The organism is Streptomyces sp. NPDC002643, from assembly GCF_053592555.1.
This window is the reverse complement of record NZ_JBSFVY010000001.1, coordinates 256,712-299,262: the sequence shown is the minus strand read 5'-3', so window position 1 is coordinate 299,262 and position 42,551 is coordinate 256,712. Positions and strand designations below refer to the sequence as shown.

At 68.6% G+C, this 42,551-nt stretch carries 33 protein-coding genes and 1 pseudogene (1 of these 34 cut by a window edge); 10 read left to right on the top strand and 24 right to left on the bottom strand.

Features of this window, described 5'->3' with window-relative positions:
• Window positions 1-242: 242 nt before the first annotated feature.
• A pseudogene (gene atzF, locus ACWD4G_RS01295) lies at window positions 243-1,595 on the top strand (allophanate hydrolase); the annotation flags it as partial.
• A gap of 98 nt (window positions 1,596-1,693) precedes the next feature.
• Here the strand turns inward: atzF and ACWD4G_RS01290 are convergent.
• From ACWD4G_RS01290 to ACWD4G_RS01240, 11 genes are all read right to left on the bottom strand, one after another.
• Window positions 1,694-4,546 (bottom strand): DEAD/DEAH box helicase, encoded by a 2,853-nt coding sequence (locus tag ACWD4G_RS01290; RefSeq protein WP_451290006.1) that lies wholly within the window; start codon window positions 4,544-4,546, stop codon window positions 1,694-1,696.
• A gap of 162 nt (window positions 4,547-4,708) precedes the next feature.
• Window positions 4,709-5,680, bottom strand: a complete 972-nt coding sequence (gene tatC / locus ACWD4G_RS01285; protein ID WP_451290005.1) for a twin-arginine translocase subunit TatC — start codon at window positions 5,678-5,680, stop codon at window positions 4,709-4,711.
• Between the two features lie 50 nt (window positions 5,681-5,730).
• Window positions 5,731-6,018, bottom strand: a complete 288-nt coding sequence (tatA, locus tag ACWD4G_RS01280) for a Sec-independent protein translocase subunit TatA (protein WP_451290004.1) — start codon at window positions 6,016-6,018, stop codon at window positions 5,731-5,733.
• Between the two features lie 259 nt (window positions 6,019-6,277).
• Entirely contained in the window at window positions 6,278-6,472 is a 195-nt protein-coding gene (locus ACWD4G_RS01275) for a hypothetical protein (RefSeq protein ID WP_451290003.1), read from the bottom strand.
• A 9-nt stretch (window positions 6,473-6,481) separates the two neighbouring features.
• The gene (locus tag ACWD4G_RS01270) at window positions 6,482-6,805 is read right to left on the bottom strand and encodes a hypothetical protein (protein WP_451290002.1); all 324 of its coding nucleotides are present in this window, start codon (window positions 6,803-6,805) and stop codon (window positions 6,482-6,484) included.
• A 14-nt stretch (window positions 6,806-6,819) separates the two neighbouring features.
• Complete coding sequence (locus tag ACWD4G_RS01265; protein ID WP_451290001.1) at window positions 6,820-7,893, bottom strand: helix-turn-helix transcriptional regulator; 1,074 nt, start codon at window positions 7,891-7,893, stop codon at window positions 6,820-6,822.
• Window positions 7,894-7,908: 15 nt separating this feature from the next.
• The gene (locus ACWD4G_RS01260) at window positions 7,909-8,886 is read right to left on the bottom strand and encodes a helix-turn-helix transcriptional regulator (RefSeq protein ID WP_451290000.1); all 978 of its coding nucleotides are present in this window, start codon (window positions 8,884-8,886) and stop codon (window positions 7,909-7,911) included.
• Between the two features lie 153 nt (window positions 8,887-9,039).
• Window positions 9,040-9,411, bottom strand: coding sequence for an FKBP-type peptidyl-prolyl cis-trans isomerase (locus ACWD4G_RS01255; RefSeq protein ID WP_451289998.1), 372 nt, complete (start codon window positions 9,409-9,411; stop codon window positions 9,040-9,042).
• Between the two features lie 62 nt (window positions 9,412-9,473).
• Window positions 9,474-10,466 (bottom strand): FKBP-type peptidyl-prolyl cis-trans isomerase, encoded by a 993-nt coding sequence (locus ACWD4G_RS01250; protein ID WP_451289997.1) that lies wholly within the window; start codon window positions 10,464-10,466, stop codon window positions 9,474-9,476.
• Window positions 10,467-10,597: 131 nt separating this feature from the next.
• The gene (gene pafA / locus ACWD4G_RS01245; RefSeq protein ID WP_059196529.1) at window positions 10,598-11,959 is read right to left on the bottom strand and encodes a Pup--protein ligase; all 1,362 of its coding nucleotides are present in this window, start codon (window positions 11,957-11,959) and stop codon (window positions 10,598-10,600) included.
• Window positions 11,960-11,968: 9 nt separating this feature from the next.
• The gene (locus tag ACWD4G_RS01240; RefSeq protein ID WP_451289996.1) at window positions 11,969-13,228 is read right to left on the bottom strand and encodes an MFS transporter; all 1,260 of its coding nucleotides are present in this window, start codon (window positions 13,226-13,228) and stop codon (window positions 11,969-11,971) included.
• Between the two features lie 108 nt (window positions 13,229-13,336).
• Between ACWD4G_RS01240 and ACWD4G_RS01235 the strand changes: the two genes are divergently transcribed.
• Window positions 13,337-14,380, top strand: a complete 1,044-nt coding sequence (locus ACWD4G_RS01235) for a LacI family DNA-binding transcriptional regulator (RefSeq protein WP_451289994.1) — start codon at window positions 13,337-13,339, stop codon at window positions 14,378-14,380.
• A 93-nt stretch (window positions 14,381-14,473) separates the two neighbouring features.
• Here the strand turns inward: ACWD4G_RS01235 and prcA are convergent, their stop codons facing one another.
• The 6 genes from prcA to arc form a co-directional block, all read right to left on the bottom strand.
• A complete protein-coding gene (gene prcA / locus ACWD4G_RS01230) occupies window positions 14,474-15,214 on the bottom strand; it encodes a proteasome subunit alpha (protein ID WP_451289993.1) in 741 nt (246 codons plus the stop codon).
• A gap of 60 nt (window positions 15,215-15,274) precedes the next feature.
• Complete coding sequence (gene prcB, locus ACWD4G_RS01225) at window positions 15,275-16,120, bottom strand: proteasome subunit beta (RefSeq protein WP_451289991.1); 846 nt, start codon at window positions 16,118-16,120, stop codon at window positions 15,275-15,277.
• On the bottom strand, window positions 16,072-16,662 hold the full coding sequence (locus ACWD4G_RS01220) for an endonuclease VII domain-containing protein (RefSeq protein ID WP_451289990.1): 591 nt from the start codon (window positions 16,660-16,662) through the stop codon (window positions 16,072-16,074). The genes prcB and ACWD4G_RS01220 overlap by 49 nt, the downstream gene beginning before the upstream one ends.
• Window positions 16,663-16,670: 8 nt before the next feature.
• Window positions 16,671-16,889, bottom strand: a complete 219-nt coding sequence (locus ACWD4G_RS01215; protein WP_071265979.1) for a ubiquitin-like protein Pup — start codon at window positions 16,887-16,889, stop codon at window positions 16,671-16,673.
• A 195-nt stretch (window positions 16,890-17,084) separates the two neighbouring features.
• Window positions 17,085-18,596, bottom strand: coding sequence for a depupylase/deamidase Dop (gene dop / locus ACWD4G_RS01210; RefSeq protein WP_451289989.1), 1,512 nt, complete (start codon window positions 18,594-18,596; stop codon window positions 17,085-17,087).
• Window positions 18,597-18,839: 243 nt separating this feature from the next.
• Window positions 18,840-20,606: a proteasome ATPase gene (gene arc, locus ACWD4G_RS01205; RefSeq protein ID WP_451289988.1), complete on the bottom strand. Its 1,767-nt coding sequence runs from the start codon at window positions 20,604-20,606 to the stop codon at window positions 18,840-18,842.
• A gap of 245 nt (window positions 20,607-20,851) precedes the next feature.
• Between arc and ACWD4G_RS01200 the strand changes: the two genes are divergently transcribed.
• Entirely contained in the window at window positions 20,852-21,157 is a 306-nt protein-coding gene (locus tag ACWD4G_RS01200; protein WP_451289986.1) for a ferredoxin, read from the top strand.
• 81 nt (window positions 21,158-21,238) lie between these two features.
• Here ACWD4G_RS01200 and ACWD4G_RS01195 read toward each other — a convergent pair whose 3' ends face one another.
• The 3 genes from ACWD4G_RS01195 to ACWD4G_RS01185 all read right to left on the bottom strand — a co-directional run bounded on the left by ACWD4G_RS01195 (window position 21,239) and on the right by ACWD4G_RS01185 (window position 24,698).
• Window positions 21,239-21,811 (bottom strand): hypothetical protein, encoded by a 573-nt coding sequence (locus ACWD4G_RS01195; protein ID WP_451289984.1) that lies wholly within the window; start codon window positions 21,809-21,811, stop codon window positions 21,239-21,241.
• 196 nt (window positions 21,812-22,007) lie between these two features.
• Window positions 22,008-22,910: a tRNA (adenine-N1)-methyltransferase gene (locus ACWD4G_RS01190; RefSeq protein ID WP_451289983.1), complete on the bottom strand. Its 903-nt coding sequence runs from the start codon at window positions 22,908-22,910 to the stop codon at window positions 22,008-22,010.
• A gap of 126 nt (window positions 22,911-23,036) precedes the next feature.
• A complete protein-coding gene (locus ACWD4G_RS01185) occupies window positions 23,037-24,698 on the bottom strand; it encodes a site-2 protease family protein (RefSeq protein WP_451289982.1) in 1,662 nt (553 codons plus the stop codon).
• A 206-nt stretch (window positions 24,699-24,904) separates the two neighbouring features.
• On the opposite strand from ACWD4G_RS01185, the gene ACWD4G_RS01180 reads away from it, so the two are divergent.
• Window positions 24,905-25,804, top strand: coding sequence for a RecB family exonuclease (locus ACWD4G_RS01180; RefSeq protein ID WP_451289981.1), 900 nt, complete (start codon window positions 24,905-24,907; stop codon window positions 25,802-25,804).
• Between the two features lie 63 nt (window positions 25,805-25,867).
• Window positions 25,868-26,539, top strand: a complete 672-nt coding sequence (locus ACWD4G_RS01175; protein WP_451289980.1) for a response regulator — start codon at window positions 25,868-25,870, stop codon at window positions 26,537-26,539.
• Window positions 26,540-26,647: 108 nt separating this feature from the next.
• On the opposite strand, the gene ACWD4G_RS01170 is transcribed toward ACWD4G_RS01175, so the two are convergent.
• The 4 genes from ACWD4G_RS01170 to metH form a co-directional block, all read right to left on the bottom strand.
• On the bottom strand, window positions 26,648-28,231 hold the full coding sequence (locus tag ACWD4G_RS01170) for an ABC transporter substrate-binding protein (RefSeq protein WP_451289978.1): 1,584 nt from the start codon (window positions 28,229-28,231) through the stop codon (window positions 26,648-26,650).
• Between the two features lie 82 nt (window positions 28,232-28,313).
• Window positions 28,314-29,918 (bottom strand): ABC transporter substrate-binding protein, encoded by a 1,605-nt coding sequence (locus tag ACWD4G_RS01165; RefSeq protein ID WP_451289977.1) that lies wholly within the window; start codon window positions 29,916-29,918, stop codon window positions 28,314-28,316.
• A gap of 447 nt (window positions 29,919-30,365) precedes the next feature.
• Complete coding sequence (locus ACWD4G_RS01160; protein WP_451289976.1) at window positions 30,366-31,061, bottom strand: HAD family hydrolase; 696 nt, start codon at window positions 31,059-31,061, stop codon at window positions 30,366-30,368.
• A 220-nt stretch (window positions 31,062-31,281) separates the two neighbouring features.
• Window positions 31,282-34,809, bottom strand: a complete 3,528-nt coding sequence (gene metH / locus ACWD4G_RS01155; RefSeq protein WP_451289975.1) for a methionine synthase — start codon at window positions 34,807-34,809, stop codon at window positions 31,282-31,284.
• Window positions 34,810-35,353: 544 nt separating this feature from the next.
• Here metH and ACWD4G_RS01150 point away from each other — a divergent pair.
• From ACWD4G_RS01150 to ACWD4G_RS01130, 5 genes are all read left to right on the top strand, one after another.
• Entirely contained in the window at window positions 35,354-36,118 is a 765-nt protein-coding gene (locus ACWD4G_RS01150) for an IclR family transcriptional regulator (RefSeq protein WP_451289973.1), read from the top strand.
• A 327-nt stretch (window positions 36,119-36,445) separates the two neighbouring features.
• Window positions 36,446-37,246 carry an MIP/aquaporin family protein gene (locus tag ACWD4G_RS01145; protein ID WP_451289972.1) on the top strand — a complete coding sequence of 267 codons (801 nt, stop codon included), beginning with the start codon at window positions 36,446-36,448 and terminating at the stop codon, window positions 37,244-37,246.
• Between the two features lie 102 nt (window positions 37,247-37,348).
• A complete protein-coding gene (glpK, locus tag ACWD4G_RS01140) occupies window positions 37,349-38,887 on the top strand; it encodes a glycerol kinase GlpK (RefSeq protein ID WP_451289971.1) in 1,539 nt (512 codons plus the stop codon).
• 53 nt (window positions 38,888-38,940) lie between these two features.
• Window positions 38,941-40,557, top strand: a complete 1,617-nt coding sequence (locus ACWD4G_RS01135; protein ID WP_451289970.1) for an FAD-dependent oxidoreductase — start codon at window positions 38,941-38,943, stop codon at window positions 40,555-40,557.
• 155 nt (window positions 40,558-40,712) lie between these two features.
• Window positions 40,713-42,551, top strand: partial view of an AMP-binding protein gene (locus ACWD4G_RS01130; RefSeq protein WP_451289969.1) — the 5' portion only. The gene runs 141 nt beyond the window's last position; the window shows 1,839 of its 1,980 coding nt (coding positions 1-1,839); it begins with the start codon at window positions 40,713-40,715; its stop codon lies beyond the right edge, outside the window.

Here is a 42,551-nt window from a genome sequence, read left to right as displayed (position 1 = left end):
ACGTCGGGCGCCCCATAACCACCCCGGTGGTGTGCGGGCGCCTCACAACCACCCCGGTGGTACGTCGGGCGCCCCATAACCACCCCGGTGGTGTGCGGGCGCCTCACAACCACCCCGGTGGTACGTCGGGCGCCCCATAACCACCCCGGTGGTGTGTGGGCAGTCGTTCCGCAGGGCGGAACGGGTGGGCACACACCACCCACGGTCCGCAGCCGACCACCCACCCCCGCCAAGGAGCACCGATGTCGCCCTCCCCCACCCCCACCCTGACCCGCGTCCGCATGGCCTACGCCCGCATCGAAGCCGTCAACCGCCCCGAACTCTGGATCGACCTACGCCCCCAACCGGAGGTCGAGGCGGAAGCCGAAGCCCTGGACGCCCGCCTCACCACAGGCGCCCACCTCCCCCTCGCCGGCCGCCTCCTCGCGGTGAAGGGCAACATCGACGTCCACGGCCTCCCCACCACCGCCGCCTGCCCGCCCTACGCCTACCCGCCGAAGGCCGACGCCCCCGCCGTGGCCCGCCTCCGCGAGGCCGGCGCGATCGTCCTCGGCACCACGAACATGGACCAGTTCGCCACAGGCCTGGTGGGCACCCGTTCCCCCTACGGCGCCGTCCGCAACGCCCACGCCCCGACCCACATCAGCGGCGGCTCCAGCTCCGGCTCGGCGGTGGCGGTAGCCCTGGGCATCGTGGACCTGGCCCTCGGCACGGACACGGCGGGCTCGGGCAGGGTCCCGGCCGCCTTCAACGGCATCGTCGGCCTGAAACCCACCCGGGGCCTGGTCCCCACCACGGGAGTCGTCCCGGCCTGCGCCTCCCTGGACTGTGTGACGGTGTTCGCCCGCACCCTCCCGGAGGCCGAACAGGCCCTCTCCCACATGACCACCCCACCCACGACCCCGCTCCCGCCCCTCCCTCAACGCCCCCCGGGCCCGTGGCGCATCGCCGTCCCACCCCGCGACCAGCTGGGCGAGGTGGACGACGGCTGGGCGGAGGCGTACGAGACGGCGGTCCACCGACTCACCCGGGCGGGCGCGGTGGTCCAGCCCCTGGACCTGACCCCCTTCACGGAGGCGGCGAAGATGCTCTACCAGGGCGCCTTCGTGGCCGAGCGCTACACAGCCGTAGGCACCTTCATCGACAAGTCACTGGCAGAAGGCACACCCGGCCTGGACCCCACGGTCACCGGCATCATCACCAGAGCCCGAGACATCCCGGCCCACCAACTCTTCGCGGACCAAGCGCACTTGGCCACCCTCCGGGCCCAAGCCCTGACAGAACTGTCCGACGCGGACGCCCTGCTCCTCCCCACCACCCCAGGCCACCCCACCCTCGCCGAGGTGGCGGACGACCCCGTGGGCACCAACACCCGCCTGGGCCGCTTCACCAACTCCACGAACCTCTTCGACCTGGCGGCGGTGGCCGTCCCGGCGGGCGAGGTCAGGGGCCTGCCCTTCGGAGTGATGCTGATCGGCCCGGCCTTCACAGACGACCGCCTGACCCGAATCGGGGCCCTACTCCAGCCAGAGACCCGCCTGGCAGTAGTAGGCGCCCACCTCTCGGACCAGCCCCTGAACGCCCAACTCCAGTCCTACTACTGACACTTCTCACCAAGGGCCGCAGCAAGTCTTCTAGGGGCGCGGGGAACTGCGCGACCAGCCACAGACAACCCGCACCCGCCAGAACACAGCTAGCCCACCGACGAATAGGCCACAACCCCCCGCAACAGCTCATCCACAGCCTTACGCGCAGCCTTGGGCACAGTAGACCCCTCCACAGGAGCGGCAGCGGAAATCTGCCCCAGCACGTCAATCACCTGCTTGCACCACCGCACAAAGTCCCCCGCAGGCATATCGGCCTCCCGAAGCACCTCATCGAGCCCCTTCCCGGAAGCCCACATATAAGCGGCCCAGGCAAACCCGAGATCCGGCTCCCGCTGCCCGACCCCTTCGCTCTGCGTGATCCGGAACTCCTCCTCCAGAGCGTCCAGCCGCCCCCAGATCCGCACCATCTCCCCGAGCGCCGCCTTGGCCTGCCCGGACGGCAGCTTGGGCGCCATGGCGTCGTCCCCGACCCGCGCCTCGTACACGAGCGCGGACACACAGGCGGCCAGCTCAGCGGGCGCGAGCCCTTCCCACACGCCGGCCCGCAGACACTCGCTGGCCAGCAGATCCAGCTCACCGTAGAGCCGGGCGAGCCGCTTCCCGTGCTCGGTGACGTCGTCACCACGCAGATAGTCCAGCTCGGTGAGCAGGGCGACGATCCGGTCGAAGGTCCGCGCGATCGTGTTGGTGCGGCCCTCGATACGCCGCTCCAGCTGCGCGGTGTCCCGCTTGAGCCGGTGGTACCGCTCGGCCCACCGCGCATGGTCCTCACGCTCGTCGCACCCATGGCAGGGGTGCGCCCGCAGGTCGGCCCGCAGCCGGGCGATCTCACGGTCGTCGGCGGCGGCCGCACGCCGCTTGCGCTGCCGGTCGGGCACGAGATGCCCGGCCTTGGTCCGCAGCGCGGACGCGAGGTCCCGGCGGGACTGCGGCGAGCGGGGATTGAAGGACTTCGGGATGCGCATCCGCTCCAGCGCCTCGACCGGCACCGGGAAGTCGATGGACGCCAGCCGCTTGACCTGCCGCTCGGCGGTGAGCACCAGCGGACGCGGCCCGTCGTGGTGTTCGAAGCCCCGGTGGCCGTTGGACCGCCCGGCGGGCAGCCCGGGGTCCAGCACCAGGGCGAGCCCGGCGTACTTGCCGGTCGGCACATGGATGACGTCGCCCGGCTTGAGCCTCTCCAGCGCGACGGCGGCCTCCGCGCGACGCTGGGCGGCTCCCTGCTTGGCCAGTTCGGTCTCGCGGTCCTTCAAGTCCCGCCTGAGGCGCGCGTACTCCTCGAAGTCGCCGAGGTGGCAGGTCATGGAGGCCTTGTAGCCCTCCAGTCCCTCCTCGTTGCGCTGGACCTGCCGTGAAATGCCCACGACCGACTTGTCGGCCTGGAACTGTGCGAACGAGGTCTCCAGCAGCTCCCGCGACCGATGCCGTCCGAACTGCTCGACCAGGTTGACCGCCATGTTGTACGACGGCTTGAAGCTGGAGCGCAGCGGATACGTACGCGTCCCCGCGAGCCCCGCCAGATGATCGGGGTTCATCCCGCGCTGCCACAGCACCACGGCATGGCCCTCGACGTCGATGCCGCGGCGCCCGGCCCGGCCCGTCAACTGGGTGTACTCGCCGGGGGTGATGTCGGCGTGCTGCTCGCCGTTCCACTTGACGAGCTTCTCCAACACCACCGAGCGGGCGGGCATGTTGATGCCGAGGGCGAGGGTCTCGGTGGCGAACACGGCCTTGACGAGGCCGCGTACGAAGAGTTCCTCGACGACCTCCTTGAACGTGGGCAGCATGCCCGCGTGGTGGGCGGCGATTCCGCGTTCCAGGCCCTCCAGCCACTCGTAGTAGCCGAGGACGTGGAGGTCCTCGGCGGGGATGGAGGCGGTGCGTTCCTCGACGAGGGCACGGACCCTGAGGCGGGCGTCGTCGTCGTTGAGGCGGAGGCCGGCGTACAGGCACTGCTGGACGGCGGCCTCGCAGGCGGCGCGGCTGAAGATGAAGGTGATGGCGGGCAACAGGCCCTCGGAGTCGAGCCGTTCGATGACCTCGGGGCGGCTCGGAATCCATACGCGGGAGCGCTGGCGGCGCTCCCGCTCACGGTCGGCCTCGCGCATGGCGCGACCGCGTCTGCGGTCCTGGAACGAGGGCCGGCTGGCCTCCATCCGGGCCATCCGCGTCAAGTCGGGGTTGACGGCCTTCTTGTTGCCCTCGCCCTCCTCGAACAGGTCGTACATCCGGCGTCCGGCGAGGACGTGCTGGAACAGCGGCACGGGCCGGTGCTCGGAGACGATGACCTGGGTGTCGCCGCGGACGGTGTCCAGCCAGTCGCCGAACTCCTCGGCGTTGGACACGGTGGCGGAGAGGGAGACCAGGGTGACCGACTCGGGGAGGTGGATGATCACTTCCTCCCAGACGGCGCCGCGGAAGCGGTCGGAGAGGTAGTGCACCTCGTCCATGACCACATGACCGAGGCCCAGGAGGGTCTGGGAGCCCGCGTACAGCATGTTCCTGAGCACCTCGGTGGTCATCACGACCACGGGGGCGCCGGAGTTGACGCTGTTGTCGCCGGTGAGGAGGCCGACCTTGTCGGCGCCGTAGCGGCGGCACAGGTCGGTGTACTTCTGGTTCGACAGTGCCTTGATGGGTGTCGTGTAGAAGCACTTCTTGCCCTGGCGCAGGGCGAGATGGACGGCGAACTCGCCGACGATCGTCTTGCCCGAGCCGGTGGGGGCGGCGACGAGCACGCCCTTGCCGGCTTCCAGCGCCTGGCAGGCCTCGATCTGGAAGGGGTCGAGACCGAAGTCGTACATCTCGCGGAAGGACGCGAGCGCGGTGGCCTGCTCGGCAGCGCGCCTACGTGCTGCCGCATACCGCTCGGCCGGGGAGAGGTCCTCTGTCATCGTGCTTTCGAGCGTACCGGGCCCCACTGACAACAGGACGATCATTATCCGGATGATTGCCCCCGCACCCCCGCGCATGGAGGCGACGGTGGCGATCGCGGGTCGGGAGGCGGGGGTACGTCCCGGTGGGACGCGCGCTCCCGCGCATGACGGCGGCCGGGTGCGCCTCGTGGGCGCCCCGGCCGCGTTCAGGTTCGGCGGGACGGGTCAGGTGACGTCGTCGTAGCCGTTGATCCGGTCGCGTTCGGTCTCGGGCTCACTCGCCTGGGAGGGCAGTACCCGGCTCGCGGAGACGGATTCGATCTCGCCGATGTCCTCGGGGGTGAGGTCCAGCTCGGAGGCCTCGTCGTCGGCCGGTCCCATGGCATCGCGGCGGGCCCTGCGCCTGTCGTTGGTGAGCGCGATGGCCGTCGCGACGAAGTACAGAATCCAGATGGGGGCCGCCAGCGCCAGCATGGAGATGGGGTCGGTGCTGGGGGTGGCGATCGCCGCGAAGAGCGTGATGCCGAGGATCATGCCCCGCCACCAGCCGGCCATCTTCTTGCCGGAGAGCACTCCGCCGAAGTTCAGCATCACCAGCAGCAGCGGCAGCTCGAAGGAGAGGCCGAAGACGACGATCATCCGCATGATCAGGTTCAGCAGATCGTCGAGGGGGAGCTGGTTGTCGCTTCCGATGATGGAGAACTCCAGCATCACGGACGCCATCTTGGGCAGCGACCAGTAGGCGAAGTACGCCCCCATGACGAACAGGGGGAAGCCGGCGGCGACGAAGCCGAGGCCGTACTTCTTCTCGTGGCGGTGCAGGCCCGGCGCGATGAACGCCCAGAGCTGGTAGAGCCACACCGGGCTGGCGAGGACCACACCCGATGACAGCGAGACCGTGAGGGCGAGTGTGAACGGGCTGAGCAGACCGTTCTGCACGATGCGCGCGCATGTCGTCTCGCCGGTGTCCTTCGCGGTCTCCGCCAGTTCGGCGAAGGACTGGTCGCATCCCACCGCCTGAAGGATGGGATCAGTGAAGAACTGGATGATGTCCTTGTAGAACAGGGCCGCGAAGACCGTCGTGACGACGATCGCCAGCAGGCTCTTCACCAGGCGGTTACGCAGCTCGCGCAGGTGCTCCGCGAGGGGCATCCGCCCCTCGGGATCCTTCTCAGTCTTGCGGGCAGACTTGAGCAACCCACGTCCTCATCTCGTGCGGCAGGCCGGAAATCCGATCCGGCCTTGTATCAGCGCTTGGTGGTGTCCGTCGGCTCGGCGACCGGGCGGGAGCTGGTCACATCGCCGGGGGCGGCCTGGATGGTGCGCTGAGCCGGGGCGTCGTCGTGCTGCGGCGGCGCGGAGGCGGCCGTGGTGTTGTCCTGACCCTCCGACTTCATCGCCTTGGCCTCGCTCTTGAGGATGCGAGCGGACTTGCCGAGCGAGCGCGCCATGTCCGGAAGCTTCTTCGCGCCGAACAGCAGGATGATGACGACGAGGATGAGAATGATCTCGGGAGCGCCGAGCTTTCCGAACATAGGTGTTTACCTTCTCACCGAGGCGGCGGGGGTTAGGGCTGTCCGACCGGTCGGACACCTGTCCGAACGATCGCACTGGCAGCGATCGTAACTCTCAGGGGTGAACACTGGGCAATCCCTGTGCGTCCTCCCAATTCGCGACCCGGGCCTCGTTCTCCGTGCCGCGACAGGCAGCGTACCTGCCGAAGGTATGAAGGTGACAGGGCGAAGTGGCGCAAAACGCACAGGGCCCTCAACTCACAGCGGCCCCGAGCCCAAGTCACAGAGTGTCCACAGAGCGGGCCGCGCTCACCGCCGCCCGCTCCAGGTCCTCCGCCGCCCTGCTGATCCGCCGCGCCGACTCCGACACCTGCGCACCGAGCCTCCGCGCCTCCAGAAAAACCCGCACAGCGAGCACTCCCAGCACGGCAATCCCCACAAAACCCACGGCAACGCCCAACATCGGCCAGAACATGGCTCGACCCTAGCCCGCCGAGTGCAGCCGCAGTGTTCGGACGCCGCCGCCGGTCAGCAGCTCGACGATCCGTTCACCGGCCGGCTTGCGTACGGCGACCCCGCACTCGGGGCAGGTGAAGGAGTAGAAGGTGGTCTTGGTGGAGCCGCCGATGGCGAGCATGAGCGCGCCCGCGCCCAGCTCGAAGCTGGACCGGCAGTCGGGGCACCCGGCCCGGAACACCACGTCGACGGCCCGCCTCATCCCGGCGAAGGCCACCGCCACGGACATCTCCTGCACACCCTGTACGCCCCGCGCCCCTGACACGTCCTGAGCACCCCGCACATCAGACATGGCCGACCCGCCGTTCACAGCCCACGCTCCTGCCCGTCGCACTGCCGTTGTCGAACTCCATGGGCCGCGCCCGCCGAACCACCGGGCCCGTCGGCCACCGTGGAGCCGGGCCCGTCGTACGCCGCCAGCGCCTCGCGGGCGGCCCGGCGGGCGCTGTCGGCGAGGTCCTGCGGCGAGACGATCCTGCCGTCGCGCCCGAGCCTGAGCGCCAGGCGCCGCAGCGAGGCGGGATCGGGGGTACGCAGCGTGATCTTGAGGCCCCCGTCGGGCAGTTCCTCGGCGCTGTCGTGCGGGTAGTACTCGGCGACCCAGCGCCCGCCGGGCCCCACCTCGACGACGACCTCCGGGTCCTCCGCGGCGGGCTGCACCAGCGCCTGGGACAGATCCCGCAACTCGATCTCGGGCGGCGCGGACGGCTCGTCGAGGATCTTGATCTCGGCGACCCGGTCCAGCCGGAACGTACGCCGGGCCTCGGAGCGCCGGCACCAGGCCTCGACATAGGTGTGACCCACGCTGACCAGGCGAATCGGGTCGATCTCGCGTTCGGTGACCTCGTCACGGGCGGGCGAGTAGTAGCGAATCCACAGTCTGCGCCGCTCGGAGATCGCCCGGTCGACATCCGCGAAGACCCCGCCCTCGGCCTCGAACGTCACCGACAGCCGGGAACTGGCGCCCGCCGCCTCCCCGGCCGCGCCCTCCACCTTGGCCGTGGCCCGCAGCAGCGCCTGCCGGTCGCTCTCACGCAGCCCGGGCAGGGTGGCGACGGCACGGGCGGCGACGAGCAGGGCGGTGGCCTCGTCGGCGGCGAGCCGAAGCGGTTCGGCGGCCTCCGCGCCGAGAGCGGCGGGGTTGTGCCACCAGATGCGCTCGCCGTCGGTGTCGATGTCGAGCAGATCACCGCCGCGGAAGCTGGTCCCGCACATGGGCAGCACATCGAGGTCGGAGACCAGTTCGTCCTCGGTGATCCCGAAGGCGCGGGCGACGTCCTCGATCCGGGCGCCGGGCCGCTCCCGCAGATAGGTCACCAGGGACAGCATCCGCCGGGTCTGGTCGATGGCGTTCGCCGGCCGGGCCGGTTTTCCCACCACGTTCTTACGTCCCCCTCAACCCTTGGCCACGGCACGCAGCCGATCCACCACATCGGCCCGCAGCTCGGCAGGCTCCAGGACCACCACGTCCGGCCCGAACTCCACCAGCCAGGCATCCAGACCGTGCCCGTACGGAATCTCCAACTCGTCCCAGCCGTCCCCGAGTTCCCGTACGGCGCCGGCGCGGGCCCGCAGCGGATATCCGGCGTCGGAACGCAGCCGGATCAGCGCGGAACGGTCGGCGGTCTCCCCCGCCCACCCAGCGACGGTCTCCCGCACGGTGACCACATCGGGCACGGGCGCGGTGAAGGCACTGCCCTTGCTGCGGACCTTCCCGGTGATCCGGGACAGCCGGAAGACCCGCTCGGCACCCCGGTCCCGGTCATAGCCGGCGAGATACCAGTGGCCGCGCCAGCACTCCAGCGCCCACGGCTCGACATGACGGGGCTCGGGACGGGCGGCGGTGGCCTTGCGATAGTCGAACACGACGGGCCGGCGGTCCCGGCAGGCCAGCATCAACGGCTCGAACGCGGCCTCATGCACCGGGATACGCGGCTCCAGGGCGCCATGGGCCTCGTAAGGGTCGACGTCCTCGGGAAGACCCGCGGCACGCAACTTCTGGATGGCACCGCTGGCGGCTCCGGCGAGACGGGCCTGCTGCCAGACCTTCGCGGCGAGACCGAGGGCGGCGGCCTCCTCGGCGTCGAGGGTGATGGGAGGGAGGCGGTTGCTGTCACGGCGGGCGAGATAGCCGACCTCACCGTCGAGGTTCTCCACCGTCTCGATGACCAGGCCCAGCTCGCGCAGATCATCCTTGTCGCGCTCGAACATGCGATTGAAGGAATCATCACTGCCGGCTGCACCGATTTCCGGCCTTACGGCCTCGACGTACGCCTCTATGGAATCCCTCAACTCGCGCTTGCTGAGCGGCCGGCGCGTCCCCAGCAGACACAGCGCCAGGTTCATCAACCGCTCGGCCTTGGCAATGGCCATCGACGCCCTTCCCTACGGGTCCTCTGAGGCAAGACCGTACCGCTACGAAGCGTCGCGGCAAAAGCCGAGGGCCCATGCCCGAACAGGCATGGACCCCAGCCGATCGGCTCCGATCGCGATCAGACCGCGACAGCGATCAGACCATGACAGCGATCAGACCGCGATCAGGTCGACCACGAAGATCAGCGTCTCACCGGGCTTGATCGCCGGCGTCGGGCTCTGGTTCCCGTACGCCAGGTGCGCCGGGATGGTCAGCTGACGACGGCCACCGACCTTCATGCCCTGAACACCCTGGTCCCAGCCCTTGATGACCCGGCCGGCACCCAGCGGGAAACGGAACGGCGCACCACGGTTCCAGCTGGCGTCGAACTCCTCACCCGTGGAGAAGGAGACACCCACATAGTGCACGGTGACGGTCTGACCCGCCCGGGCCACCTCGCCCTCGCCCTCCCAGATGTCCTTGATCTCCAGGTCCGCCGGCGGCTCACCCTCGGGGAAATCGATCTCGGGCTTGTCAATGCTCACGTCTTCAAGCTCCTGCTTTGTACGAACAAGGCAACGCGGAACAGTCTCGCATCCAGCGGCTCTCACATCTTCGCGAGGATGTCCACGACGAACACCATCGTGGAGTCCTTCTTGATGTCACTGCCACTCGGCGGCGTGTCCCCGTACCCCAGCTCCGGCGGAATCACGATGAGCAGACGGCTGCCCACCTTCTTCCCCGCCATACCCTGCTGCCACCCCTTGACGACCTGCTGCAGCCCGAACGAACTCAGCTGCTCCCGGCTGTACGAGGAGTCGAACTCCTTGCCCGTGTCCCAGATGACGCCCTTGTACTGCACCAGCAGACTGTCGTCGGCGCCGATCTCGGGGCCGTCGCCCTCCAGGATGTAGTTCGCCACCAGCTTCGTCGGCGGGTCCACCTTCGGCACCTCGATCGACGGCGCCTTCCCGTCGGTGTTCGTGCCCACCTTCGGCAGATCCACATTGTCCTGCGCCACCTGCTCGCCCTTGGCGGAGCTCTTGGCGTTGAACGTGTTCTGGATGTCCACCACGAACACCAGCGTGTCCGTGCCCTTGATCCCCGCCTGCTGATTGCCGTCCGTGCCATAACCCCACGTCGGAGGCACCGCCATCTCGACCCGGCTGCCGGCCTTCTTCCCCGTCAGCGCATACCGCCAGCCGTCGATGATGCCCTGCGGCGAAAGCTGGATCACCAGCGGCGTCTTCCGGTCGTACGAGTTGTCGAAGACCTTCGCCGTCGCCCAGATCTGCCCCAGATAGTTCGCCTGGATGTAGTCACCCTCCGCGACCGTCTGCCCGCTGCCCGCGATGACCGTCTTCACCGCCAGATCCTTCGACGGATCACCACTGCCCTTGGCGACCGTCGGCTTCTCGTCGAACTTCTCACCCGCCGTGATCGCCGGCAACGGCCCGTCCACGATCTTCGGCGGCGGCGCCGCACTCGCCGACGCCGACGGGCTGCCGTCGGTCTTGGCCGAGTCGGACGTGTCGTCCCCACACGCGGACAGCGTGAGCAGCCCGGCGGGAACAGCGATCAGAAGAGAGCGTCGGCGCACGGTGAGAGCCTCGTTCGGTCGATCTTGCGGATGACGTGCGCGCAACTCTACGACGTAGGAAGGGCGCCGTACGGCATAACGTACGGCGCCCCGCGTCGCGTTCCGACAAACCCAGCCGGAACTTATCCGCGCTACATTCCCGCGATCAGCTTCTCCACCCGATCGTCCACCGAACGGAACGGGTCCTTGCACAACACCGTGCGTTGCGCCTGGTCATTGAGCTTCAAGTGCACCCAGTCGACCGTGAAATCACGACGCTGTTCCTGCGCACGACGGATGAAGTCACCACGAAGACGCGCCCGAGTCGTCTGCGGCGGAACCGACTTGCCCTCGAAGATCTTCAAGTCATTGCAGATACGAGCGGCTTGCCCTTTCCTCTCCAGAAGGTAGTACAACCCACGACGACGGTGGATGTCGTGATACGCGAGGTCTATCTGCGCGACCCGCGGATGCGACATCGTCATGTTGTGCTTCGCCCGGTACCGCTCGATGAGCTTGTACTTCATCACCCAGTCGATCTCGGTACCGATCCGGTCCAGGTCCTCCGCCTCGATCGCGTCCAGCGTGCGACCCCACAGCTCCAGCACCTGCTCGACCGTGCCCGTACGAATACCACGACGCTCACAGAAGTCCACGGCCTTCTCGTAGTACTCCCGCTGCACCTCCAGCGCCGAGGCCTCCCGACCACTGGCCAGACGCACCTTGCGCCGGCCCGTGATGTCATGGCTGACCTCACGGATCGCCCGAATCGGGTTCTCCAGGGTCAGATCCCGCATCACCGTGCCCGCCTCGATCATCCGCAGCACCAGATCGGTCGCACCGACCTTCAGCAGCATCGTCGTCTCGGACATGTTCGAGTCACCCACGATGACATGCAGACGACGGTAACGCTCGGCGTCCGCATGCGGCTCATCACGCGTATTGATGATCGGACGGGAACGGGTCGTCGCCGAACTGACACCCTCCCAGATGTGCTCCGCCCGCTGACTCACGCAGTACACCGCACCACGCGGCGTCTGCAGCACCTTGCCCGCCCCACACAGCAACTGCCGCGTCACCAGGAACGGAATAAGGATGTCGGCCAGCCGGGAGAACTCCCCGTGCCGCGCCACCAGATAGTTCTCATGGCAACCGTACGAGTTGCCCGCCGAGTCCGTGTTGTTCTTGAAGAGGTAGACGTCGCCCGCGATTCCCTCCTCGTGCAGGCGGCGTTCCGCGTCGACCAGCAGCCCTTCCAGAATGCGCTCGCCGGCCTTGTCGTGAGTGACCAGCTCGGTCACGTTGTCACATTCGGGTGTCGCGTATTCGGGATGCGAGCCCACGTCCAGATACAGACGGGCCCCGTTCCGCAGAAACACATTGCTGCTGCGGCCCCATGACACGACACGGCGGAAGAGGTACCGCGCCACCTCGTCAGGAGACAGACGGCGCTGTCCCCTGAACGTGCACGTGACGCCGTACTCGTTCTCCAGCCCGAAAATGCGGCGGTCCATGACTGAACATTACGCCCGATCCACCGAGCTGAAACGGGGTTCGACAGCACGGTTCGGATCATTTTCCGACGACCCCGCCACCACCCCACCCCCCGAAGGAACAGCCAGAACCCGCCCCGTGGCCAGCAGAACCAGCAACGACACCGCCCCCGCCGCACCCGGCACCACAAACCCCCAGACGGTCCCACCCCACTCCACCACCGGCCCCGCCACGGCCGTCCCCAACGACTGCCCCACCGTGAACGTCGTCACGATCCACGAGAACGCCTCCGTCACCGTCCCCCGCGGCGCATACCGATCCACCAGCACAAACCCACACGCGATCGCCGGCGCCAAAAACACCCCCGCGAGCGCCGTCAACCCCGTCATCCCCACCGGCCCCGGCATCACCAACAACGGCACATAACACACCGCCAGCAACGCCACCAACCCCCGCAGTCGACGCTCCGGCGCCCCCCGCCACCCCCACGCCCCGTACGCCGTACCACCCACCAGCGCCCCGAACCCCAGCCCCGCCATCAACCACCCATAAACCACATCCCCACCATGGCCATCCGCATACGACACGGCCGCCACAGTGATCGACCCCAACGCGACCCCCACGAACAAAAACGCCCCCAGCAACACCAACAACCCCGGCGAACGCAACGCCCCCAGCCAATGCGCCTCACGCGGCGCCGAACGCCACGCCCGCGACGGCGGCGACACCACCACCCACAACGCCCCCACCACCCCGATCACGCTCAACACCACCAACGCCACCGACGCCGACCACAACGACACACACAACGTCACCAACAACGGCCCGACCGTGAACATCACCTCCTGCGCCACCGCGTCCATCGCATACGCCGTATGCACCTGCTCCTCCCGACGCAGCACACTCGGCCACAACGCCCGCAGCCCGCCCTCCAACGGCGGCGTGAACAACCCCGCCACCGCGATCGCGAGATACGCCACCGGCAGCGGCTCCAACCCGACGAACGCGAAAACGGTCATCCCCACGGCGGACAGGACCGCCGCCGACAACTGCACCCGCGGCTGACCATGAAGATCCACCAGCCGCCCCAGCAACGGCTGCCCCACCGCGTTCGCCACCCCGTACACCGCCACCAGCGCCCCCGCCAGGCTGTACGTCCCACCCTCCGCCCGCACGAACAACACGACCGCGATCGCCGCCGTCGCGTTCGGCAACCGCCCCACCAACGTCCCGGCCAGCAACCGCGCGGCATGCCGCGCCCTGAGGATCTCCAGATATCCGGCGGCCATGTCCTGCCTCTCGACGGGCGGTCAACGAAGGAAGTGTTACGTATAACGTCCGCTGTCATACGTACCATGAGCCCAGTCCACGAGTCCACACGAAGGAGCAGACCGACGGTGGCACGAGGTACCACCCGGCCCACGAGCCGCGACGTCGCCCAGGCCGCCGGAGTCTCCCAGGCCGCCGTCTCCCTCGTCCTCGGCGACAAATGGCGCGGCCGCGTCTCAGAAACCACCGCCGAACGCGTACGAGCCGCCGCCCACGAACTCGGCTACCGCCCCAACCTCGCCGCCCGCAACCTCCGCCTCGGCCACACCAGAACCATCCTCCTCGTCGTCCCCGCCCTCACCACCGAATTCTTCGGCGGCGTCTACACCGGCGCCGCCCGCATCGCCGCCCGCCACGGCTTCGGAGTCGTCCTCTACCCCTCCCCCGAAGGCGTCGGCCCCGCCCGCAACCCCTTCGCCTCCGCCCAAGCCGCCCTCGACGGCGTCATCGCCTCCTCCATGGCAGCCGACGCCCTCACCCCCATCCGCGGCGACCAACTCCCCCTCGTCATGCTCGACAGCGACCCACACGGCAGCCTCGGCGCCGCCACCGTCAACCTCGACATCCGCGACGGCGTACGCCAAGTCACCGAACACCTCCTCGGACTCGGCCACAGACACTTCCTGCACCTCGCCGCCGACATCCCCTCCTGGACCTTCCAAGTACGCGCACACGAACTCACCACACGACTCGCAGCCGTACCCGGCACCACAGTCACCACCACCGCCGCACCGATCTCCATCGAGGACGCCAGAGCAGCCACCGAAGCCGCCCTCAGCGGACCAAAGACCCGACGGACAACCGACACCGGCCCCTGGAAACACCCCACCGCACTCGTCTGCGACGACGACAAACTCGCAGCCGGCGCCTACAAAGCCGCACGCCGACTCGGCCTCCGCGTACCCGAAGACATCTCCATCACCGGCCTCGACGACCTCGCCCTCGCCACAGCCCTCGACCCCGAACTCACCACCGTCCGACTCGACGCCGAACTCTTCGGAGAACGCGGCATGGAAGCCCTCCTCGCCGTCCTGGAAGGCCGCACACCAGCCGAGGGAGACATCCCCGTGGAACTCGTGATCCGAGGCTCCACAGCCCCACCAGGACCGTAAGCCCCCAAACGCCGCGCGCCCCGGCCTGAGACAGCCGGGGCGCACTACGGGCGAATTTCCCTACTCAGCGGGCCTCACCCAGCGGGGCCCTGCTCACTCCTCCTCGTCGGCGCTCTCGGCCTCCGTAGCCGCACCCTCCGACTCCAACAACCGCGACAGCTGACGCCCGACGATCCGCTTGAACTTCCGCTGCTGCGGACGCGTCCGATCCAACACAGCCACCTCAAGACGCTCCGCCGGAATCTCCCGCTGCGTGCCATTGGTGTCACGCGACAACGCCTGAACAGCCAACTTCAACGCCTCAGCCAGAGACATCCCGTCCTGATGACGCTGATCCAGATAGCTACTGATCTGCTCGGCATTCCCACCGACCGCCACCGAGCCATGCTCGTCCACGATCGAACCATCATGCGGCAACCGATAGATCTGATCACCCTCCGGGGTCTCCCCCACCTCGGCCACCACCAACTCCACCTCATACGGCTTCTCAGCCGCCGAGGAGAAAATGGTGCCCAGGGTCTGGGCATAGACGTTCGCGAGACCGCGAGCAGTCACATCGTCACGGTCGTAGGTGTACCCCCGAAGATCGGCATACCGCACACCACCGATCCGCAGATTCTCGTACTCGTTGTACTTACCGGCCGCCGCGAAGCCGATCCGGTCATAGATCTCGCTGAACTTGTGCAACGCACGGGACGGATTCTCACCGACGAACACGATGCCGTCGGCATACTGCAGCACGACCAGACTCCGGCCGCGCGCGATCCCCTTCCGGGCATACTCCGCCCGGTCGGCCATCGCCTGCTGGGGTGAGACATAGAACGGCGTCGACACCGGCTAACCGTCCCTTTCTGTCGAAGTCACTGGATCACCTTCAAAAGACCGAACCACCGCCTACAGCAGCGCGGCCCGCGGCCCGTCGGGCTGCTCCAGACGCCGCTCCAGAATGGAACGAGCGATCTCAGAGGACTCGTCATCCCCGAGCCGACGGAAACCGTCCTCGCTGATCACGGTGACGATCGGGTAGATCCGGCGCGCGACATCGGGACCACCGGTCGCCGAGTCGTCGTCAGCCGCGTCGTAGAGGGCCTGCACCACGAGAGTCGTGGCCTGGTCCTCGGTCAGGTCGTCCCGGTAGAGCTTCTTCATGGCGCCCCGCGCGAAGATCGAACCCGAACCGGTGGCCGCATACCCCCGCTCCTCAGAACGACCACCCGTCACGTCGTACGAGAAGATCCGGCCCTTCTCGTAGTCCACGTCATAGCCGGCGAACAGCGGCACCACGGCCAAGCCCTGCATGGCCATGCCCAGATTGGAACGGATCATGGTCGACAGCCGGTTCGCCTTGCCCTCCAAGGAGAGCTGCGTACCCTCCACCTTCTCGAAGTGCTCCAGCTCCAACTGGAACAGCTTCACCATCTCCACGGCCAGCCCCGCCGTACCGGCGATCCCGACAGCCGAGTACTCATCCGCCGGGAACACCTTCTCGATGTCCCGCTGCGCGATCATGTTCCCCATCGTCGCCCGACGGTCACCCGCGAGCACCACACCACCCGGGAACGTCACAGCCACGATCGTCGTCCCATGCGGAGCCTCGATCACACCCTGAGTCGGCGGCAGCTGCCGCTTGCCGGGGAGCATCTCCGGCTGGTGCTCCGACAGAAAGTCCATGAAGGACGACGACCCAGGCGTCAGGAAGGCAGCTGGTAGACGCCCGGTGCTACGAGTGTTGGCTTCCACGCGTTTCCTTCCACATACGTCGCAGCCCGCCTTATGGCATCGGGCCGATCCTTGAACTGCCCCAGCGCCGCGTTACAGCTGAAGCACAGTACGCCTCGGACCCTACCCGTCTCGTGGCAGTGATCCACATGCACCGGCAAAGCCGCCAAACATATGCAGCAGACGCCGCCTTGGGAGGCGATCAGCTCGTCGCGTTCGGCTTCGGTGATGCCGTACTCACGCTTCAGGTGGTCCTGCCTGGACTGCACGGCTCGGCACGCCTTGCAGCGAGTGGACAGGCCGTCGGATGCAGTGCCATTGCGATGCCACTCGCTGTGAGGCTTGACCTCACCGCACGTCCGGCAGAGCTTGTGCCCGTCGGGTACGTCGGCTTTCTCTCGAACCGTCTTGCCGCGTGCTTCTTGGCGTCGCCGGTAGTACTCGGCCGCGCATTCACGGCAGTTGGCCTGCAGACCATCAGGTCGCGACCGGTTGCTCGCGAATGCGTCGGCCGGAAGCACTTGCTGGCAAGCCGAGCACTTCTTCGACCCCCCATCGTTCATGGATGTGACTACTGTCCACCCTTTTGAACGAACGAGCGTACGAAATCCTCTGCATTTTCTTCCAAGACGTCGTCGATCTCGTCCAGAACCGAGTCCACGTCATCGCTCAGCTTCTCGTGCCGTTCCTTGAGGTCCTCGCTCGCCTGAGCCTCGGGGGCCTGCTCCTCGACCTCCTCGGTCGAGCGTGTGGCCTTCTGCTGTCCGCCGCCGGTGTCCTTGGTCGCCATAACCCTCACCCCGCTCTGTTGCCCGACATGGTCGGCAGGTCGGCATTCCTGCCGATCGGTGATGATCAGACCCTACAAGCCGGGTCTGACATTGGCCCCGTTGTTTCCTGTATCCACAACGTCCGGGGACCACCTCGATGATTCCCGGACGTCGTTGTTTCCACCCTGCCCCGAAGATCGGGGGTGCAACCTCTTTCAGCCGCCCGACAGGACCCTGACCAGGTCTTCTGCGGTGCGGCAGCGGTCGAGGAGCTCTTTGACGTGATTTCGCGTTCCGCGTAGTGGTTCGAGGGTTGGGACGCGTTGGAGGGAGTCCCGGCCCGGGAGGTCGAAGATCACGGAGTCCCAGGAGGCGGCGGCGACGTCGTCGGCGTACTGCTCCAGGCAGCGGCCGCGGAAGTACGCGCGGGTGTCCTCCGGGGGCTTGGTGCGGGCTGTGTCGACGTCGGTCTCGTCCAGGAGTCGTTTCATCTTGCCGCGGGCGACGAGGCGGTTGTAGAGGCCTTTCTCGGCGCGTACGTCGGCGTACTGGAGGTCGACGAGGTGGAGCCTGGCGGCGTCCCAGTCGAGGCTGTCGCGGCGGCGGTAGCCCTCCATGAGTTCTTTCTTGGCGACCCAGTCGAGTTCTCCGGAGAGGCTCATGGGGTCGTTCTCGAGGCGGGTGAGGGTGTCCTCCCAGCGGGTGAGGACGTCCTTGGTCTGTTCGTCGGCGTCGGAGCCGTAGCGTTCCTCCACGTATTTGCGTGAGAGCTCGTAGTACTCCATCTGGAGTTGTACGGCGGTCAGGGTGCGTCCGCTGCGGAGGGTGACGAGGCGTTGCAGGGTGGGGTCGTGGGAGACCTGGTGGAGGGTGCGTACGGGTTGGTCGACGGCCAGGTCGACGGCGATGAAGCCGTCCTCGATCATGGAAAGGACCAGGGCCGTCGTCCCGAGTTTCAGGTACGTCGAGATCTCCGAGAGATTCGCGTCGCCGATGATCACATGCAGGCGGCGGTACTTCTCCGCGTCCGCGTGTGGCTCGTCCCGGGTGTTGATGATGGGACGCTTCAGCGTCGTCTCCAGGCCGACCTCGACCTCGAAGTAGTCCGCGCGCTGGCTGATCTGGAAGCCGTGTTCGTGGCCGTCCTGGCCGATGCCTACGCGGCCGGCGCCGGTGACGACCTGGCGGGAGACGAAGAAGGGGGTGAGGTGGCGCACGATGTCGGAGAAGGGGGTTTCCCGCTTCATGAGGTAGTTCTCGTGCGTGCCGTAGGAGGCGCCTTTGTTGTCGGTGTTGTTTTTGTAGAGGTGGATGGGTTGGGCGCCGGGGAGCTGGGCGGCGCGGTCTGCCGCTTCGGCCATGATGCGTTCGCCGGCTTTGTCCCAGAGGACGGCGTCGCGGGGGTTGGTGACTTCGGGTGCGCTGTATTCGGGGTGGGCGTGGTCGACGTAGAGCCTGGCTCCGTTGGTGAGGATGACGTTGGCGAGGCCGATGTCCTCGTCGGTGAGCTGGCTGGCGTCGGCGGCTTCGCGGGCGAGGTCGAAGCCTCGCGCGTCTCGCAGGGGGTTTTCTTCCTCGAAGTCCCAGCGGGCTCGTCGGGCCCGGTGCATCGCCGCGGCGTAGGCGTTGACGATCTGGGACGAGGTGAGCATGGCATTGGCATTGGGGTGGCCGGGGACGGAGATCCCGTACTCCGTCTCGATGCCCATTACTCGCCGTACGGTCATGCGGCCCTCCTTGCCCGGCGGCGTCCTCGGTCGGGGACGCTGCTCAAGTACCGCTGGCGCTCCGGTGCGTGTGCGGTGCCCGTCCCCGCACTGTGCGATGTGGCGGTATGAAAGAGCCTAGAACGCCTCCGCGCCGGCGGGGAGATCATTTGCGTCATTGCCTTGCTCGCCTTTGGTGCGGTCGTGGCCTGAAATGCGGCGGCTGCGGGTGCCCGGTGGGGGCACCCGCAGCCGCCCTTTGTGTTACAGGTACTGACCGGTATTGGCCACCGTGTCGATGGAGCGTCCGGTGTCGGCGCCCTGCTTTCCGGTGATCAGGGTACGGATGTAGACGATCCGTTCGCCCTTCTTTCCGGAGATTCGGGCCCAGTCGTCCGGGTTGGTGGTGTTGGGGAGGTCTTCGTTCTCCTTGAACTCGTCCACGCATGCTTGGAGGAGGTGGGAGACGCGGAGGCCTTTTTGGTTCTTTTCGAGGAAGTCCTTGATGGCCATTTTTTTGGCGCGGCCGACGATGTTTTCGATCATGGCGCCGGAGTTGAAGTCCTTGAAGTAGAGGACTTCTTTGTCTCCGTTGGCGTAGGTGACTTCCAGGAAGCGGTTTTCCTCGGATTCGGCGTACATGTGTTCCACTGCCGTCTGGATCATGCTTTGGACGGTGGTGGCCTTGCTGTCTCCGTGTTCGCCGAGGTCGTCGGCGTGGAGGGGGAGGCGCTCGGTGAGGTACTTGCCGAAGATGTCCTTGGCGGCCTCGGCGTCGGGACGTTCGATTTTGATCTTCACGTCGAGTCGGCCGGGGCGGAGGATGGCGGGGTCGATCATGTCCTCGCGGTTGGAGGCGCCGATGACGACCACGTTCTGGAGGCCTTCGACTCCGTCGATCTCGGCGAGGAGCTGGGGGACGATGGTGTTTTCCACGTCGGAGCTGACGCCGGAGCCGCGGGTGCGGAAGAGGGATTCCATCTCGTCGAAGAAGACGATGACGGGGGTGCCTTCGCTGGCCTTTTCGCGGGCTCGCTGGAAGACGAGGCGGATCTGCCGTTCGGTCTCGCCGACGTATTTGTTGAGGAGCTCGGGGCCCTTGATGTTGAGGAAGAAGCTCTTGCCGGCGGCCTGGCCGGTCACTTCGGCGACCTTCTTGGCCAAAGAGTTGGCGACGGCCTTGGCGATGAGCGTCTTGCCGCATCCGGGGGGTCCGTAGAGCAGGACGCCCTTGGGTGGGCGCAGTTCGTGCTCCTTGAACAGGTCGGGGTAGAGGTACGGGAGCTCGACCGCGTCGCGGATGGCTTCGATCTGGTTGCCGAGGCCGCCGATCTGCTCGTAGCCGATGTCGGGGACCTCTTCGAGGACGAGTTCTTCGACCTCGCTCTTGGGGACGACCTCGTAGACGTAGCCGGAGCGGGGTTCGAGCAGGAGGGCGTCGCCGGGGCGGATGGTGACGTCCAGCAGCGGCTCGGCGAGCCGTACCACCCGTTCCTCGTCGGTGTGCCCGAGCACCAGGGCGCGCTCGCCGTCCTCAAGGATCTCCTTGAGGGTGACGATGTCCCCGACGCGCTCGAATTCCATGGCTTCGACCACGTTGAGTGCTTCGTTGAGCATGACTTCCTGGCCGCGCCTGAGGTCGTCCAGGTCGACGCTGGGGCTGACGTTCACGCGGAGTTTGCGGCCTCCGGTGAAGATGTCGGCCGTGCCGTCCTCGTTCGCCGTGAGGAAGACACCGAAGCCGGCCGGGGGCTGTGCGAGCCGGTCGACTTCTTCCTTGAGGGCCACGATCTGGTCGCGGGCCTCACGGAGCGTGTTGGCGAGCCGCTCGTTCTGTGCGGACACGCCGGCCAGGTTGGTCTGCAGCTCGACGATCCGCTCTTCGAGAATCCTCGTGTGTCGCGGAGAGTCGGCGAGCTTGCGTCGCAGGACGGCGATCTCCTGCTCAAGGTAGGCAATCTGACCGGCGGGGTCGTCGGACCCCCGTCCCGGGCGGATGCCGCGGTTCATGTCGTCGTCGTGGGCTGCCACGGTCCTCACCTCCTCCAAGGGGAGCTGGACGCTTCCAGACCCTACCTGGGTGGGTGTCGATTGAAACCCCTAGATCACAAAGACGGTCGGGGTGTGTCCGATCTTCACCCTTGCGCTCTCCCTCACGCCAGGGGAATACCCACGGAACATGATTGGAAAGCGGGCCCGGGTAGGGTCGAAGTGTTCAACACCCGTCAGAGCCTGCATCGTTCCCGATCGGCTCGACGTTTGAGGGAGCTGCGGAGATGGCCGTGCGGCAGGAGGCCCAAGTCGTGGGCGAGGCGCTGGAGGTCTGGATCGATCAGGACCTGTGCACGGGGGACGGGATCTGTGCCCAGTACGCGCCCGAGGTGTTCGAGTTGGACATCGACGGGCTGGCGTATGTGAAGGGCGTGGACGAGGAGTTGTTGCAGGCCCGGGGGGCCACAACGCCCGTTCCGTTGACGCTTCTCACGGATGTGGTGGACTCGGCGAGGGAGTGTCCGGGCGAGTGCATCCATGTGCGTCGGGTTTCGGACAGGGTCGAGGTGTTCGGTCCGGACGCGGAGTGACCGGGCGGGCACTCCGCGCGATCTTGTGTCTGCTTTCTCACACCGGGTTTGCCGGGTGATCACTTGGTGTTGGGCGGGGTGTCACACGTTTTGGGTGCCGGCGGGTGTGGAGCGTACGAACGCCCCGTTCTTCCACTGCCACTTGGTCTCGTGGGTGATGTCGGGGCAGCAGTTGGGGACGTCGGTGGAGGAGTAGCCGTGGATGGTGGCGGTGACGGCTCCGTCACGGACGGCGAGGTTGGAGACGGTGTTGCGGTCCTTGGCGGCGATGAGGGTGGCGACGACGCGGGGGGTGGCGGCGTCGGTGGCGCGGGTGAGGACGTAGAGGGTGTCGGGTGGGGTGCCCATGCTGGCGTCGCAGTGGACGGTGACGGCGGTTTCGGGGCGGCCGTCTCCGTCGAGGTCTCCTGATGCCTTCTGTTTGATGACGAGGTCGACGGGTCCGCAGTCGAGTGGGAGGTCCGTGTCGGCGGGGTCGGGGGCGGTGACCACGGCGGGTGCCGGCTTGGGTTCGGGGCCGGGCTGGGCGGCTCTCGCCGCGTCGGGTTGGAGTGCCGACGACAGGGCCACGACCGCGGCGAGGGCGGTGGCCGTGGCGAGCCAGTGGATCGGGCGGGGGTGCGCGTGTGCCAGTTCCGGGACCGCGGATTGCACTAGGAGCGTCTCCTGAGGGTGCTGTGCCGGTTGGGATGACCCGCATGGTGCCACACGTCACAGTGGGGTCGGAACGGTGGGGTGCGGGGTTGTCGCGGCTTTGGGGTGGCGCGTCAACGGGAAAGCGCCGTGGCCGAGTTCCCGTGCGCTGTGGGGAACTCGGCCACGTCAAGGCCGCGTTGATACGGGGCGGGGTTCAGCGGGTGGTGCCGCCGTCGGCGTTGGGGCCTGCGTAGTCCTCGCCGTAGGCGCCCTTGGCGGGGCGGCGGCGGCGCATGGGGGGCTCGACGCCGTCGGCGAGGCGGCGGGCGGTGAGCAGGAAGCCGGTGTGGCCGATCATGCGGTGGTCGGGGCGGACGGCGAGGCCCTCGATGTGCCAGTTGCGGATCATCGTCTCCCAGGCGGTCGGCTCGTTGAAGGAGCCGATCTCGCGGATGGATTCGACGGTCCGGGCGAGTTGGGTGGTGGTCGCCACGTAGCAGCAGAGGATGCCGCCGGGGACGAGGGCCTTGGAGACTGCTTCGAGGCATTCCCAGGGGGCGAGCATGTCGAGGATGACGCGGTCGACGTCGGTGTCGCTGAGGTTGTCCTGGAGGTCGCCGACGGTGAGTTGCCAGGCGGGGTGGGGGCCGCCGAAGTAGCGCTCGACGTTGGCCTGGGCGATCTCGGCGAAGTCCGCGCGGCGCTCGTAGCTGTGGAGCATGCCCTGGTCGCCGATGGCGCGCAGCAGGAAGCTGCTGAGTGAGCCGGAGCCGACGCCTGCCTCGACGACGCGTGCGCCGGGGAAGATGTCGGCGAAGGCGAGGATCTGCCCCGCGTCCTTGGGGTAGACCACGGCGGCGCCGCGGGGCATGGACAGGACGTAGTCGGGGAGCAGGGGGCGCAGCGCCAGGTAGGCGACGTTCCCTGTGGTGCGGACAACACTGCCCTCGGGTGCGCCGATCAGCTCGTCGTGGGGGAAGGAACCCTTGTGGGTGTGGAAGTTCTTTCCCTCTTCGAGCGTGAACGTGTAGTGGCGTCCCTTGGGGTCGGTGAGCTGGACCTGGTCCCCGACCTTGAAGGGCCCGCGTCGGCGGGCGGCACCGGTCGGTTCGGACATGTGAATAAGCCTACCGGCGTTTGGCAGGGCCGGTGACCACGGTTTGGGGGGCCTGGGGTTTGTGGCGGTGGTGCGGGTTCGTCGTGGCTGGTCGCGCAGTTCCTCGCGCCCCTAACGGGGCCCGCTTCAGCTGGGCCTTGCCATTGCCTTGACGAAGGCTCGTTCTACGTCTGCTGCTGACAGGACTCCGTAGATTTCGCCCGACTCCTCCACCACCAGGTATTCCGTCGCGGGGGTGGCCCTGAGGGCGTCGAGGAGTTCTTCGCCTGACAGTTCCGCTGAGACTCGCATGCCCTCGGTGAGGTCCTGGGCGAGGCCGCTGACCGGGACCCAGGGGCGGCGGTGTTCGGGGACTCCGACGATGGCGGCCTCTCGGACGAGGGAGAGGGGTTCGCCGTCGGGGTCCACGACCACGAGGGCGCGGGCGCCGGCTTCGTTGGCTCGGCGGAGGGCCTCGGAGAGGGGGGTGTCGGTCTGGACGGGGACGGCTCGGCGGGTGAGGGCGCGGGCGCGGAGTTCGGGGAGGTGTTCGCGCAGGCGGGCCATGCGGAGGCTGTTGCCGGCGCCGGTCCAGATGATCGCGGCGAGGATGGCGGCCAGCAGGGCGTCCATGACGGTGTCCATGCCGACGTTGTCGACGGCGTCGGCGCCGAGCGCTCCGGACTGGGTGAGCAGGGGGAGGCCGATGAGGACGGAGATGGCGAGGGCGCGGCCGACCCAGGCGGCGGCGATGGTGCCGGTCATGGGCTTGCCGGTGATCTTCCAGACGACGGCGCGGAGCATGCGGCCGCCGTCGAGGGGGAGGCCGGGGAGGAGGTTGAAGGCGGCGACGATGAGGTTGGAGATCATCAGGCCGGCCAGGAGGACGCCGGGGACGGTGCCGGGCTCCACGGCGAGCAGGACGACGTAGAAGATGCCGGCGAGGATCAGGGAGAGCAGGGGGCCGACGAAGGCGAGGACGAATTCGCGGCCGGGGGTCTCGGATTCCTTCTCGATCTCGGAGACGCCGCCGAAGAACTGGAGCTGGATGCGGCGGACGGGGAGTTTGAAGCGGAGGGCGGCGACGGTGTGGGCGAGTTCGTGGACGAGGACGGAGGCGTAGAAGGCGACGGCGAAGAAGAGGGAGACGAGGTAGCGGGCGCCGCCGAGTTCGGGCAGGACGCGGTCGAGTTGGCCGCCGAAGACCCAGGTGATCAGGGCGGCGACGAGGAACCAGCTGGGGGCGACGTAGACGGGTACGCCGAAGGGGCGGCCCATGAGGATGCCGCCGCCGGGCTCCTTGGGGCGCTCGGGGGGCTTGGGGGCGCCTGAGTGGGCGTGGGGGCGTGTGGGGGTGCGGTCCGGGGTGGGCTCGGTCGAGGGGTGCTGGGGTTCCGGTGTGGGCGCCCCGTCCGGGACGTCTGCGGGTGCCGCTTGCGGTGCGTCCGCGTCCGGTGCTGCTGTGGTCGCCGGGGTGCCGGTGTGCTCCGGCACTTCCGTCAGGGGGCCGGCCTCGACGCCCTCTGCCGGTCCGGCCTCTGCCTGCCCTGCCGGTCCGGCCTCGGCATCCTCTGCGGGAGCAGCCTCGGCCTGCCCTGCGGGCGCGGCCTCTGTTTCGTTCGTCTCGGGCGGTGTTTCCCGCTCGGTCGGCGCCGGAGGCTTGCGCAGGTTCGGTGTGTTCTCGGGCGGCTGCGAGTCGTTCGGGGTGCGGGAGGTGTCCGGCGGTGGCTCGGTGGTGTTGCCGGTGGTGCGCTCGGGCGCCTCGTCGCTGCCGGACCGCGGCTGTCCGCTCCCGCCGCTCGTCTCCACGATGTCCCCTCGTTCGAAGCGTCTTCCTGGCCCGGTGGCCGGGCGGAAGGGTCTGCGGTCGATGCTATGCGGTCACCGGGGTGCGTTCCGCCCCGGCACCCCCTCTGTGTTCCCCCGCGTCGCACGAGGCACACGGGTGTGGAGGGGGCGGGGGCGATCGGGGGCCGTGGCGGTCACTGTCAGTGGTGGGTCGTATGGTCTGTGGCATGGAAACCAGCACCGACGGCGCCGGTCCCGTCCCCGTGGGCGGTGAGGGCGGCCGTCCCGCCGTGCGGGCCGCCGCGCCGCCTGCCTCGCTGTCGCCGTCGCGCGCCAGTGACTTCATGCAGTGTCCGCTGCTGTACCGGTTCCGGGTGATCGATCGGCTGCCGGAGAAGCCGAGCGAGGCGGCGACCCGTGGGACGCTGGTGCACGCGGTGCTGGAGAGACTCTTCGACGCGCCCGCGGTCGAGCGTACGGCGCCTCGGGCGAAGTCGCTGGTGCCCGGGCAGTGGGACCGGTTGCGGGAGAGCCGGCCGGAGGTCGAGGAGCTGTTCGCGGACGATCCGGAAGGTGAGCGGCTGGCGCGGTGGCTGGGGGAGGCCGAGGCGTTGGTGGAGCGCTGGTTCACTCTGGAAGATCCGACGCGGCTGGAGCCCGCCGAGCGGGAGTTGTTCGTGGAGGCGGAGCTGGAGTCGGGGCTGAGGCTGCGCGGGATCATCGACCGGGTGGATGTGGCGCCGACGGGTGAGGTGCGGATCGTCGACTACAAGACGGGGAAGGCGCCGAGACCGGAGTACGCCGAGGGCGCGCTGTTCCAGATGAAGTTCTACGCGCTGGTGGTGTGGCGGCTGAAGCGGGTGGTGCCGCGTCGGCTGCAGCTGGTGTATCTGGGCAGTGGGGATGTGCTGACGTACGACCCGGTGCCGGCGGATCTGGAGCGGGTGGAGCGGAAGTTGCTGGCGCTGTGGGAGGCGATCCGGGTGGCGACGGAGACGGGTGAGTGGCGGCCGCGTCCGACGAAGCTGTGCGGTTGGTGTGATCACCGGGCGGTGTGCCCGGAGTTCGGTGGTACTCCCCCGCCGTACCCCTTGCAGGTGACGTCACGCGAGTCCACCGGCCCGTGAGCCGCCGCGAATCGGCGTGTGTGCGCAAGGCAGAATGGGCCGGGACTAGCGAAGGAGACTTTCGTGGCCATCCGCGTCCTACTGGTCGATGACCAGCCGCTGTTGCGTACCGGGTTCCGGATGATTCTGGAGGCGGAGCAGGACATCGCGGTCGTCGGGGAGGCCGGTGACGGTCTGCAGGCGCTCGACGAGGTGCGGGCGTTGCAGCCCGATGTGGTTCTGATGGACATTCGTATGCCCCGGATGGACGGGGTGGAGGCGACGCGTCAGATCACCGGGCCGGGGCGGGACGGTCCGGCGAAGGTGCTGGTGCTGACGACGTTCGATCTGGATGAGTATGTGGTGGAGGCGCTTCGGGCGGGGGCCAGTGGGTTCCTGCTGAAGGACGCTCCGGCGAATGAACTGGTGCAGGCGATCCGGGTGGTGGCGGCGGGCGAGGCGATGTTGGCGCCGAGCATCACCCGGCGGTTGCTGGACAAGTACGCGTCGCATCTGCCGTCGGGGGATGAGCCGGTGCCGGACACGCTGCACACGTTGACCGATCGTGAGGTCGAGGTGCTGAAGCTGGTGGCGCGGGGGTTGTCGAACGCGGAGATCGCGGCGGATCTGTTCGTCAGCGAGACCACGGTGAAGACCCATGTGGGGCATGTGCTCACCAAGTTGGGGCTGCGGGACCGGGTGCAGGCGGCGGTGTACGCGTACGAGAGCGGGCTGGTGCGTCCTGGCGCGCAGTAGCGGGCGGGTTTCGTACCTGTGCGCCGAGGGCGCCCTCTTCGAGCGGAGTGAAGGGGGCGCCCTCGTGGTCGTATGGGGATGCTCGCGCCGTGGGTGGAGCCGCGGTCGTCAGCTCTTGCTGATCTCCCAGAAGCGGAAGACGGTGGAGGAGTCGAGGCAGTACTCCAGGCCGTAGACGTTGTCGCGGACGACGGCGTACTGCTTGGCCTGCCAGATCGGGATCATGGGGACGTCGGCGGCGACGATGTTCTGGAGTTCGGCGTATTCCTTCTCCGTGGCGGAGCGGTCGCCCCGGGCGGCGGTGGTGGGGATCAGCTGCCCGGTGATGGTCTTGTTGGTGTAGTTGTTGCCGAGGACGTTGCCGTCGCCGAAGAACGGGCTGGTGAAGTTGTCGGGGTCGGGGTAGTCGGGAATCCAGCCCTTGACGTAGAGGCCGTACTTGCCGTCGGCGATGTCCTTCTCGTACTGGTCGAAGGCGACTGATTTCATGGTGGCGTCGAACAGTCCGCTGTCGTTGAGCTGCTGGGCGATGGCCTCCAGTTCCTGGTCGGTGGAGGGGCCGTAGCGGGACGGGGTGGACCAGAGGGTCAGTTTCACCTTGTCGGTGATGCCGTCGGCGCGGAGGGCGGCCGCGGCCTTGTCCTTGGAGGGGCGGGCGCCGTAGGTGTCGAAGAAGGCGGTGTTGTGGCCGGTGATGCCGGCCGGGACGATCGAGTACAGCGGGGTGGCGGTGTTCTGGTAGACCTCGTCGACGAGGGCTTCGCGGTCGAGGAGGTGGGCGATGGCCTGGCGGACGCCGAGCTTGCCGGCCACGGGGTCGTCCATGTTGAAGACGAGGTGCTGGACCTCGGCGCCGGTGCCGTCGACGATCTCGACGCCGTCGGCGGTGGAGGTGTCGTTCTCGATGTCGGAGATGTCGCCGGCGCTGAGGCCGCGGTAGGCGACGTCGACGTTCTGTTCCAGGAGGGCCTTCTTCAGGGCGTCGCGGTCGCCGTGGAAGAACTTGAGGGTGACGCCGGTGTTCTCGATGTCGGCGGTGCCCTTGTAGTTGTCGTTGACGGAGAAGACGGCCGCGTCGTCGCCGAAGGACTCCAGCTTGTAGGGGCCGGAGCCGATGGCCTCGCCGTCCTCGCGGAGCCGGTCGGCGTCGTAGGAGCTCTCGTCGACGATGGAGCCGGCGCCGGAGGCTATCTTGCTGGGGAAGGTGGCGTCGGCGTACTTGAGGGTGAAGACGACGGTCTTGTCGTCGGGGGTGGCGACCTTGTCGAGCATGGGGAACATGACGGCGGGGCCGTCGGCGTCGTCGATGTTCAGCATGCGGTCGAAGGAGAACTTGACGTCGGAGGCGGTGAGGGCCTCGCCGTTGCTGAACTTCAGGCCGTCCTTGAGGGTGCAGGTGTACACCTTGGTGTCGGTGCCGTTGAAGTGGCACTCGTCGGCGAGGTCGGGCTCGGGTTCGGTGGCGCCGTTGGGGAAGTTCAGCAGGGACTGGAAGACGTTGTTGAAGAGCAGCCAGGACCCGGGGTCGTAGCCGGAGGCGGGGTCGGTGGCGAGGACGTCGTCGGACATCCCCATGACCACGTTGGAGCCGGAGTCCCCGGTGCCTCCGGTTTCGGTGCCGCAGCCGGTCAGCAGGCCGGCGGCGAGCCCGGTGGCGATGGTCAGGGCGGGCCACTGGGTGCGCATGTTCACGTGTGAGTGCCTTGGGTCGTGGGGTGGTGTCGGACGGCGCGCCGGGCTCCCCCGAGGGCCGCGCGCCTTGGGTGAGGTCGGGTCAGTTGCCCATGCCCCGGCCGAGTTCCCAGAGCTGGAGGGTGGAGGCGGCGTTGAGGGCGTATTCGGCGCCCGTGATGTCGTCGCGGGCGGCGACGTACTGGTTGCCCTGCCACAGCGGGAGTACGGGGACGTCGTCGGCGACGATGTCCTGGATGCCGGTGAGGCTCTCGGAGGCGTTGAGGCGGTCGGCCTCACGGCGGGACTCGGGGATCAACTTGTTGCGGATCTCGCCGTTGGTGTAGGGCGAGTTGAGGAAGTTGTCCTTGTCGAGGAAGGGCGCGAGGTAGTTGTCGGCGTCGGGGAAGTCCGGGAACCAGCCCATGCCGTAGACGGCGTACTCGCCCTTCTTCTCGGCGGATTTGAACGTGGACCAGGGGGTGCCCTTGATGGTGGTGTCGAAGAGTCCGCTGTCGTCGAGTTGCTTCTTCAGCAGCTCGAACTCCTTCTGTGTGGCGGCCCCGTAGTGGTCGGTGGTGTAGTTCAGGGTCAGCTTCACCGGGGTGGTGATGCCGGCCTGCTTCAGTGTGGCCTTGGCCTTGGCGGGGTCCGGGTCGCCGTAGGTGTTGAAGAAGGAGTTGGAGTGGCCGGTGATGCCGGCCGGGACGAGGGAGTACAGGGGCTGGGCCTGGTCGCCGTAGACCTCGGAGACGAGGGCGGTGCGGTCGATGACCTCGGCCATGGCCTTGCGGACGGCGGTCTTCTCGACCGGGGCGGCGTCCGTGTTGAAGCCGAGGTAGCGGATCTCCAGGCCGGGTGACTCGATCAGGTCGATGTCGCTGTCGTCGGAGTTGGCGAGTTCGTCGATCTGCTGGGGTGTCATCAAACGGGTCATCAGGTCGATGTCGCCGTCCTTGAGGGCGGTGCCCATGGCGTCGGCGCTCGCGAAGGAGCGCAGTTCGACCTTGTCGTTCTTCGGGTCCAACTGCCCCCGGTAGTGGGGGTTCTTGGTGAAGACGGCCTTGACGAGTTCGTTGTCCTCGACCTGGGCGTCGAGGGTGTAGGGGCCGGAGCCGTCGACCTGGAAGCCGTCGCGGAGCTTGTCCTTGGCGTAGTCGGCGGGGTTGACGATGCCGGCGACGGGGGTGGACAGCTTGTAGGGGAGGGTCGCGTCGGGGCTGTTGAGGTGGAAGATCACCTCTTTGTCGCCCTTGGTCTCGACGAGGTCGATGGTGGACAGCAGGGAGGAGACACCGCTGTCGGCCTTGAGGGAGCGGGCGCGGTCGATGGAGAACTTGACGTCCTCGGCGGTGATGGGGCTGCCGTCGGCGAACTTGAGGCCGGAGCGCAGGGTGCACTGGTAGCGCTCGTTGCCGGTGTCGGTGAAGCGGCACTCGGAGGCGGCCTCGGGTTGGGGTTCGCCGTCGCCCCGGGGCTGGACGAGGAGGGTCTGCATGGTCTGGCGGAGGATGTTCCAGGTGCCGACGTCGTAGGCGTAGGCCGGGTCGACGGGGGCCGGGGCGTCGGTGGAGGCGGTGAACCGGTCGGTGGTGCCGACGACGATGGCGTCGCCGTCGCCGCTGCCGCCGTCGGTGGCGCCGCAGGCGGCGAGCACCGGGGTGAGCAGACCGATGACGGCGGGCAGCACCAGGGTCTTGCGGTTCATGCTCGCGCGATCTCCAAGCTGTGTTCCGAGAGGGGTGCCAGCGGGGTGGTGCGGGCGCGTCCCGGGGTGTACGGCGATGTTCTCGCGTCGAGATTAGCCCGCGCCGCGCAAGGGCTTCGCACGTACCGGAGTTGGATTTCGCTCACGCTGTGGAACCGGGCGCGGACAGACCGGTGCAGCATGCACGGAATGTTTGGCGCATGCCGGATCAATCGGGACGCAAGGGTGCGGCGGAGGCCCGGGAAGTTGGGCATTGGAAGGCCCGGAAACCCTTCGGTGTGGGTGGCTTCAGTGGGGAAGGTCACAGAACCGAAGGGGTTCCCAGGTATGGGAATTCAGTCATTCACGGTGGCTGGAATTCCATCGAAGCCGACAATCGAATGATCTTCGATTTCTTTGCGACTTCAATTGTTCACGCAGGGTGTACGCGTCAGCGTATTTCCGTCGTCAGAGCACCATCAGGCCGCGTAGAAAAGGCAGGTCGACCTCTTCCAGCGAGGTCACCACGGTGCGGCGGGTGGCGGGGGCGATGGGTGCGACGGAGGGTACGGCGACGACATGGCAGCCGGCGGCCTCGGCGGCGGCGACCCCGGTCGCGGTGTCCTCGATGACCGCGCAGCGGGCCGGGTCGGCGCCCAGGCCGGAGGCGGCCAGGAGGTAGGGGTCGGGGTGCGGCTTGGTGCGCTCGACCTCGTCGCCGGCGACCGTCAGCGCGAAGTGCTGGGGGCCGAGGGAGGCGAGGACGCGGTCGATGATGCGCCGGTGCGAGGCGGAGACCAGGGCCGTGGGCACACCGTGCGCGGCGAGTTCGGCGAGGAGTCTCGCCGCGCCGGGCATCAGCGGCAGCGCCCGGCCTATCCGGGCCTCGAAGCCGTCGTTGAGCAGGACGGACAGTTCGGCGAGGGTGATGTCGGCGCTGGTGGCCTCGATGAGGAAGCCCGCGCTGCGGCTCATGGGGCCGCCGACCACGACATGGCGCCAGGAGTCGTCGAGGGTGTGGCCGAGACCGGCGAAGATCTCCACCTCCACGTCCCACCAGAAGCCCTCGGTGTCTACCAGGGTGCCGTCCATGTCGAGGAGCACGGCCTGAAGGGCGGAGCCTTCGGCCGTACGGGTTCCTAGCGCGGGGATCGTCGTGGTCATCCGGCGCACCTCCTTGGGGGACGAGCAGGCCGGTTCCCGGAGGGGGAACCGGCCTGCGGTGGACCGACCAGTGTACGACGCCAGGTGAGGAAGCGCCTTCCAGTAAGGCTGTACCGCGCCCCGTAAGGGGCGCGGGCAGTGTTGATATGCGGCTCCGCCGCGTGGGCTCGACCAGCCACAACGGCGCCGCAGAGAAAACACGGCGGCCCAGCGGAGCGCATCAGCGGGCGTTGAAGTACTTCGCCTCGGGGTGGTGGATCACGATGGCGTCGGTGGACTGCTCGGGGTGGAGCTGGAACTCCTCGGAGAGCTGGACGCCGATCCGCTCGGGCTGGAGCAGCTCGGCGATCTTCGCCCGGTCCTCCAGGTCGGGGCAGGCTCCGTAGCCGAGGGAGAAGCGGGCGCCCCGGTACTTCAGGTCGAACATGTCCTCGATGGCGGTGGGGTCCTCACCGCTGAAGCCCAGCTCGGCGCGGACCCGGGCGTGCCAGTACTCGGCGAGGGCCTCGGCCAACTGCACGGACAGTCCGTGGAGTTCGAGGTAGTCGCGGTAGGAGTTGGACTCGAAGAGCTTGGCGGTCTCCTCACCGATGCGGGAGCCGACGGTGACGACCTGGAGGCCGACGACATCGGTCTCGCCGGACTCCTCCGGGCGGAAGAAGTCGGCCAGGCACAGGCGCCGGCCGCGGCGCTGGCGGGGGAAGGAGAAGCGGGTGCGTTCGTTGCCGTCGTCGTCCAGGATGATCAGGTCGTCGTCCTTGGAGACACACGGGAAGTAGCCGTAGACGACGGCCGCTTCGAGGAGGTTCTCGGTCTGGAGCCTGTCCAGCAGTCCGCGCAGCCGGGGGCGGCCCTCGGTCTCGACCAGTTCCTCGTACGTCGGGCCGTCGCCGGTGCGGGCCTGCTTCAGACCCCACTGGCCCTTGAACAGGGCGCCCTCGTCGAGCCAGGTCGCGTACTCCTTGAGCTGGATGCCCTTGATGACGCGGGTGCCCCGGAACGGCGGGGTGGGCACGGGGTTGTCGGTGGCGACGTCGGAGCGGACGTGGCCTTCCTCCGGGCGTTCGTCCAGTACGGCCGTCGCGGCGGCGCTCTTGACCCGGCGCTGCTTCAGCTCGGGCAGTTTCGCGCCGGGGACGCCGCGCTTGACGCCGATCAGGGCGTCCATCAGGCGCAGGCCCTCGAAGGCGTCACGGGCGTAGCGGACCTCGCCCTCGTAGATCTCGTGCAGGTCCTGTTCGACGTAGGCCCTGGTCAGGGCGGCGCCGCCGAGGATGACGGGGTAGTCGGCGGCGAGGCCGCGCTGGTTCAGCTCCTCCAGGTTCTCCTTCATGATCACCGTGGACTTGACCAGGAGTCCGGACATGCCGATGACGTCGGCGCGGTGCTCGGCGGCGGCGTCCAGGATCGCGGAGACCGGCTGCTTGATGCCGAGGTTGACCACGGTGTAGCCGTTGTTGGACAGGATGATGTCGACGAGGTTCTTGCCGATGTCGTGGACGTCGCCGCGGACGGTCGCGAGGACGATGGTGCCCTTGCCCTCGGCGTCCGACTTCTCCATGTGCGGTTCGAGGTGGGCGACCGCGGCCTTCATGACCTCGGCGGACTGCAGGACGAACGGCAGCTGCATCTGGCCGGAGCCGAACAGTTCGCCGACGACCTTCATGCCGTCCAGCAGGGTCTCGTTGACGATGTCGAGGGCCGGGCGGTCCTGGAGGGCCTCGTCGAGGTCGGCTTCGAGGCCGTTGCGTTCGCCGTCGATGATGCGGCGCTTCAGGCGCTCCTCCAGCGGCAGCGCGGCCAGTTCCTCGGCCTTGCCGGCCTTCAGGGACTTGGCGGTGGCGCCTTCGAAGAGCTGCATCAGCTTCTGGAGGGGGTCGTAGCCCTCGGCGCGGCGGTCGTGGATGAGGTCGAGGGCGGTCCGCACCTCCTCCTCGCTGAAGCGGGCGATGGGGAGGATCTTGGAGGCGTGGACGATGGCCGAGTCCAGGCCGGCCTTCACGCACTCGTCGAGGAAGACGGAGTTGAGGAGGATACGGGCGGCCGGGTTGAGGCCGAAGGAGATGTTCGACAGGCCCAGGGTGGTCTGGACGTCCGGGTGGCGGCGCTTCAGCTCACGGATCGCCTCGATCGTCGCGATGCCGTCCTTGCGGGACTCCTCCTGACCCGTGCAGATGGTGAAGGTCAGGGTGTCGATGAGGATGTCCGACTCGTGGATGCCCCAGTTGCCGGTGAGGTCGTCGATCAGTCGTTCGGCGATCTCGACCTTCTTCTCGGGGGTGCGGGCCTGGCCCTCCTCGTCGATGGTCAGCGCGATCAGCGCGGCGCCGTGCTCCTGGGCGAGGCGGGTGACCTTGGCGAAGCGGGACTCGGGGCCGTCGCCGTCCTCGTAGTTGACGGAGTTGATGACGGCCCGGCCGCCGAGCTTCTCCAACCCGGCCTGGATGACGTCGACTTCGGTGGAGTCGAGGACGATGGGGAGGGTGGAGGCGGTGGCGAAGCGGCCGGCCAGTTCCGTCATGTCGGCGACACCGTCGCGGCCCACGTAGTCCACGCACAGGTCCAGCATGTGGGCGCCCTCGCGGATCTGGTCGCGGGCCATCTCGACACAGTCGTCCCAGCGGGCCTGAAGCATGGCCTCGCGGAACTTCTTCGAGCCGTTGGCGTTGGTGCGCTCGCCGATCGCCATGTACGAGGTGTCCTGGCGGAACGGCACGGTCTGGTAGAGGGAGGCGGCGCCGGGCTCGGGGCGGGGGTCGCGGGTGGCCGGGGTGAGGTCGCGGACGCGGTCGACGACCTGGCGGAGGTGCTCGGGGGTGGTGCCGCAGCAGCCGCCGATGAGGGAGAGCCCGTACTCGCGGACGAAGTTCTCCTGGGCGTCGGCCAGCTCCGGGGCCGAGAGCGGGTAGTGGGCGCCGTCCTTGGTGAGCACCGGCAGGCCCGCGTTCGGCATACAGGACAGACGGATACGGGAGTGCCGGGAGAGATAGCGCAGGTGTTCGCTCATCTCGGCGGGGCCGGTGGCGCAGTTCAGGCCGATCATGTCGATGCCCAGCGGCTCCAGGGCCGTGAGGGCGGCGCCGATCTCGGAGCCGAGGAGCATGGTGCCGGTGGTCTCGACGGTCACCGAGACGATCAGCGGGACCTCGTACCCGGCGGTCTCCATCGCGCGGCGGGCGGCGAGGACGGACGCCTTGGTCTGGAGGAGGTCCTGGGTGGTCTCGACGAGCAGGGCGTCGGCGCCGCCCGCGAGAAGGCCCTCGGCGTTCTGCTGGTAGGCGTCGCGGATGGCGGTGAAGGTGGTGTGGCCGAGGGTGGGGAGTTTGGTGCCGGGGCCGATCGAGCCGAGCACCCAGCGCTGCCGGCCGTCGCGGGCGGCGTACTCGTCGGCGGTCTCGCGGGCGATACGGGCGCCGGCCTCGGACAGCTCCACGATGCGCTCGGGGATGTCGTACTCGCCGAGCGCGGTGAGGTTGGCGCCGAAGGTGTTGGTCTCGACGCAGTCGACGCCCGCGTCGAAGTAGGCGGAGTGCACGGAGCGGACGATGTCCGGGCGGGTCACGTTGAGGACCTCGTTGCAGCCCTCCAGCTGCTGGAAGTCGTCCAGAGAGGGCTCCTGCGCCTGCAGCATGGTGCCCATGGCGCCGTCGGCGACCACCACGCGCGTGGTGAGCGCCGTATGGAGCGCTTCGGCTCGGGCCCTGCCTGCGGCGGCGGACGTAGGGGACTGGTTCGGCGACGAGGCCATGAAAGTGCTCCCTGGAGTGCGACGGCTGTCGGCTTTGCGGCTTCCCGTGGAAGGCGCCCGCCGTCAGGGTAGCCCGGAGCACCCCGAGAGGGTCGATGAGTCCAGGAGACGGACTGGTGTGGCGTCGGCGACCGAGTGCGGTTTACTCACCATGCCTGACGATGTCCGCGCCGGTCCTCCCGGCCGACCCGCGTTTCTGCCGGGCGTCCGGGGGTCGCCCCCCCCGGGATGACGCAGCACTCCCACGACGGACGTGCGACCCCTACGGTACGGACGCGAGGCCTGCTCGGCGCGGACGGGCGGGCTGTGCGAGGACGGGCGCGTGGGCTGCGCGGGACGGACGCGTGGGCTGTGCGGGGGACGGCGAGGGACGCGCACCGAACGGGCACATGGTGGGCACCCCGCGCACACAAGTCGCCTTCGTGGCTGAAAAGCTGTTGACGGCCATTAGCGGGAGGTCGGCAACGACAGGTAGTGTTCGGCATTGCCGAACGTTGATGTTCATTCACGTACGGCGGTCGAAGGGGACGGAGGCAGAAGCGCGATGGCACGGAACATCCAGTCGCTCGAACGGGCGGCCGCGATGCTGCGGCTCCTCGCGGGCGGCGAGCGGCGGCTCGGTCTGTCGGACATCGCCTCGTCGCTGGGCCTCGCCAAGGGCACCGCCCACGGCATACTGCGCACCCTCCAACAGGAGGGCTTCGTGGAGCAGGACGACTCCTCGGGGCGCTATCAGCTGGGCGCCGAGCTGCTGCGTCTGGGCACCACCTATCTCGACGTCCATGAGCTGCGGGCCCGCGCGCTGGTGTGGACGGACGACCTCGCCCGCTCCAGCGGCGAGAGCGTCCACCTGGGTGTGCTGCACCAGCGGGGCGTGCTGATCGTGCACCACGTGTTCCGGCCGGACGACAGCCGGCAGGTGCTGGAGATAGGGGCGATGCAGCCGCTGCACTCCACGGCGTTGGGCAAGGTGCTCGCGGCGTACGACCCGGTGGCGCACAGCGAGGTCCTGGAGGTCGAGCGCAAGGTGTTCACCGAGCGGACGGTGTGCGAACCAGCGGATTTCGAGGCCGTGCTGGACCTCACACGCGCGCGTGGTTACGCGGACGACGTCGAGGAGACCTGGGAGGGCGTCGCGTCCATCGCCGCCCCCATCCACGACCGCCGCCGGATGCCCGTGGGCGCGGTCGGCATCACCGGCGCGGTCGAGCGCCTGTGCCGCGACGGCGAGCTGCGGCCCGAGCTGATCGCGGCCGTACGGGACTGCGCGCGGGCGGTGTCGCGGGATCTGGGGGCGGCGCGGTTCTGACCGCCACGACCACACGGCGAAGGCCGACCACCTGACACGGCGAAGGCCGACCCACCTGAGACGGCGAAGGCCGGGGTGCCATGAGGCGCCCCGGCCTTCGCCGTATGCGCGCGCGGGCACCCCTAGCAGCCGCCTCAAGATCGAGGGTCCGATTCGATCAATAACGATCGTGTTTTCGATAACACGACCCTTGACGAGTCACTCACGCCACAGCGAGACTCCCGTCCATCGGTCGGCATTGTCGAACACCTACCGGCAATACGCGCTAGAGTGTGACACCGCCAAGGGCCGAACTCTTCCCCTGGACGAAGGACAAAGGAGTCGCGGGTGTCCAGCTCCGACATCTTCATCGGCGAGACCATCGGTACCGCCATACTCATCCTGCTCGGCGGTGGCGTGTGCGCCGCCGTGACGCTGAAGGCCTCCAAGGCCCGTAACGCCGGCTGGCTCGCCATCACCTTCGGGTGGGGTTTTGCCGTTCTCACGGCCGTCTACACCTCCGCGCCGCTCTCCGGCGCCCATCTGAACCCCGCCGTGACCCTCGCGCTCGCCCTCAAGAAGGACGGCATCGACTGGAGCCAGGTCCCCACCTACTGGGGCGGCCAGCTGCTCGGCGCGATGATCGGTGCCGCTCTGGTCTGGGTCGCCTACTACGGCCAGTTCCACGCCCACCTCACCGACAAGGAGATCGTCGGCGGTCCGGGCGCGGAGACCACCAAGGCCAAGGCCGTCGAGGCCCGTGAGAAGGGTGCCGGCCCGGTGCTGGGCATCTTCTCCACCGGCCCGGAGATCCGCAACGCCGTGCAGAACATCGCCACCGAGGTCATCGGCACCATCGTGCTGGTCCTGGCCGTTCTCACCCAGGGGCTGAACGACTCCGGCAAGGGCCTCGGCACCCTCGGCGCCCTGGTCACCGCCCTCGTCGTGGTGTCCATCGGTCTGTCGCTCGGCGGCCCGACCGGTTACGCGATCAACCCGGCCCGTGACCTCGGTCCGCGTATCGTGCACGCCCTGCTCCCCCTGCCCAACAAGGGCGGCTCCGACTGGGGCTACGCCTGGGTCCCGGTGGCCGGCCCCCTGATCGGTGCCGCGGTCGCCGCAGGCATCTACAACGTCGCATTCGCCTGAGAAACCCCGTGAGCCGCAGTTCCCGCGAGCCGGATTTCGCGGAACGCTCAAGCCGTGCCGTACGTACAGCCCGTTGACCAGTTGACCTTTCAGGAGCACACCGTGACCGACGCCCACACCGCAGGCCCGTTCATCGCCGCCATCGACCAGGGCACCACCTCCAGCCGCTGCATCGTGTTCGACCGGGACGGCCGCATCGTCTCCGTCGACCAGAAGGAGCACGAGCAGATCTTCCCCAAGCCGGGCTGGGTCGAGCACAACGCCGACGAGATCTGGACCAACGTCCAGGAAGTCGTCGCCGGGGCCATCCGGAAGGCCGGTATCACCCGTGACGACATCAAGGCCATCGGCATCACCAACCAGCGCGAGACCACGCTGCTGTGGGACAAGAACACCGGTGAGCCCGTCCACAACGCCATCGTCTGGCAGGACACCCGCACCGACGCCCTCTGCAAGGAACTCGGCCGCAATGTCGGGCAGGACCGTTTCCGCCGGGAGACCGGTCTCCCCCTCGCCTCCTACTTCGCCGGTCCGAAGGCCCGCTGGCTGCTGGACAACGTCGAGGGCCTGCGCGAGCGCGCCGAGGCCGGCGACATCCTCTTCGGCACCATGGACACCTGGGTCATCTGGAACCTGACCGGCGGTGTCAACGGCGGCAAGCACTACACCGACGTCACCAACGCCTCCCGCACCCTGCTGATGAACCTCCACACGCTGGAGTGGGACCCGAAGATCTGCGAGTCCATCGGCGTCCCCATGGCGATGCTCCCGGAGATCCGCTCCTCCGCCGAGGTCTACGGCGAGATCACCGGCGGCAGCCTCGGCGAACTGCTCGGCGGCATCCCGGTCGCCTCCGCGCTCGGCGACCAGCAGGCCGCCCTGTTCGGCCAGACCTGTTTCTCCGAGGGCGAGGCCAAGTCCACCTACGGCACCGGCACGTTCATGCTGATGAACACCGGCGAGAAGATCATCAACTCGTACTCGGGTCTCCTGACCACCGTCGGCTACCGCATCGGCGACGAGAAGCCGGTCTACGCCCTGGAGGGCTCGATCGCCGTCACCGGTTCGCTGGTGCAGTGGATGCGCGACCAGATGGGGCTGATCTCCACGGCCGCCGAGATCGAGACCCTCGCGCTCTCGGTCGAGGACAACGGCGGCGCGTACTTCGTGCCCGCGTTCTCCGGCCTCTTCGCCCCGCACTGGCGCTCCGACGCCCGCGGTGTGATCGCCGGTCTGACCCGGTACGTCACCAAGGCGCACCTCGCCCGTGCCGTCCTGGAGGCCACCGCCTGGCAGACCCGTGAGATCACCGACGCCATGACCAAGGACTCCGGTGTCGAGCTGGCCGCCCTGAAGGTCGACGGCGGTATGACCTCCAACAACCTGCTGATGCAGACCCTCTCGGACTTCCTGGACGCCCCCGTGGTGCGCCCGATGGTCGCCGAGACCACCTGCCTCGGCGCCGCCTACGCCGCCGGTCTCGCCGTCGGCTTCTGGACCAGCACCGACGACCTGCGCGCCAACTGGCGCCGGGCCGCCGAGTGGACCCCCCGCATGGACGCGGACACCCGCGACCGTGAGTACAAGACCTGGCTCAAGGCCGTCGAGCGGACCATGGGTTGGATCGAGGACGAGAGCTGAGCCGGGGCCCACAACGGCTCCGAACACGCTCTGATGAGGAGTAAGAACCCGACATGACCAGTCAGTCCACCCTGCAAGCCCTGCCTGCCCTGGGTACGCGCCCGGCAGGCGGCTCCACCCCGAGCCGAGCCGAGACCCGGGAACAGCTCTCCAAGGCGTCGTACGACCTTCTCGTGATCGGCGGCGGCATCCTGGGCATCTCCACCGCCTGGCACGCCGCGCAGTCCGGGCTCAGGGTGGCGCTGGTCGACGCCGGTGACTTCGCCGGCGCCACCTCCTCCGCCTCCTCCAAGCTGCTCCACGGCGGTCTGCGCTACCTGCAGACCGGCGCGGTGAAGCTGGTGGCGGAGAACCACTTCGAGCGCCGTGCGGTCTCCCGCCAGGTGGCCCCCCATCTGGCGAACCCGCTCACGTTCTACCTCCCCGTGTACAAGGGCGGGCCGCACGGCGCGGCGAAGCTCGGGGCCGGCGTCTTCGCCTACTCGGCGCTGTCGGCGTTCGGCGACGGAGTGGGCCACCTGCTCTCCCCCGCCAAGGCCGCGCAGGACGTGCCCGAGCTGCGCACCGAGAACCTGAAGGCCGTGGCCGTGTACGGCGACGACCAGATGAACGACTCCCGGATGGCCCTGATGACGGTCCGCGCGGCCGTCGAGTCCGGCGCGGTCGTCCTCAACCACGCCGAGGTCACCGGCCTGCGCTTCACCAAGGGCCGGGTCACCGGTGCCGAGCTACGCGACCGGCTCTCCGGCGACGAGTTCGGCGTCGACGCCCGGCTGGTGCTCAACGCGACCGGCCCGTGGGTCGACCACCTGCGCCGTATGGAGAACCCGAACGCGGCCCCCTCCATCCGCCTGTCCAAGGGCGCGCACCTCGTCCTGAAGCGGACGTCGCCGTGGAAGGCCGCGCTCGCCACCCCCATCGACAAGTACCGCATCACGTTCGCCCTGCCCTGGGAGGACATGCTGCTGCTCGGCACGACCGACGAGATGTACGAGGGCGACCCGGCCGATGTCGCCGTCGACGACAAGGACATAGCCCAGATCCTGGACGAGGCCGCGTTCTCCGTCCGGGATCAGCAACTCGACCGTGATCTGATCACCTACGCCTTCGCCGGTCTTCGGGTGCTGCCCGGTGGGCCCGGCGACACCGCCAAGGCCAAGCGGGAGACCGTCGTCACCGAGGGCCGGGGCGGGATGCTGTCCGTGGCCGGCGGCAAGTGGACGACGTTCCGGCACATCGGCCGCACGATCATGAAGAAGCTGGAGTCACTGCCCGGCCGACCGCTGGGTGAGGACTTCGAGCCGGTCGGCACGCTGCCGAAGCGGCTGCCGCTGCCGGGTGTCGCCAACCCGCGCGCCGTCGCCCACCGGCTGCTCGTGGACCGCCCGGCGCCCGGCCCCCGCATGGGCGCCGACACCGCCAAGCACCTGGCCACGCACTACGGTTCGCTCGCCTTCGACATCGCCCGCCTCGCCAACGAGAACCCCGAGCTGGGCGAGCGCGTCCACCCCGACGCCCCCGAGATCTGGGCCCAGGTCGTCTACGCCCGCGACACCGAGTGGGCCGAGACCGTCGACGACGTGCTGCGCCGCCGGACCACCCTCACGATCCGGGGGCTGGCCACGGACGACATCCGTACGAAGGTCCAGGACCTGCTCGACAAGAAGTGACCCCACGGCTCGGTCCGGCCCCTTCCCTGACCGGGGCCGGACCGTAGGGAGACGAGAGGGGCGGTTCCACACCAGAAGGCCGGTGTGGAGCCGCCCCTTTCCGTCAGGGCGGATCGTCTTCCCCGGCCGGGGCCGCTCTGGGATCATCTGCGGTCATGAACGGGGCGAAGGAAATCCATCGGTTGTTCGAGGCGTGGGCGCGGGAGACTCCCGATCGGGCGGCGGTGGTCACGCGGCGGGACCGGATGACGTACGGGGCGCTGGAGGCCGGGGCCAACCGGCTGGCCCGCTATCTGTTGGACACGGGGCTCGGCCCGGGTGACACCGTGGCCGTGTGCGTGACCCGGCCGCCGGATCTGCTGGTCGCGGTGGTCGGGGTGCTCAAGGCGGGCGCGGCGTACACCGTGGTCGGGCCGCGGCAACCCACCGGGGACATCGGGCGGTCGCTGGAGCGGGCGGGCGCGCACACGGTCCTCACACATGAGCGGTTCCGGCCGGCCGTCGACGACGGCACCGGCCGCCGTGTCGTCTGCCTGGACACGGACGCGGCCCTGATCGACGCCCACTCCCCCGAACCGCCCGAGGTGACATGCGGGGTCGCGGCGGCCGTGCTGTTCAGCGCGGGTACGACGGGCGAGGCGCGGCCCGTCGACGCCGGGCACGGGCGGCTGCGCGCGGCGTACGAGGCGTGGGCGGAGGTGTTCGCGCTGCGGCCCACCGATGCGCACCTGGTGACCGCGCCCACCGACACGGCCGCCTTCACCTACGGCTGGATACGGGCGCTCGGCTCCGGCGGGACCCTGGTGCTGCCGGAGAACGAGATCGGGCCCACGCTGTGGGGTCAGTCGTTCGTCGAGAGTGTCACGGTGCTGGACACCGACCCGCTGATGGCCCGTGTGCTGCTGGGCGGCTCGGTGCCCGAGGGGCTGCGGATGGTGGCGGTCGGCGGGGAACGGCTCGCTCTTGACGAACAGGTGCGGCTCCAGAGGCTGTTGGCGCCGGGTGCGCGGGTGCTGAACGTGTACGGGACCGTGGAGGCCGTCGGGTGCGGCACCTGGTCCGAGGTCGGGCAGCTCTCCGGGCCGGTGGCCGACGCGGGACGCGTCAGCCTGCTCGGCCGCCCGTTCCCCGGCTGCCGGGCCGAGATCCGCGAGGGCGAGATATGGCTGACGCCGCCCGGCGGCGCCGAGGACGGTGACGCCGCACCCACCGGTGACACACGAACCCGGGACGGCGCCACACCCACCGGTGGCGCGGGTGCCCGCGACGGCGCCGTACCCACCGGTGACGCGGGGACACTGCGGGAGGACGGGCTGCTGGAGTTCGGCGGGCGGCTGGGGCACCGGGTCCGCGTACGGGGCCGTACCGTCGACCCGTACCGCGCCGAGGTCGCGCTGGCCGCCGACCCCGAGATCCGGGAGGCCGCGATCATCGCCGTGGAGGAGGACCGGCTGATCGCCTACGTCGTGCCGAGGAGTCCCACCGGTGCTCCGGGTGTCGATACGGTACGCGGCCGTCTGACGGGCCTGGTGCCCGAGCGGGAGATCCCGGGGGCGGTGGTGAACATGGGGGTCCTGCCACGCAACCGGGCGGGGCGGATCGACCGTCGGCTGCTGCCGCTGCCCGCCGAGCGCTCGGCGTCGGGGGCGGTGAGCGGCAAGGGCGGTGGAGTGCCCCTGGAGCCGGAGGGGTTCCTCTACGGCATGGGGTGCGCGACGCTGGCGCTGGGTCTGCCGTTGGCGTGGTCCCTCACGGATGTGTTCTGGCCCGGCTCCACCGACCTCACCCTCGTACCCGCACCGTGGTCGTGGCTGTTCCGGGGGTTGTACGCCGCCGAGTTGCTGGCCTTCTGCCTGGGGCTGGCCTTTCTGTTCGCCGGGCGTCCGCTGATGGCCCGCCAGGGCCGCTCGGCCGGGCTGACGACGGCCGCGCATCTGGCCGTCGTCTGGCTGCTGGTCTCCTGGTGGCCGCAGGACAACTTCTACCGGCTCGCC

Excerpts from the sequence above, each read along its gene's own strand:
- tatA (WP_451290004.1), bottom strand. The coding sequence starts at position 6,018 with ATGTTCGGAAAGCTCGGCGCTCCCGAGATCATTCTCATCCTCGTCGTC.
- ACWD4G_RS01150 (WP_451289973.1), top strand. The coding sequence starts at position 35,354 with ATGGCACGGAACATCCAGTCGCTCGAACGGGCGGCCGCGATGCTGCGG.
- ACWD4G_RS01240 (WP_451289996.1), bottom strand. The coding sequence starts at position 13,228 with ATGGCCGCCGGATATCTGGAGATCCTCAGGGCGCGGCATGCCGCGCGG.
- ACWD4G_RS01220 (WP_451289990.1), bottom strand. The coding sequence starts at position 16,662 with ATGAACGATGGGGGGTCGAAGAAGTGCTCGGCTTGCCAGCAAGTGCTT.
- ACWD4G_RS01165 (WP_451289977.1), bottom strand. The coding sequence starts at position 29,918 with ATGAACCGCAAGACCCTGGTGCTGCCCGCCGTCATCGGTCTGCTCACC.
- metH (WP_451289975.1), bottom strand. The coding sequence starts at position 34,809 with ATGGCCTCGTCGCCGAACCAGTCCCCTACGTCCGCCGCCGCAGGCAGG.
- ACWD4G_RS01215 (WP_071265979.1), bottom strand. The coding sequence starts at position 16,889 with ATGGCGACCAAGGACACCGGCGGCGGACAGCAGAAGGCCACACGCTCG.
- ACWD4G_RS01160 (WP_451289976.1), bottom strand. The coding sequence starts at position 31,061 with ATGACCACGACGATCCCCGCGCTAGGAACCCGTACGGCCGAAGGCTCC.
- dop (WP_451289989.1), bottom strand. The coding sequence starts at position 18,596 with ATGACCGTACGGCGAGTAATGGGCATCGAGACGGAGTACGGGATCTCC.
- ACWD4G_RS01135 (WP_451289970.1), top strand. The coding sequence starts at position 38,941 with ATGACCAGTCAGTCCACCCTGCAAGCCCTGCCTGCCCTGGGTACGCGC.
- ACWD4G_RS01275 (WP_451290003.1), bottom strand. The coding sequence starts at position 6,472 with ATGTTCTGGCCGATGTTGGGCGTTGCCGTGGGTTTTGTGGGGATTGCC.
- ACWD4G_RS01290 (WP_451290006.1), bottom strand. The coding sequence starts at position 4,546 with ATGATCGTCCTGTTGTCAGTGGGGCCCGGTACGCTCGAAAGCACGATG.
- ACWD4G_RS01270 (WP_451290002.1), bottom strand. The coding sequence starts at position 6,805 with ATGTCTGATGTGCGGGGTGCTCAGGACGTGTCAGGGGCGCGGGGCGTA.
- ACWD4G_RS01200 (WP_451289986.1), top strand. The coding sequence starts at position 20,852 with ATGGCCGTGCGGCAGGAGGCCCAAGTCGTGGGCGAGGCGCTGGAGGTC.
- pafA (WP_059196529.1), bottom strand. The coding sequence starts at position 11,959 with ATGGACCGCCGCATTTTCGGGCTGGAGAACGAGTACGGCGTCACGTGC.
- ACWD4G_RS01180 (WP_451289981.1), top strand. The coding sequence starts at position 24,905 with ATGGAAACCAGCACCGACGGCGCCGGTCCCGTCCCCGTGGGCGGTGAG.
- ACWD4G_RS01190 (WP_451289983.1), bottom strand. The coding sequence starts at position 22,910 with ATGTCCGAACCGACCGGTGCCGCCCGCCGACGCGGGCCCTTCAAGGTC.
- ACWD4G_RS01260 (WP_451290000.1), bottom strand. The coding sequence starts at position 8,886 with ATGGCCATTGCCAAGGCCGAGCGGTTGATGAACCTGGCGCTGTGTCTG.